Raw genomic sequence first — 56,542 nt, forward strand, 5'->3', positions numbered from 1 at the left:
GAAGGACGTGGCAGCCTGCGAAAAGTATCGGGGAGCTGGCAACAAGCTTTGATCCGGTAATGTCCGAATGGGGAAACCCACCCGCTTGCGGGTATCCTGCAGTGAATACATAGCTGCTGGAAGCGAACCTGGTGAACTGAAATATCTAAGTAACCAGAGGAAAAGAAATCAACCGAGATTCCCTGAGTAGCGACGAGCGAACGGGGACTAGCCCTTAAGCTGGAATGGTTCTAGAAAAACAGCCTGGAACGGCTGGCCATAGAAGGTGATAGCCCTGTATTTAAAAGGGCCACTCCAGTGAAGACGAGTAGGGCGGGGCACGTGAAACCCTGTCTGAACATGGGGGGACCATCCTCCAAGGCTAAATACTACTGACCGACCGATAGTGAACCAGTACCGTGAGGGAAAGGCGAAAAGAACCCCGGAGAGGGGAGTGAAATAGATCCTGAAACCGTGTGCGTACAAGCAGTAGGAGCTCGAAAGAGTGACTGCGTACCTTTTGTATAATGGGTCAGCGACTTACTGTTCGTGGCAAGCTTAACCGTATAGGGGAGGCGAAGGGAAACCGAGTCTGATAAGGGCGCATAGTCGCGGGCAGTAGACCCGAAACCGGGTGATCTAGTCATGGCCAGGGTGAAGGTGCCGTAACAGGTACTGGAGGCCCGAACCCACGTCTGTTGCAAAAGACGGGGATGAGCTGTGATTAGGAGTGAAAAGCTAATCGAACCCGGAGATAGCTGGTTCTCCTCGAAAGCTATTTAGGTAGCGCCTCATATGTATCCTCTCGGGGGTAGAGCACTGTTATGGCTAGGGGGTCATCGCGACTTACCAAACCATTGCAAACTCCGAATACCGAGACGGACTGTATGGGAGACACACGGCGGGTGCTAACGTCCGTCGTGAAAAGGGAAACAACCCAGACCCACAGCTAAGGTCCCAAATTCACTGCTAAGTGGAAAACCATGTGGAAAGGCACAGACAGCCAGGAGGTTGGCTTAGAAGCAGCCACCCTTTAAAGAAAGCGTAATAGCTCACTGGTCGAGTCGGTCTGCGGGGAAGATTTAACGGGGCTAAGCAGTGAACCGAAGCTTGGGGTGTGCATATTTATATGTACGCGGTAGAGGAGCGTTCCGTAAGCCGTTGAAGGTGGATTGAGAAGTCTGCTGGAGGTATCGGAAGTGCGAATGCTGACATGAGTAACGATAATGCGGGTGAAAAACCCGCACGCCGAAAGCCCAAGGTTTCCTTGCGCAACGTTAATCGGCGCAGGGTGAGTCGGCCCCTAAGGCGAGGACGAAAGTCGTAGTCGATGGGAAGCAGGTTAATATTCCTGCACCTCGCGTAAGTGCGATGGAGGGACGGAGAAGGTTAGGTGTACCCGGCGTTGGTTGTCCGGGGGAAAGGCGGTAGGTTTGGATCTTTGGCAAATCCGGGATCCTTTAAGACCGAGCACCGAGACGAGCCTTTAAGGCGAAGTCACTGATACCACGCTTCCAGGAAAAGCTCCTAAGCTTCAGCTTACGCAGACCGTACCGTAAACCGACACAGGTGGGTAGGATGAGAATTCTCAGGCGCTTGAGAGAACTCGGGTGAAGGAACTAGGCAACATGGCACCGTAACTTCGGGAGAAGGTGCGCCCTTTTTGGTGGCTCATGCGAGCTATAGCTGAAGAGGGCCGCAGTAACCAGGCCGCTGCGACTGTTTATCAAAAACACAGCACTCTGCAAACACGAAAGTGGACGTATAGGGTGTGACGCCTGCCCGGTGCTGGAAGGTTAATTGATGGGGTCAGCCGCAAGGCGAAGCTCTTGATCGAAGCCCCAGTAAACGGCGGCCGTAACTATAACGGTCCTAAGGTAGCGAAATTCCTTGTCGGGTAAGTTCCGACCTGCACGAATGGCGTAACGACAGCGGCGCTGTCTCCACCCGAGACTCAGTGAAATTGAAATCGCTGTGAAGATGCAGCGTTCCCGTGGCAAGACGGAAAGACCCCGTGAACCTTTACTATAGCTTTACACTGAACGTTGAGTTCGTCTGTGTAGGATAGGTGGGAGGCTATGAAACCATGGCGCTAGCTGTGGTGGAGCCATCCTTGAAATACCACCCTGTCGTGCTTGACGTTCTAACCTAGGTCCATAATCTGGATCGGGGACCGTGTATGGTGGGTAGTTTGACTGGGGCGGTCTCCTCCTAAAGAGTAACGGAGGAGCTCGAAGGTACGCTCAGCGCGGTCGGACATCGCGCACTGTGTGCAAAGGCATAAGCGTGCTTGACTGCAAGATCGACGGATCAAGCAGGTAGGAAACTAGGACTTAGTGATCCGGTGGTTCTGTATGGAAGGGCCATCGCTCAACGGATAAAAGGTACTCCGGGGATAACAGGCTGATACCGCCCAAGAGTTCATATCGACGGCGGTGTTTGGCACCTCGATGTCGGCTCATCACATCCTGGGGCTGTAGTCGGTCCCAAGGGTATGGCTGTTCGCCATTTAAAGTGGTACGCGAGCTGGGTTCAGAACGTCGTGAGACAGTTCGGTCCCTATCTGCCATGGGCGTTGGAGATTTGAGAGGGGCTGCTCCTAGTACGAGAGGACCGGAGTGGACGAACCTCTGGTGTTCCGGTTGTCACGCCAGTGGCATTGCCGGGTAGCTATGTTCGGAAGCGATAACCGCTGAAAGCATCTAAGCGGGAAGCGCGCCTCAAGATGAGATCTCCCGGGGCACAAGCCCCCTGAAGGAACCATATAGACTATGTGGTTGATAGGTCAGGTGTGTAAGTACAGCAATGTATTGAGCTAACTGATACTAATGATCCGTGTGGCTTGACCATATAACCTCAAGTTGCCTTGGCCGACATGACATGTCGATAGATCCCAAGTGCACGCTACGTCACAAGACTTACGAGAGGCAGGCGCCTTAATCCGTTCCTTAGGATGGCGACGCTCCAACTGTCTCCCTGGTGAAATTAGCGCTGTGGAACCACCCGATCCCATCCCGAACTCGGAAGTGAAACGCAGCTGCGCCGATGGTAGTGTGGCCTAAGCCATGCGAGAGTAGGTCATCGCCAGGGTTTTTACCCCGAAAACCCCGCTGCTCATGCAGCGGGGTTTTCTTTTATTGCAGGCACCTGGTTTTTGCGGGTATCTGTTTCTCGGAAGAGACCTCTGCTGAGCCGGCGCATCGCGCTGCTCCAACCGTCTCCCTGGTGAAATTAGCGCTGTGGCACCACCCGATCCCATCCCGAACTCGGAAGTGAAACGCAGCTGCGCCGATGGTAGTGTGGCCTAAGCCATGCGAGAGTAGGTCATCGCCAGGGTTTACACCCAAAACCCCGCTGCTCACGCAGCGGGGTTTTTTTTTATCTCTCAACGGATGGGTAGCCTCTCATGTCGAGTCCCTCAGCAGACGCGCACGGTCGTGCGCCTGCGCCTGCGGCTGCTACGGCTGCTACGGCTGCTAGTGCCGGTGCGGCGGGTGCAGTCGGGTAGTTCTGCGCTGTGGGAATGATGGCGTCTCCGCTTGCATCTTCCGCGAGCATAAGGGCCACGTAGCGACCGGCAGGCCCCCTCGGCAAATGTCCCCCGGCCGCCGCCTGACGACGACGGCCTCCTCCTTGATTTTGCCCAGGCGCCTACCGGCCGCTACGCGGCTTGGCGTGCTGTGTGCGGACTGACCAGATCAATCCCAACGCCCGACCAAGCCAGCCGCCGCCGCACTTGGAAAGCTGCCGCGGTTCATGCTCGCCACGCGTAGGGGGAAAAGACCCAAAAAAAACGGCGCCTAGAAAGGCGCCGTTTTCATGAAGCAACGATCACATCACAGCAACCAACCGCTCAGTGCGCAGACTCCGCGGCCGGCGCGTCAGCGCCCTTGCCCTTCATCATCGCATCGCGTGCCGCCTTGAACGGATTGCCTTCGTACCAGTTCGGCCAACGATCGCCGCCGGCGAGTTCCTTGCCAACCCCGTACAGCAGTTGCAGGTCCTCGACCGTGCCATCCAGCTTCCAGGTGGCCGGATCGAACTCATCCTTCGGGCCGTGGTAGCGGTTGCTGCCGTAGTCTTCAGCGGCCTTGCGGCCCGCCTCCACACCGCCCTCGCGCAGATCCTCACCACCGTCGGCATACAGCGCCGGCACACCGGCCTTGGCGAAGTTGAAATGATCCGAACGGAAGTAGAAGCCGCTCTGCACCGCGGTCTCGCCGTGCAGGGTGCGCCCCTGATTGGCGGCCAGCGGCTTGAGAATGTCCTCCAGCTCGGAACTGCCGAAACCGGTCACGGTCATGTCCTTGGCACGGCCGGCCACCGACATCGCATCGATGTTGATCACACCGGCGATCTTGTCCAGCGGGAAGGTCGGGTGGCTGACGTAGTACTTCGAGCCCAGCAGGCCGGACTCTTCCAGCGTCACCGCCAGGAACACCACCGAACGCTCCGGTGCCGGCTGCTGGTGGACCATCGCATCGGCGACTTCCAGGATGCCGGCCACGCCGGTCGCGTTGTCGACGGCACCGTTGTAGATGTTGTCGCCCTGCTCACCCTCGTGCTTGCCCAGGTGATCCCAGTGCGCCATGTACAGCACCGCCTCATCGGCACGCTTGCTGCCCGGCAGGACGCCGACCACGTTGCGCGACTTCTTCTCGGCGATGGTGCTCTTCAGGTCGAACGACACCTTCGCCTTCAGCGGGACCGGTTTGAAGCCGCGCTTGCTGGCGTCCTTGTAGGCCTTGTCCAGATCCAGGCCGGCCTCGGCGAACAGCTGACGCGCGGCCTCGGCGCTCAACCAGCCCTGTGCGGGCAGGCGCGCTTCCGGGTCATCCTTGGCCGGCAGGTCATACTGCGGGCCGGCCCACGAGTTCTTGACCACATCCCAGCCGTACGACGCACCGGCGGTGTCGTGCACGATCAGTGCGGCGGCGGCACCCTTGCGCGCGGCCTCTTCGAATTTGTACGTCCAGCGCCCGTAGTAGGTCATGCGCTTGCCGTCGAACAGCTTCTCGTCGTTGACGTGGAAGCCGGGGTCGTTGACGAACATCACGACCGTCTTGCCCTTCCAGTCCTGGCCGGCATAGTCGTTCCACTTCTGCTCCGGTGCGTCCACGCCGTAGCCGACGAAGACCAGATCGCTGTCCTGGACCTTCACCTCCGGCTGGCCGCTGCGGGTGCCGATCACCATGTCGGTGCCGAACGTCAGCTCGCGGGTTTTGCCCGCCTGGTCCAGCTTGAGCACGGTCGATTCGTCGGCGGTGGTCTCGGTCATCGCCACGTCCTGGAACCAGCTGTCGCCATTGCCCGGCTGCAGGCCGATGCGCTGCATCTGGTCGCGGATGTAATTGACGGTCAATTCTTCGCCCTTGCTGCCCGGCGAACGGCCTTCGAACTCATCCGAGGCCAGGGTCTTGACCAGCTCGGCGAAGTCGTCGGCGTTGATCTCGGGCGAGAACGCGTGGCCCGGTGCGGTGGGCGCCGCGTCGGTGGCGGGCGCTGCGGTGGGCGCGGTGGATTCGCCCTTGCACGCGGTCAACGCAGCGGCAGCGGCAAGGCACAACAGAAGTTTGCGGGGCATCATCGGTTCCTGGAACGGGAAAGGCGGGTGCGCATGGCACCAGTCACCACCATATCAATCCTGTGGCGCGGTGTCGGTATCGAAAGGTACGGCCACGGCGCCGCTGACCCGGCCGATGCGGGCAGTGCGGTGCACGTACAGGGTGACCTCGCGCTCGAACTGCAGCGCTCCGTTGACGGACGCGTTCGGCCCGATGATCACGCGCGGCTTGCGGCCAGGCGTCAGGGACAGGTTGAAGTTCGGCTTCTTGACCTCGATCCCGCCCTCGACCTGCGAGCCCACGCCAACGGTGATGTCGCCGTTGACCGTTTCGATGTTGCGCGCCACGCGCGTTTCGACCAGGCCGATGCTGCCGTTGACGGTTTCCAGGCCGCCATCGATCTGCGTGCCGCGGTCCAGGAAGATGCCGCCGTTGACGGTGTCCACGCCGCCATTGGCAATCACTTCGCGCCCCACCCGCACGCTGCCATTGACGGTCGAAATGCCGCCGGTGCGCGCGCGATCGGCCACCCGGATGCCGCCGTTGACGGTTTCAATGCGACCGGTGACGGCGCCTTCGGCGACCTTGATGCCGCCGTTGACCGTCTCCAGATTGCCGTAGCTCTGGCCAGCCTCGACGGAGATGCTGCCGTTGACCTTGCTGATGTTGTCGCTTGCCAAGGCCGGCGCACAGGGCAGCGTCAGGGCCAGCAGCAGCGGAAGCAGGGAGCGTTTCATGGGAACCTCGATGGTGGAGCGCGGCTGGCAGGCCGCCTGCAGGAATGTCACCATGCATCGTTGCAATCCGCATCTGCCTGAAGTCATTGGAAAGCCCTTGCGCCACAACGCCTTTTCCTCACGCCGGGATAACAATCCGACCGACGAAAGCGGTCGCACGCAGTGGCTGACCCCGGCGTTGCGTGCATTGCTGCTGGCGGTGGCCGTTCTCGGCGCCAGCCCGCTGGCCGCGCAATCTTCCAAGGAAGCCGAACGCAAACTGCAGAAGCTGCGCAGCGAGCTCAAGGGCGTGGCCCAGGAACGCCGGCATCTGGAAGGCCAGCGTGGCCAAGCCTCGCGCCAGCTGCGCGATGCCGACGAGAAGGTCGCCCGCACCGGACGCGTGCTGGCCCAGACCGAGACCGCACTGCAGCGCGAAACCCGCGCTATGAACGAACTGCAGGCCAAGCGTGATGCGTTGCAGGCCGGGCTGGAACAGCAGCGGGCGGAGCTGGCGTCGCTGCTGCGTGCGGCGTACCGCATCGGCAACAACGCACCGCTGAAGCTGCTGCTGTCGCAGGACCGGGTCGCCGATGCGAACCGCAGCCTAGCCTATCACCGGTATCTGCAGCGCGAGCGCGCGCAGCGGATCCAGTCACTGACGGCCGACCTCACCGAACTGCAGCGCGTGGAGACGGAGATCGTCGAACGGCGCAAGGCACTGGAAGGCACCCGCCAGCAGCAGAAGCAGCAGGTCGCCGCGCTGGCCGACGACCGTCGCGAGCGGGCGGCCACGGTGGCCTCGCTGGACGAACGCTACAAAGACCGCAGCGAACGCGAAAAAGCCCTGGGCCAGGATGCCAAGGCGCTGGAAACCCTGCTGGCCAATCTGCGTGCCGCCGCCGCCCGCGCCGAAGCAGAGCGCCGTGCCGCCGCGCGCCGCGCCGCGGCGGACAAAGCCGCTGCCGAGAAGGCCGACCGCGCCGCCGCCGCGAGTGGTACCCGGCCGCCGCCGCGCGCGACCAAGACACCCCCTGCCGTCGCCTCCGCGCCGGCCCCGAAGGTGGGTGGCCTGGGGTGGCCGTTGTCCGGCAACCTGCTTGCCCGCTACGGCGGCAAGCTGCCCGATGGCCGCACCAGCAGCGGGGTGCTGATCGGCGCCCCGGCCGGCAGCACGATCACCGCCGTCGCCGACGGTACGGTGGTGTTCTCCGACTGGATGACCGGCTACGGCATGATCCTGATCGTGGATCACGGTAACGGCTACATGAGCCTTTACGCCCACAACGACACCCTGCTGCGCGATGCCGGCGCCACGGTGAAGAAGGGCGAGGCAGTGGCCAAGGTCGGCAACTCGGGCGGGCAGGGCGTGACCGCGCTGTATTTCGAGCTGCGTCGCAATGGTCAGCCGGTCGACCCGGGCAGCTGGCTGCAACGCCGATAAACCGCGCCCAACGCGGGCGCGCCGCCAGGCACGGAGTTCAACGGGAATTTATCGTCGCTTCGCGCATAATCGGGCGACGCACCCTGGTGCGTGGATAACCGTCCCCCGCTCATCCTGGAGTGCTTCATGCGCGTAGCCCGTTCCGCCACCTTGCTGCTGGCCCTGTTGCCCGCGGTGTCCTGGGCGCAGCAGACCGCCGAAGCGCCGGCACGCGGGGCCGATGCGGCCACCACGGAAGAAGCGGTGACCTCACGGGTTCCGTTGGAAGAGATCCGCCGCTACGTGGCCGTGTACAACGCGGTGCGTGCTGCCTACGTGGATCCGGTCGACGACAAGAAGCTGATGCAGTCCGCCATCCGCGGCCTGCTGCTGGACCTGGATCCGCACAGCACCTATTTCGACAAGGAAGACGCCGAAGCCTTCGATGAGCAGGCCAACGGTGCCTATGACGGCATCGGTGTGGAGCTGCAGCAGCAGCCCGACAACAGCAGCCTGAAAGTCATTTCCCCGATCGACGATACCCCGGCAACCCGCGCGGGCATTCTGGCCGGCGATCTGATCATCGCCATCGACGGCAAGCCGATCAGCGCGATCGAAGCCACCGAGCCGCTGCGTGGCGCCGCCGGTACCAAGGTCGTGCTGACCCTGGTGCGCGAGGGCAAGCCCAAGCCGTTCGATGTCACCGTCACCCGCGAGACCATCCGCGTGACCAGCGTGCGCAGCAAGATGCTGGAACCTGGCTATGGCTACATCCGCCTGAGCACCTTCCAGGCCGACACCGGTGCCGATTTCCAGAAGCACGTCGCCCAGCTGCAGCAGCAGGCCGGTGGCAAGCTGAAGGGCCTGGTGCTGGATCTGCGCAGCAACCCGGGGGGCCTGCTCACCGCCGCCGTGCAGGTGGCCGACGATCTGCTCGAGAAGGGCAACATCGTCAGCACCCGCGGCCGCATCTCGATCAGCGATGCCCGCTTCGATGCGACCCCGGGTGATCTGCTCAAGGGGGCCCCGGTCGTGGTGCTTGCCGACGCCGGCTCGGCCAGTGCGTCTGAAGTGCTGGCCGGCGCGTTGCGCGACAACGGCCGCGCGCGCGTGGTCGGCAGCCGCACCTTCGGCAAGGGCTCGGTGCAGACCGTGCTGCCGCTGGACAACGGGGACTCGGTGAAACTCACGACCGCGCGGTATTTCACGCCGAGCGGCAAGTCGATCCAGGCCACCGGCATCATTCCCGATGTGCTGCTGCAGCCGGAAAAGCGTGCCGGCGATGACGACCTGCCGGCCAGCCTGACCGACTACAGCGAAGCCACGCTGCCCGGCCACCTGCGCGGTGACGAAGAAGGCACAGAAGGCTACAAGGCCGGTGACGTGCTGCCGGGCGATGGCCCGATCAACGATGCCCTGGCCGAGTTGAAGCAACCGGGTTCGGTGCTGGCTAGGCAGAAGGCGGACGCGGCGAAGAAGCCGGCGCCGAAGCCGGCAGCGGCAGCGGTCAAGCCGGTAGAGGCGAAGCCGGCAGATACGAAGCCAGCCGATGCAAAGCCAGCCGAGCAGCCTGCTGCTGCGCCGGCGACGCCCGCGCCGGCCAAGCCAGATGCACCGGCCTCGACGGTGCCGATCAAGCCCTGACCGGTAGTGCCGGCCGCCGGCCGGCTCCCCGCGCCATCGGCATCATGCGAAGCCAGACAGCGGCCGGGATGACTCCCACGGCGGCGGTTGTTGGCCTAGAACCCGTGCCGCTTGCGCAGCCGCCGCGCGATCGCCGCGCGCACATACACGCCATAGCCGAGCCCGAACACGAAGCCGGCGATGTGCGCCCACCACGCGACCATGCCGAAGGTCGGGCCGATGTAGGCGAACACCACCTGCAGCGCCGCCCAGACCCCGATCAGCAAATAGGCCGGGGCGCGCACGAATTCCAGGAACAGGCCCAGCGGAATCACCACGCCCAGCCGCGCGCCCGGGAACAGGGCCAGGTAGGCGCCGATCAAGGCCGACACCGCGCCGCTGGCCCCGATGATGATCTGGTCCGGGCTGCCCATGGTGTAGATCGCGGTGAGGTTGGAAATCGCCCCGCCGACCAGGAACAGCAGCATCAGCCGCCATGGCCCCAGCACGCGCTCGGCCGGCAGCCCGAAGATCAGCAGGAACACCAGGTTGCCGAGCAGGTGTGACCAGTCCGCGTGCAGGAACAGCGCGGTGAACAGCCGCAGCACGCTGCCATCCTGCAGGGTCGCCCACCAGTCCAGCGGGTGGGTCAGGCCGGTGGAGAGGGCGCCCCAGTCCATCCACAGGCTGCGCCGCGCGTCGTCCGGGCGGGAGATCGACCACAGGAAGGCGACCCATAGCGCCGCGAACAGCAGGGGGGTGGCCCAGCGGTAGGCGGCTTTCTTGCGGGAGGGGGTGGACACGAACATGCGGGCACTAGCCTAGCGCGGCGGCTGACCTGACGGGGATATGTCGTGTTCAGCATGAATAGCCACAAGGGCGACTCACGTTATTGTTTCATTAACCGCTCTCGGTATACTCGCATACGGCGTCGTATGTCGGGAGGGGAATCCGGCGCGTTGTCCTGACCCATCAAGGGGAGGGGCGGCGCAGGCGCGCGTTGCCAACATCACCGCTTTCCGGAGAGAACCAACAATGCATACCGCTTCCACTCTTGCCCGCGTCACCGCCCTGGCCGTCGGCATCGCCGGTGTCCTGGCCGTGGGCCACGTCCACGCCGCCGCCTTCCAGCTGAAGGAAAACAGCGCCAAGGGCCTGGGCCGCGCCTTTGCCGGTTCCGGCAGCGCCGCCGGCGACGCCTCGATCATGGCCGTCAACCCGGCTGGCATGCGCCAGCTCGAAGGCACCCAGATCCAGGGCGACCTGAGCGCGATCAGCTTCTCGGCCAAGTACAAGGGCACCGGCCGCAACGGCGTAGGTCAGCCGCAGACGGGCGGTAACGGCGGCGACGCCGGCATGATCGCCCCGGTTCCGGCCGCGTACTTCCACATGCCGATCGGCGAGCAGGCGCACTTCGGCGTCTCGCTGACCGCCCCGTTCGGTTTCAAGACCGATTACGACAATGGCTGGGTCGGCCGTTACAGCGGCCTGAAGACCGACATGAAGGCCATCGACCTGGGCTTCGCCGCGTCCTATGACGTCAACCCGTACGTGTCCTTCGGTGCATCCGTGTTCGTCGAGCACCTGACCATCGAGCTGAGCCAGGCAATCGACTTCGGCGCCAGCTTGGCCGCCCAGCGCGTTCCGGGTTTCCGCCCGGGCAACGCCGATGGCAAGCTGACCGTGGAAGGCGACAACAACGCCGTGGGCTGGACCGTCGGCGGCTTGTTCAGCCCCGATGAGAACACCCACATCGGCATCAGCTACCGTTCCAAGGTCGAGCACAAGATCACCGGCGGTGATGCAACCTTCGTCGTGCCGCCTGACGCTGCCAAGGTGCTCCAGGTCGCTGCACCAGGCCAGTTCGTCAGCACCAGCGGCAAGGCCACGTTGACCCTGCCGGCCTCGGCGACCCTGAGCGTCACCCACAACATCAATGACCGCTGGACCGTCATGGGTGATGTGACCCGCACTGCGTGGTCGACCGCCTTCGACACGGTCACCATCGACTTCGCCTCCAACCAGCCGAACTCGGACCTGAACTTCGGTTACCGCGACACGACCTTCGTCTCGCTGGGTACCGATTACAAGCTGAGCGACACCGTGACCCTGCGTGGCGGTGTAGCGCTGGATCAGACCCCGACCACCGACGCCCACCGCGACGTGCGCGTGCCGGATACCAGCCGCAAGTGGCTGTCGCTGGGCGTGGGCTGGACCCCGTCGGCGAACACCGAATACAACTTCGGTTACACCCACCTGTTCACCAGCGAGCCGAACCTCATCGTTCCGGCGAACGCTGGCAACCAGGGCAACTCGCTCAACGGCAAGTACAAGGTCCGTGGCGACGTGCTGGCCGCTTCGTTCAACTACAAGTTCTGATCAACGCACCACTGATCGGTTGAACGCAGCAGCAGAAAACCCCGCGAAAGCGGGGTTTTTTGTTGCCCGTAGACAATGCGGCTGGCCAGGCGCAACTGCCTCAGCGCAACTGCCGCGGCGTAGCATTCAGGCGCTTGCGCATCAGCCGGCGCAGCGCGGTGGGATCGCGGTAGCCCACGCGCTCGGCCACGGTCTCCACCGAGTAGCGGCTGTTCTCCAGCAGGGCGCGCGCCTGGTTCAACTGCACGCCGCGGATCAGGTGCAGCGGCCCTTGCCCGGTCGCCTTGCTCACCTGCCGCGACAGCGTGCGCGTGGACATACCGGCGTGCGCGGCGAGTGCGCCGACACTGACCGTGGCCGGCAGCGTGGCTTCGATGTGCGCGGTGAGCGAGGCGATCAACGCATTGCCCTGCGCCATCATCGCCGGGACCATGAAGGGGGATTGCAGCTGCCGGCGATCCAGCAGCAATGCCCGCGCCACCGCATCGGGCAGTGCCGGCCCGAAGCGCTGCCGCAGCAGGTACAGCATCAGATCGGTATGCCCGAGCGCGGCGCCTGCGGTGATCACCGGCGTGTCGTCGATCACCATGCGGTCCGGATCGACCTGGCACTCCGGGGCTTGCCGCTGCAACGCGCCGGCCAGCCACCAGGTGGTGGTCACGCTGCGCCCGGCCAGCAGCCCGGCGTCGTGCAGCAGGAAGACGGACGCACACGAGGCCGCGACACGCCCGCCGGCCGCCACGTGCGCGCGCAGTGCCCGCCGCACGCCCGGGATGTCTGGATCGCGCAGGCGCTGTGCGATGGCCTCGGGATCCTCCACGCCGAGCCCGGGCACGATCCAGCACGAGTGCGGCTCGGCGACGCGCGGCAGCGGCTGCGCACGCAGCTGCAGGTGCGTGCCCAGGCGGACAGCGCCGCGTGCCGGACTGCAGACCTGCCAGCGCGGCACCGGCAACCCCAGGCGCGGTGCGAGCGTGGCGGCCGTGGTGAGGATGTCCAGGGTCAGCGCAACGCTGGAGGCGAATGCACCGGGCAGGACGATGACGGTGAAATCATGCATTGGCTGATTGTGCACGAAAGATGTCACATCGGCCGATGGTGCCGTCTGTGGCGTTCGGCTCCAATGGGGTCCCGTCGGCGGCGCGCGACGCGCATCTGAGAACCGCGCAGCCATTGCACCCCAGCCGCGCTGCGCCTCGGCCTGACCGCCGGCGGCCCCTGCCAAAGAGGAGAACGCCATGCCCCCGTTGTCCGGTTCCTGCCACTGCGGCAAGGTGCGCTTCGAGGTGGAGGCCACGTCCGCGCCCGTGTTCGAGTGCACCTGTTCGCTGTGTCACCGCCGCGGTGCGGTATGGCAGCTCGTGGACGCCCCGCAGTTCCGCCTGCTCGAGGGCGAGGCGGATCTGTCGACGTATCGCTTCGGCACGCGCACGGCGGCGCACTTCTTCTGCCGTCACTGCGGCGTAGGGCCCTTCAGTCATCCGCGCATCGCGCCGGACAAATGGGTGGTCAACCTGCGCTGTGTGGACGGCGCGGATCTGTCCACGCAGGTGATCCAGTGTTTCGACGGACGGCACTGGGAGCAGGCCGTCGCGGCGCTGATGGGGAAGCGCGGTTCAAGGTAACGAGCAGGCCGCCATCAGGGCGTACAATCCCCGCCCGGATGGCGCCCCTGCCGTCCCGTGCTTACTGACAAGGATCTGTATATGTCGTCTCTGCTGCTGCGCTCCTCGCTTGCTCTCGGTCTGGCCAGCTTCGCGCTGCCGGCCCTGGCTGCACCGGATTTTGCGGCCTGCTTTACCCTGACCCCGGGCATGTCGTGGTCCAACAGCGATGAAACGCTGACCATCGAGAAGGCCACCTTCGCCGGCCAGAATGCAATCAAAGTGAGCAGCGCCGGTGGTGGCGTTGGCATGGCCAGCTACTACGATGCCAGCGGGCGCCAGCTCCTCGGCCAGGAGCGCCTCGGCATTTCCGCCTGGGGTGGCGACGCATCCAAGCCGGTGATGACCGACATCTTCAAGCCTGCGCCGACGTTCCCGCAGAGCGCCAAGCCGGGCGATCGTTTCGAAGTCAACGGCAAGGGCGAGCGCACGAACCATGTCGAAGAGACGGTCGAGCCGATCGATTACGACGGCTTCTCCGATTACACCTTCGTCGGCTTCGAAGATCTGGAGACGGAAGTCGGCTACCAGCCGCGGACCTTCAAGGACACCTGCCACGTCACGGCGACCTTCGAAGACAACCGTATCGAGGCCTGGTACGCCGCCGGCTTCGGCCGCATCAAGTTCGAGCGCTACCTGGGCAACGAACTGCTGATGCGCGATGAGATCGAGTCCATCGAAGAGTAATACCCACAAAAAACCCCGCTTTCGCGGGGTTTTTCGTTCAACGCACGCGCGCTGGAATCAGTCGCCCAGCGTCAGCAGCGAGGCATTGCCGCCAGCGGCCGTGGTGTTCACGGTGACGGTCTTTTCAGTGGCGAAGCGCAGCAGGTAGTGCGGGCCGCCGGCCTTCGGGCCGGTACCGGACAGGCCCTGGCCGCCGAACGGCTGCACGCCGACCACCGCACCGATCTGGTTGCGGTTGACGTACACGTTGCCGACATTGATGCGCGAGGAGATGCGGTCGACGGTTTCGTCGATGCGCGAATGCACGCCCAGGGTCAGACCGTAGCCGGTCGCGTTGATCTGGTCGATCACCGCATCAAGCTGATCGCCCTTCCAGCGGATCACGTGCAGCACCGGCCCGAAGATTTCCTTGTGCAGCTGGTCCAGGTTCTTCAGCTCGTACGCACGCGGGGCGAAGAAGGTGCCGTGCGCCGCTTCGTCGCTGAGCGTGGCAGCGGCGATCAGGCGCGCTTCCTTCTCCATGCGCACGGCATGGTCCTTGAGAATCTGCAGCGCATCGGCATCGATCACCGGGCCGACATCCGTGGAGAGCAGGCCCGGGTCACCGACCTTCAGCTCGGCCATCGCGCCGGACAGCATGGTCATCACCTTGTCGGCGATGTCGTCCTGCACGAACAGCACGCGTGCGGCCGAGCAGCGCTGGCCGGCGGAGGTGAAGGCCGACCCGATCGCGTCCTTGACCAGCTGTTCCGGCAGCGCCGAGGAGTCGGCAATGAAGGCGTTCTGGCCGCCGGTCTCGGCGATCAGCACACCGATCGCGGCATCGCGTGCGGCCATCGCACGGTTGATCGCACGGGCGGTGTCGGTGGAGCCGGTGAAGGCGACGCCGGCCACGCGCGGGTCGGCGGTCAGCGCGGCGCCAACGGTCGCACCGTCGCCCGGCAGGAACTGCAGCACGCCTTCGGGCACGCCGGCGTCGAGCAGCAGCTTCACCGCGTAGTAGCCGATCAGGTTGGTCTGCTCGGCCGGCTTGGCGATCACGCTGTTGCCGGCCGCCAGTGCGGCGCTGACCTGGCCCAGGAAGATTGCCAGCGGGAAGTTCCACGGGCTGATGCAGACGAACACACCGCGGCCATGCAGCTGCAGCTCGTTGGATTCACCGGTCGGGCTCGGCAGCTTCTCGGCATGGCCGAACTGCTCGCGCGCCTGCTTGGCGTAGTAGCGCAGGAAGTCGACCGCTTCGCGCACTTCGGCGATGCCGTCGGGCAGGCTCTTGCCGGCTTCCTTGACGCACAGCGCCATGAACTCCGGCAGGCGTGCTTCCAGCTGGTCGGCAGCGTGCTCGAGGATCGCTGCGCGGCTGGCGGCCGGGGTGCGGTTCCAGGCCGGCTGCGCGGCCACGGCATTGGCCAGTGCCTTTTCCACGGTGGCGCTGTCGGCCGGCTGCCATTGGCCGACGACCTGGCGGGTATCAGACGGGTTGGTCACGTTCAACAGCGCACCGGTCGGGTTGGCACCCGGCACCAGCGGCGCGGCGTGCCACCCGCCCTTACCCGGCGCGGGCACGGCCGCGTTGAGCTGCTCGGCCAGAGCGCGCAGATCGTTGTCGTTGGCGAGATTGACGCCCATGGAGTTCTTCCTGTCATGGTTCTGGCTGCGCAGCAGATCGACCGGCAGCGGGATTTTCGGATGCGGGATGGACGCGAACGAGGAGACCACGTCCACCGGATCGCGGATCAGGTCGTCGATGGCTACGTTCTCGTCGGTAATGCGGTTGACGAAGCTGGAATTGGCGCCGTTTTCGAGCAGGCGGCGCACCAGGTACGGCAGCAGGTCTTCATGCGAACCGACTGGCGCGTACACGCGGCACGGCACGTTCAGACGGTCGGCCGGCACCACTTCGGCATACAGGTCATCACCCATGCCGTGGAGTTTCTGGTGCTCGTACTGGCCGCCCTTGGCGATCGCCTGCACGGCCGCGATGGTGTGCGCGTTGTGCGTGGCGAACATCGGGTAGATCGCATCGCTGTGCGTGAACAGCCGCTTGGCGCAGGCCAGGTAGGACACGTCGGTGTTCTGCTTGCGGGTGAACACCGGGTAGGCCGGCAGACCGTCGATCTGCGCGCGCTTGATCTCCGCGTCCCAGTAAGCGCCCTTGACCAGACGCACCTGCAGGCGGCGACCGATGCGGCGGGCCAGATCGGCCAGGTAGTCGATCGTGTACGGCGTGCGCTTCTGATACGACTGCACGACCACGCCGAAGCCTTCCCAGCCGGCGAGCGAGGCGTCGCTGACCACGGTTTCGATGATGTCCAGCGACAGCTCCAGGCGGTCGGTCTCTTCGGCGTCCACGGTGCAGCCGATACCGTAGGACTTGGCCAGCTGCGCCAGTTCCAGCACACCCGGGACCAGGTCGGCCATGACGCGTACGCGCTTGGCGTGCTCATAGCGCGGGTACAGCGCGGAGAGCTTGATCGAGATGCCTGGTGCCGAATTGACGTCGCCATCGGGACGGCCGCCGCGGGCCTTGTGGTCGCCACCGATCGAGTGGATCGCACGGCGGTAGTCTTCCAGGTAACGCTTGGCGTCCTTCATGGTCAGCGCGCCTTCGCCGAGCATGTCGAACGAATAGCGGTAATTGGCGTTGTCGCCCTTGTGCGAGCGCGACAGCGCTTCGTCGATGGTGCGGCCCATGACGAACTGGTGACCCATGATCTTCATCGCCTGGCGCACGGCCAGGCGGATCACCGGCTCGCCCACGCGACCGATCAGGCGCTTGAACGCGCCCGGCACATCGGCGCGGGTGGCATCGTTGATCTGCACCAGGCGGCCGGTCAGCATCAGGCCCCAGGTGGAAGCATTGACCAGCACCGAGTCGCTGCCGCCCATGTGCTTCTTCCAGTCGGCATCGCCGAGCTTGTCGCGGATCAGTTTGTCGGCCGTCTCCTGGTCCGGAATGCGCAGCAGGGCTTCGGCCACGCACATCAGCAGCACGCCTTCCTCGCTGCCCAGATCGTACTGGCGCATGAAGGCCTCGATCGCGCCCTGATCCTGTGCACGCACGCGCACGCGCTTGACCAGGTCGGCAGCGGTGGCCTGCACCCTGGCCTGCTCGGCGGCGGGCAGGCGTGCCTGCTCCAGCAGCTCGCGCACATGGGTAGCCTCGTCCTTCAACCAGGCATCAGTGATCGCCTGGCGGAACGCGTTGGGAACGGCCGGCAGCTCGGGGGACAGCAGCGGCGGGCGGGCGCCACCGGACGACGCCGGGGCAGGGGGGAGGACAGAGGATGCAGTCATGCCAGTCGGCTCGTGGAGAACTTGACCATTTTAATCGTTTTTTGGGCGAGTCAAGCGCTTTGCGTAGCCTTCGCCACCCATCGCATAGCCTTTCATACAGGGGGATTCGGCGGAATCGACCCGGGTGCGATTTATTGTGCTGATTTCGTCAAAACGGCCGCCGCACGTGATGCTGTATTGCAACATTCCTGAAACTGTGAATGGACCCTTGCTACTCGCTGGAGAGCAGGGCTACCATCGAGACGTTTCCCGCGGCAGGAAAAACGCGGTTGCGACATGATCGAGGTGCTCATCGCTCCGGACGGATCAGGGACGCAACTGCGGCTGCGTCCCCCACGGGCGCTCGATGCCCGGCAGTTCGTCCTGTTGTTTGCAGTGTTGGCGGGGGTGATGTGGCTGGCGGCCGGCCTGGGCTGGTTCACCGGCAATGTATTCGCCCCCGTGTTTGCTCTGCTGTACAGCGTGTTGCTGGCAGTGGCGCTGCGCACGGTGTGGCGCAGTGGAGAACGGCAGGAAGAGATCCGGGTAGTGCCGGCGTGCGTGGAAGTGATTCCCGCACCCGGGCATTCGCCGGTGTTCAGCGCCCACCCGCACTGGGTGAGGCTGAGCGCCGACGAACGCAGAGTCCGGCTGGCATCCAGCGGTAGGCAGGTGGACGTGGGGAGTTTCCTCGCACCGGCCGAACGCCAGGTACTGGCTCAGAAACTAGAAGGCTTGCTCGCGGCCAATGACGGCCGCAACCGACGACGCTAAGGGTCTAGGCAATGAAGCAATGCAGAAAGTGGGGCAGGACGTTCGGGAAGACAGTGTTGAGCGGGGCCGCGCTGCTGGCGCCGGCCATGGCGTGGGCCCAGGCGGCCGACCCCAAACCGTGGCAATTGAACATGGGCAAGGGGGTGACCCAGAGCTCGCGGTTGGCGTGGGAGTCCAACCTGTTCTCGCTGTGGGTCTGTACCGTGATCGGGGTGCTGGTATTCGGCGCGCTGTTCTACGCGATCTTCAAGTTCCGCAAATCCAAGGGGGCGGTGGCCGCCACCTTCAGCCACAACACCAAGGCCGAGGTCATCTGGACGGTGATTCCGGTAATCATCCTGGTGGTGATGGCCTGGCCGGCCACGGCCAATCTGATCAAGTTCTACGACACCCGCGATTCGGAAATGACCGTCAAGGTCACCGGCTATCAGTGGATGTGGAAGTACGAATACCTCGGCGAGAACGTCAGTTTCACCAGCCGCCTGGACCGTGAATCCGACCGGGTGCGCCAGAGTGGCGTGGTGCCGACCCGCGACAGCCACCCGCATTACCTGCTGGATGTCGACAATCGGCTGGTGCTGCCGGTCGATACCAAGGTGCGCTTCGTGATCACCTCCGATGACGTCATCCACGCCTGGTGGGTGCCGGCGCTGGGCTGGAAGCAGGATGCGATTCCCGGCTTCATCAACGAGGCCTGGACCAACATCGAGCAGCCCGGCGTGTACCGCGGTCAGTGCGCCGAACTGTGTGGCAAGGATCACGGCTTCATGCCGATCGTGGTCGAGGCGGTTTCCAAGGAGGATTACCAGAAATGGCTCGCCTCCAAGAAGCCTGCGCCGGCCCCTGCACCGGAGGCGGCCCCGGCACCTGCGCCAGCCGCCCCGGCCGAGGCGACCCCGGCACCGGCCGCTGAGCCTGCCGCTGCAGCAACAGACAGCAACGCCTGAAATCGAGCCGTGTCCGCCAGCCGGCGGATGCGGGTACCACCGGATACAGTGAGGTGTAGTTGCGATGGCGCATTCCGCAGTTGACCACGACGGGCATCACGGGCATCAGCAGGGGTTCTTCGAGCGTTGGTTCTTCTCGACCAACCACAAGGACATCGGCACGCTCTACCTGCTTTTCAGCTTCATCATGTTCATCATCGGCGCGGCGATGAGCGTGATCATCCGCGCCGAACTGGCGCAACCGGGGCTGCAGTTCGTCAAGCCCGAGTTCTTCAACCAGATGACCACCGTGCATGCACTGGTGATGATCTTCGGTGGGGTGATGCCGGCCTTCGTCGGCCTGGCCAACTGGATGATCCCGCTGCAGATCGGCGCGCCGGACATGGCCCTGCCACGCATGAACAACTGGTCGTTCTGGCTGCTGCCGGTGGCCTTCAGCCTGCTGCTGCTGACCCTGTTCCTGCCCGGCGGCGCCCCCGCCGGTGGCTGGACCCTGTACCCGCCGCTGTCGCTGCAGGGCGGCTACAACGTAGCCTTCAGCGTGTTCGCCATCCACGTGGCCGGCATCAGCTCGATCATGGGCGCGATCAACATCATCGCCACCGTGCTCAACATGCGCGCGCCCGGCATCGATCTGCTCAAGATGCCGATCTTCTGCTGGGCCTGGCTGATCACCGCCTTCCTGCTGATCGCGGTGATGCCGGTGCTCGCCGGTGCGGTGACGATGCTGCTCACCGACAAATTCTTCGGCACCAGCTTCTTCAACGCCGCCGGTGGCGGTGACCCGGTGATGTACCAGCACATCTTCTGGTTCTTCGGGCACCCGGAGGTCTACATCATGATCCTGCCGGCGTTCGGCGTGGTCAGCGAGATCATCCCCACCTTCAGCCGCAAGCCGTTGTTCGGCTACCAGGCCATGGTCTACGCGATCGCCGCGATCGCCTTCCTGTCCTTCATCGTCTGGGCCCACCACATGTTCACCGTGGGCATGCCGCTGGGCGGCGAAATCTACTTCATGTTCGCCACGATGCTCATCTCCATTCCGACCGGGGTAAAGGTGTTCAACTGGGTCAGCACCATGTGGCGTGGCTCGCTCACCTTCGAAGCCCCGATGCTGTGGGCGGTGGCCTTCGTGATCCTGTTCACCATCGGCGGCTTCTCCGGGCTGATGCTGGCGATCGTGGTGGCCGACTTCCAGTACCACGACACCTACTTCGTGGTCGCGCACTTCCACTATGTGCTGGTCACCGGCGCGGTGTTCGGGCTGATCGCCGCGGTGTACTACTGGTGGCCCAAATGGACCGGGCGCATGTACAGCGAAACCTGGGCCAAGGTGCACTTCTGGTGGTCGATCGTGTTCGTGAACCTGCTGTTCTTCCCGCAGCACTTCCTCGGCCTGGCCGGCATGCCGCGGCGTATTCCGGATTACAGCGTGGCCTTTGCAGACTGGAACCTGATCAGCTCGATCGGCGCGTTCGGCATGTTCGTCACGCCCTTCATGATGGCTGCGATCCTGTGGCACTCGCTGCGCCACGGCGCGAAGGCCGCCGACCGCTGCTGGGAAGGCGCACGTGGCCTGGAGTGGACGATCCCGTCGCCCGCACCGGCGCACACTTTCACCACGCCACCGACCATCCGTCCGGGTGATCTGGCGCATGACGACATCACCCATTGAGGCCGCTCATGACCAGTACGCTCCGCACCCCCGATGAGCAGGCCCTGCAACGCCGCCGCGCGCATCGCACCGCATGGGCGGTCGGCATCGTTGCGGTGATGGTCTATGCCGGCTTCATCCTCAGCGGGGTGATCGGGCGATGAGCGATCCGCGCCCGGCCCCGCCCGCGCGTCACGCGGGCCTGCCCCGCCTGATCGGGGTGGCCCTGGCGGTGTTCGTGCTGACCTTCTCGCTGGTGCCGCTGTACCGCATCGCGTGCGAGAAGGTGTTCGGCGTGCGCCTGGAGCGCGGCCCCGGTGCCGCGGCCGGCACTGCGGCCGCCACCGGCAAGCGCACGGTGCGGGTCGAGTTCGATGGTGGCGTGAATTCCAAGCTGCCGTGGGCGTTCCATCCCGAACAGCTGACGATGGACGTGGTGCCCGGCGAGCTCAATGAAGCACTGTATTACGCGCGCAATGACAGCGACCGCGCGCTGGTCGGCAGCGCGGTGCCCTCGGTGGCACCGGCCAAGGCGTCGGGCTACTTCAGCAAGACCGAGTGTTTCTGCTTCACCGCGCAGACCCTGCAGGCCGGTGAGAAACGCGACATGCCGGTGCGCTTCATCGTCGATCCCGACCTGCCGGCCAACATCACCACGATCACCCTGTCCTACACCTTCTACAAGAACGACGCCTTGTCCGCGCAGCTGGCCCCGGCCAACCTGCCGACCGGCGCGCGTGCAGCTCCCTGATCCGGACCGGACCCAAGACCATGGCCCAGCAAAGCCCCGATGCGAACGTGTACTTCGTGCCCACGCACAGCAAATGGCCGTTCATCGGTTCCATTGCGATGATGGTGACCATGGTCGGCGTGGCCAGCTGGCTCAACGATTCCAGCTGGGGCAAGTGGACCTTCTACGCGGGCATCGCGATGCTGGTGCTGACCCTGTTCTGGTGGTTCAGCGACGTGGTGCGCGAATCGCAGGCCGGCAGCTACAACCGCCAGGTGGACGGCTCGTTCCGGATGGGGATGGTGTGGTTCATCTTCTCCGAGGTGATGTTCTTCGGCGCATTCTTCGGTGCGCTGTTCTACACCCGCAACCTGGGCCTGCCGTGGCTGGGCGGTGCGGGCGACGGCGTGATGACCAATGAGCTGCTGTGGGATGGCTATTCGGCGGCGTGGCCGACCAACGGCCCCGGCGCGATCGGCGGGCATTTCCAGACCATTCCGGCCTGGGGCCTGCCGCTGATCAACACCCTGATCCTGCTGACCTCCGGCGTGACCCTGACCATCGCGCATCACGCGCTCAAGGCTGGTCACCGCCGACAGCTGCTGGTCTGGCTGGGCATCACCGTGCTGCTGGGCGTGGGCTTCCTCACGCTGCAGGCGGAGGAGTACATCCACGCCTACGAGGAACTCAACCTCACCCTGGGCTCGGGCATCTACGGCTCGACGTTCTTCATGCTTACCGGGTTCCACGGCGTGCACGTGCTGCTCGGCACGATCATGTTGGCGGTGATGTGGCTGCGCTCGTCGAAGGGGCATTTCACCCGCGACAACCATTTCGGATTCGAAGCCGCCGCGTGGTACTGGCACTTCGTCGACGTGGTGTGGCTGATGCTGTTCCTGTTCGTCTACGTGCTGTAGCGTCGGTGCGACGTCCTGCCGCATCGACGCCGGTGCGGCCTCAGCCGCCGATGCCGTGGGGCTTGATCCAACCGCTGTAGATGCCGATGACCACCAGCACGATCAGCGCCACCGACACCGCGATGCGGCGGGTGAGGGCATTGACGGTGCGCTTGGTCTGGCCGCGATCGACCAGCAGGTAATACAGCCCGGCGCCCAGATTCCAGACGATGACGATCAGAAACGCGATTACCAGCAGGGTCTTCAACGAATCATTCATGCGCGGCTCGATGGCGTGGCGGGTGCGCCTATATCACCGCGTTTTGCCGGCGTTGTCATGATGCGCAAGCACACACGCCTGATTGGCTGGATCGCCGCGGTACTCGTCATCCTCGCGTTCTGCCAGCTCGGCCGCTGGCAACTGCAGCGCATGCATGAAAAACAGGCGCTGCTGGCCCAGCAGGTGCCAGCGCGTGCGCAGTCACTCACTCTGCGCCAGGCGCTGGCCGCACCGCCGGTGCTGCGCTGGGTGGAGGACCGCGGCCGCTTCCTGCCCGGTACGCTGCTGCTCGACAACCAGACCCGCGAAGGCCGGGCCGGGATCAAGGTCTATCAGCCGTTCCAGAGTGACGACGGCGCGCGGGTGCTGGTCGATCTGGGCTGGCTGCCGATGCCGCCCGACCGTGTGATCCCGCCGATCACCCCGCATAGCGGCCCCACGGCCATCAGCGGCCTGCTGGCGCCGCCGCCGGCTACCGGCCTGGCACTGGGCCCGGCGCTGTCGCCCGCGCCGCAGCCGGGCGTATGGCTGGCCAGCCGGATGCCGCCGGAGGAGATGGCGCACGCGCTGTCGCTGCCGCAGGGCAGCCTCGCGGCGCGCGTGCTGCGGCTGGATCCGGCGCTGCCAGGCGGCTATGCACGCGATCTGGAGCTGCTGCCCAATACCCTGCCGCCCAGTCGCCATCTGGGCTACGCCGTGCAATGGTTCGGGCTGGCGTTGACCGTGCTGGTGGTCGCGCTGGTCCTGGAATTCCGACGCCATCGCCGCCGGCGTGGCACTCCCCGGCGCTGACCGGCTCAACATGAGAAAATGCCGCCCATGAATGCCACTTCCCCGGCACGGCTGCCGTCCCGCTCACGCGGGCGCTGGACCCTGATCGCCCTGTTCGGCGTGTTCTTCGGTGCCATGGCGCTGGCCGGCGTGCTGCGCTTCTCCGGCTGGCAGCCGACCTCGCACCGTAATACGGGGCAGCTGCTGCAGCCGCCGGCCGACCTGCGCGCGCTGCCGCCGACCCTGGCCGATGGTCAGCCGTACCCGTGGAACCCCAACGATCGCACCTGGCGGATCCTGGTGGCCCCGTCTGCCAGCTGTACCAGCGAGTGCGTCACTTTGTCGCAGGGATTGGGCAAGGTGTGGCAGCTGTTCGGCCATAACGCCGATAATGTCGAGATCCTGTGGCTGGGCACGCCGCCGGCCGAGGTCCAGGGCATGCCCGCACTGCGCGCGCTGCGCGCCCAACCGGACCTGCGTGCCGCTTTGCCCGCCGTGGATGACGCCGCCGGCACGCCTGTGTATGTGATCGATCCCAACGGATTCGTGATCATGCGGTACGCGCCGGGATTCGATATGGCCGGTCTGCGCAAAGACCTGGCCACGCTGCTGAAACTGAAGTGAGTTCCGTTTAGATGAGCCTCTCCGCACGCCCGGTGCTGCACCGCAATTTCCACCGTCTGGCGTGGTTTGCGCTGATCATGACCGCCAGCACGATCATGTTCGGTTCGTTCGTGCGCTTGTCCGATGCGGGCCTGAGCTGCCCGGACTGGCCGACCTGCTATGGCCGCGTCACCTGGCCGCAGCACGCCGAGGAAGTGATCGGCCACGAGGCCGCCAAGATCCGCCCGCTGGAAACGCACAAGGCGTGGCGCGAGCAGGTGCACCGCTTCCTGGCCGGCGCACTCGGCATCGAGATCCTCACCCTGGCGCTGCTGGCCACGCGCCGCCGTCGCTGGGGCAGCACTGCGGTGATCACCGCCTGTGTGCTGGTGGCCGCCGGCATACCGCTGTACATGATGGGCATGCATGTTCCGGCGAGCATCATCGCCTTGATCGGCGAAGCGATCCTGCTGATCGCCGCGTTGCGCTGGACCAACATCGATCTGGCCCGCGCTGCGTTGCTGACGTTGGCCGTGGTGATCTTCCAGGCGCTGCTCGGCATGTGGACCGTCACCTGGCTGCTCAAGCCGATCGTGGTGATGGGGCATCTGCTCGGCGGCATGCTGATGTTCGGCCTGCTGGTGTGGATGGCGTGGCGCGCCACGCACATGCCGATCACCCTGGCCGAAGCGCCCAAGCTGAAATGGCTGATCCGTGCCGGCGTGGCCGTGCTGGTCGCGCAGATCGCCCTCGGCGGCTGGGTCAGTGCCAACTACGCCGCACTCGCCTGCGGTGGCGGCAGCGCCTCGCTGGACAACTTCCCGCGCTGCGTCAGCCAGTGGTGGCCGCCGCATGACTTCAAGGAAGGCTTCACCCTGTGGCGCGGCATCGGCGTGGATTACGAAGGGGGCGTGCTGGATGGCGCCTCGCGCATCGCGATCCAGATGGCACACAGGATGATGGCGATCGTGGTGGCTGTGTACCTGCTGTGGCTCTCGGTGCGCCTGTTCCGCCTGCCGAGCATGCGCGGCTGGGCGAGCGCACTGGGTCTGCTGGTGGTGCTGCAGATCACCCTGGGCATCCTCAACGTGAAGCTGGCGGTGCCGCTGGAAGTGGCCGTCGCGCATAGCGGTGGCGCTGTGGCGCTGCTGTTCGTGCTGGTGACGCTGCTGGCGCGCCTGCGCGCACCGGATGCCGAGGGCGGCAAGGCCAGCGCTGCCTCCCCTGCCGTGCAGGCGGGCTGACGGCATGGCCAGTTACCGTCAGTACTGGGATCTGACCAAGCCCAAGGTCGTCGCCCTGATCGTGTTCACCGCCCTGGTGGGCATGTTCCTGGCCATCCCTGGGTTGCCGACCGCGCAGCAGGCGCTGGACGGCGCGCTGGGCTTCCTCGGCATCTGGCTGGCGGCCTCGGCCGCCGCGGCGATCAACCAGTTGCTGGACGCGCGCATCGATGCACAGATGGCGCGCACGTCCTGGCGCCCGTTGGTGGTGGGCAAGGTCAAGCCGTGGCAGGTGCTGGTGTTCGCCGGCCTGCTGATCGCGCTGTCGATGACGATCCTGGTGGTCTGGGTCAACGTGATCACTGCCGTGCTGACCTTCGCCTCGCTGATCGGGTATGCGGTGATCTACACCGTGTACCTCAAGCGCGCGACCTCGCAGAACATCGTCATCGGCGGCCTTGCCGGCGCCACCCCGCCGATGCTCGGCTGGGCCGCGATCACCGGCATGCAGGGCCCGTGGGACTGGGCCTACGCGTCGCTGCTGGTGCTGATCATCTTCATCTGGACCCCGCCGCACTTCTGGGCGCTGGCGATCTTCCGCCGCGAGGATTACGCCAAGGCAGAGATCCCGATGCTGCCGGTGACGCACGGCGTGGCGTACACCCGCAAGTCGATCATGGTCTATTCGATCGCCCTGGCCATCGTCAGCATCCTGCCGGTCGTGTTCGGCATGAGCGGCATGTTCTACCTGGGCGGCGCGATCGTGCTCAACGCGGTCTTCCTCTGGTACGCCTGGCGCATGCTCAACCCGCCCGACGAACTGTTCTCGATGAAGATGTTCGGCTACTCCATCGTCTACCTGATGGCGCTGTTCGCCTTCCTGATGGTGGACCACTGGATGCTGCCGTTCCTGTGAGCTTCCTGCGCCGGGCTTGAAACCGGCCATAGCATCGCCATTGCTTTCATGACCCCAACAGGACGTGACGGTATGAAGCGATGGCTCTGGATGGCTGTAATGGTGGCTTCGATGGTGTGCGGCACAGCCGCTGCCGTGCCGGCAGGCAGTGTCGCTGACACCGCAACGCAGATAGTGACCTTGGCGGGCAACCACCGCCTGGTGATGCTGGGCGAATACCACGGCACCGCCGAGACACCGCTGCTGGTGGCCGACCTGATGGAACGCTACAGCCGCGACAACGCACCGGTGCGGTTGGGCTTGGAACTGCCGATGAGCGAGAACGCTGCGCTGGCGCGTTACCTGCGCTCCAGCGGCGATGCTGATGCGCGGGCGGCACTGCGCACCTCGCCGTTCTGGCAGGTAAAGGACGACCAGCACGACGGGCGCCGCAGCCGGGACATGCTGGCGCTGATCGAGACGCTGCGCGTGCAGGGGCGCGACATAGGCGTGGCCGGCTATGACATTGAAATCAGTACGTACGACAGCGATATGGATCGCGACGCTGCGATGGCTACGCACTTGCGCCAGCAGTTCAACGCACTGCCGGCCGTGACGCGGATGTTGGTGCTCACTGGTAACGTGCATGCGATGCGCTACCCCTTCGCGGACGCGCCGCCGGAGATGAAGCACCGCACCATGGCGTCGTACCTGCTGGACCTTCCGCTGTACAGCGTGCGCGTGGAAGCTCTGCGTGGGCAGTTCTGGGGCTGCATGAACCCCTGCCGCGCGCTCACGCTGCGTGAATTGCCGGTGCAGGATCCGGTCGTCGAAACGGATCCGGAACGGTCCTACGACGTGTGGGTGCAGCTGCCGGAGCTGAGCGTGGGGACGCTGACGGATCCGTAGCGAGGCGAATGCCGAAGATGCGGTGCCTTGGTAGGGTCGCTTCCCAAACGACCGCACGCCGACCCCACCCGCCTGGTAAGGCATGACCTTTGCCGGAGTTTGGCTTTGTGAGCGCCGTTACGTTTGCAACCGCGCTTACCGTCCGCCAATCACCGATACCGGCGGGGCGCTTCTCCGCATCCTGCGACCGCGCCGCTCTGCATCCATGCGTAGTGTCATTTGGGAGACGACCTCCCGGCACTCCTCTCACATGGATGGCGCTTGAGGCACGGTTTCTTGTAAGGAACCCTCGCGTCGAGGGGTGGGGAGCCGATTGCACGACCTGCAACGATACACAGCGCTCACTTTCATCAGAAACAACCCCGTAGAAATGACGTCGCGAGACTTTGCTCGCTCAATCCAATGGTGCTCAAGTGACGTCCATAAGAGACATCGGAGTCGTAGCCGCGACGGCTACTGCCCTGCTCATTAGTGCAGAAGCATCTGCTGCAATGAAAACCCTAAGTCGTGCCAACTGTCTGCTGTCCGTCAATGAATCAATCACGTATGACAGGCCGCTTTTCAGGAGAATGCCGGGATCAGCCGCGAGCACACATCATGCGCAAGGTGAACTGAAACCGAGGCACACCCTGGGCGCGCCCAACAATGGGACGGTTTGGTGGCGGTTTCGCGCGGGCGACCAGTCTCACAACGAGCGGATCACGGTGAAGGGCTACCACACTTGGATTTTCAGGGGCAGGGTAAATACCGCAAACACTTACGCAGTCAATTGCAATCTGACCGAATGGTGACTTTCATGAATTCTTTGGCCGTGTCGTTACTGGTTGCTGCGTCGCTGTACAGTGCCCCGAGCTTTAGTGCCCAGGACGAAGTGGATGCAGTAGGAAAGTGGTTGAATGAGCGCACCATGCGCGCCGCAATGGAAGACAGCAGCAATGGAGTGCGCCGCTCGTCGGAGCAGGGCACCTATCAGGTCATTCCCTTGTCTGAGTTGGATGCACCCGAAGAAGTCAAGCAACACTTCCGTGCCGAAATAGCGCTAAGTCGAGCCGGAGTGCGGCGGGTTTCCAATGACGAGATCCCATCCCAGGGTCAGCTGATCTCTTCGCTTCCGACAACCGTACGTTCCAACGCAGAACTGCGTAGGCGATTGCCTTCCCCGCCATCCGATCTCCAAAGCACAATTCTTGGGGCGGCGGAGCTGATCGGAATGGAGCCAAGCGGCGTACTGGACGGGCTCAAATCCACCGGTCTAACCCGTTTCTATCGCGTGAATGGCCTGGGTATCGTCGAGTTCAATGAACACAACTTTCGTGCGCCAGGCAGCAAAGTAGAGGTGATCGCAGAGTTTCAGAACATCCGCGTTAACGGTGTGCCTGCGCAGTTGGAACAAGTCTTGGATGACCTTGGGCGCAGCCGCACAACGTTGGAATGGGCAGGTGAAAGCAAGGCCTACTCGCTGATCGCTATCGGTGAAGGCGACGTGGAGCAAAAAGCCATCGTGTTGCAACAGATCGCCGCTAGTGTGAAAGATTGATACGACGGCGATAACGGCTCAACGCTCCCAAGTGCTGTCCTCCGGATGGGTCGCTCGACAGACGACTTCAGATAACGTCGATCAGCGCAATGGCGGCATGACCTTTGTCGAAGGTGTGTCGAACGGCCGATGTCGTTCGGCATTACGCCCATCATCGGCCGCTCACCGGTATCGGCGGTCGTCTGTCGAGCGACCCTACCGCGGGTTGACCGGATCACGCGCATACCGTTGCGCGATCATCGCGCAGACGATCAGCTGGATCTGGTGGTAGATCATGATCGGCAGCACGATCGCACCGAGGCTGCCGCCGGCGAACAGCACCTTGGCGATCGGCACGCCGGTGGCCAGACTTTTCTTCGAGCCGCAGAACAGGATGGTGATCTCGTCTTCGCGGTTGAAGCCCAGCCGGCGCGCGATGAAGCGGATCAGCGGCATTGCGATGCCGAGCAGCACCGCCGCCACCACCGCCACGCTGAGCAGCGACAATAGCGGCGTCTTGCTCCACAGCCCCTCGCTGACCGCTTCGCCGAAGGCGGAGTAGACCACCAGCAGGATCGTGCCCTGGTCGGTGTAGCGCAGCAGGGCGCGCTGCTTTTCGACCCAGCGGGCGATCCACGGGCGCAGCAGATGGCCGGCCACGAACGGCACCAGCAGCTGCAGCATGATGCTGACGATGGCCTGGCCGGGGTTGTGCATGCCGCCTTCGGTGCCGGCCAGCAGGGCCAGCAGCAGCGGGGTCAGGAACACGCCGAGGATGCTCGACAGCGAGGCGCTGCACACCGCCGCCGGAACGTTGCCACGTGCGATCGAGGTGAACGCGATCGAGGACTGCACGGTGGACGGCAGCGCGCACAGGAACAGCACGCCGATGTACAGCTCCGGCGTCAGCAGCCAGCCATCCAGCGGTTTGAACATCAGCCCCAGCAACGGGAACATCACGAAGGTGCAGGCCAGGATGGTCAGGTGCAGGCGCCAGTGCAGCAGCCCGGCGACGATCGACTCCCGCGGCAGGCGCGCGCCGTGCAGGAAGAACAGGGCGGCGATGGCGACGTCGGTGACATCGTCGAGCACCATCGCGGCGGCGCCGTGCATCGGCAGGAAGGACGCCAGCAGCACGGTGCAGAGCAGGGCGAGGGTGAAGTTGTCCGGTCGCAGGCGCGACCACCAGCGGGTCATGGTGGGCAGACTCCTGTAGGGCAGGGAAGCGGGCGGGGAAAGAAGAGCAGGGTCAACGCGTGGCGTCCTGCTCCAGCAGGACACGGGTCGGCGCTTCCAGCGAGGTCATGCCGGCCGCGCGGCCGAGCGTCAGTGCCTCATCCACCGAGGCACCGTTACGCGCCTCCAGCAGTGCCAGCAGCGCACCGGCACGGTTGCCGGAGGCGCAGTGCAGCAGCACCGGGCCCTGGCTCTGCGCCAGCGCGGTACGCAGCGCCTGCGCGTTGGCGTCGGTCAGGCCGGCGGCACCGGCAATCGGAATGCGCACGTAGCGCAGGCCGAGGCGTTCGGCCGCGGCGGTTTCATCGAAGCCGCGCGCTTCGTCGGGCTGGCGCAGGTCGATCAGGGTGGTGACCCCGGCCGCAGCGGCCTGCTGCAATTGGGCTGCGCTGGGCTGGCCCGCGGTGTAGAGCTGCGGCCGTGGCTGTGCGAAGGGCAGCTCCGCCGCCCAGGCGGGGAGGCACACCGCCAACAGTGCGGTAATGGCAGCAAGGCGGAACCGGCGGACGATCGATGCAGCGGGACTGACGATGTGGGATGCCACGGCGGCTCCGTTGCTCAGAAGCGGAGGGTGCTGCGCGCCTTGAGCAGTTCGCGCAGCTCGTACTTGTCAGTATCATCCAGACCCTGTTGGCTCTGCTTTGACTGAAGCTCATCCAGACGTTGCATCAGCAGCTGTTTCTCCAGCTGGGCCACGGCGTCATGCAGTTCCTGGGTCCACATCGCCTCATCGCCGGGCAGCGTCTGCGCGGCCAGCTTGTGCAGCGATTCCTGTTCCTCGCGGCCTTCGAAGTGCTCCAGCAGCGCCCCGGTGCTGATGTCCGGGCGCTGCTCGACCAGGGTCAGCAGTTCGGTCAGCAGTTCGATGCCGGGCAGGCGCAGGCCGGTGAAGTGGTGGCCGTCCAGCGTCATCGCCAGCGAGGGCTGCTGCAGCAGAATCGCGATGGCCGCGCGCACCAGGCTGCGGCGCTGCGCCGGCGCGACCGCGCGCTGCGGGGCGCGCGAGGGCGGCGCGGATGCGCTGGGCTTGGCGCCCAGCCCGGTCAGCGTGGTCAGCTGCTGCTTCATCAGGTCGCCAAAGGCGCCATCGGGAATCTGCGCCAGCATCGGCTTGGCCCGTTCGGCCAGGCGGGCCTTGCCGTCGAGCGTGCCCATGTTGACCTCACGGGTGAGCTCGTCGAAGAAGAACTGCGACAGCGGCGTGGCCTGCTGCAGGCGCGCATCGAAGCCCTCGCGGCCTTCCTTGCGCACGATGGTGTCCGGGTCTTCGCCATCGGGCAGGAACAGGAAGAAGGCCTGGCGGCCGTCCTTCATGCGCGGCAGCACCGACTCCAGCGCACGCCAGCCGGCGCGACGGCCGGCGGCATCGCCATCGAAGCAGAAGAACACGTCCGGCGCGTTGCGGAACAGCAGCTCGGCATGGTCCGGCGTGGTCGCCGTGCCCAGCGTGGCCACCGCCTGGGTGACGCCGAACTGGAACAGCGAGACCACGTCCATGTAGCCCTCGACCACGATCAGCCGCTCGATCTTCTGGTTGGCTTGGCGCACCTGCCACAGGCCGTACAACTCGCGGCCCTTGTGGAACAGTGCGGTCTCGGGCGAGTTGAGGTACTTCGGGCCGTCGTCCTTCTCCATGACCCGGCCGCCGTAAGCGATCACGCGGCCACGGCGGTCGAAGATCGGGAACATCACCCGGTCGCGGAACTTGTCGTAGACGTGGCCGCGGTCGTTCTTGGAGAACAGCCCGGCGCGGTCGAGCAGCTTCATCCGCCGCTCGTCCTTGCCCAGTGCATCCTTCAGTGCGCTGTAGCCATCCGGTGCGTAACCGATGGCAAAGCGCTCGCGGTTTTCCTCATCGACCCCGCGCTGGTCCAGGTAGGCGCGTGCCTTGTCGCTGCCCTTCAGCGCGGTCTGGAAGAAGCGCGTGGCCGCATCCAGGGCCGAGTAGAGATCGCGGCTGTCGTCCTGCTGCTGGGCGGTGCGCGGCTGGGTATCGCGCGGCACTTCCATGCCCACGCGCTTGGCCAGCTCATCGACCGCGTCGAGAAACTCGAGGCGGTCGTAATTCATCAGGAAGCTGATCGCCGTGCCATGGGCCCCGCAGCCGAAGCAGTGATAGAACTGCTTGGTCGGCGAGACCGTGAACGAGGCCGAGCGCTCGTCATGGAACGGGCAGCGCGCAGCATATTCCTTGCCCTGGCGCTTCAACGGTACGCGGCTGCCCACCACCTCGACAATGTCGGAGCGGGCCAGCAGGTCGTCGATGAATGCGTCGGGGATACGGGCCATGGGCAGCAGGCGGGGGCATGGCCGATCACGGCCACGCGCGGAAGCGGGGGTACCGCTAGTCTACTAGCTGCCGGCCGTTTCGCCCGGTTTCGGCGGCTCGACACCGGCCTGGGCGAGGTAGGCATGGGCACGCAGGCGCTCATCGATCACCGAGGTCATCAGGGCGCCGACGAAGAACACCACGGTGGCGTAGTAGATCCACACCAGCGAGATCACCAGGGCGCCCATCGAGCCATACGCGCTGCCCGGTGCGACGGTGGCGATGTACAGGCCGATGCCATAACGGCCCAGTGCGAACAGTGCCGAGGTGATCGCACCGCCGATGAAGGCCTGGCGCCACGCCACGCGGCGGTCGGGCAGGTAGTGGTAGAGGAAAGCGAAGCCCACCGTGTACAGCGCCAGGCTGGTCAGATAGCCGATCGCCGGCAGTACCGAGGGCAGGTGCGCGAAGACCACCTGCAGCATGGTGGTGGCGGTCATCGACAGGATCAGCAGGAAGCCCAGCGCCAGCACCACGCCGAACGAGAACACGCGCTTGCGCAGCCACGCCACGATGCCATCCAGGCGTTCGCCGCTGGTGTTGAAGATCAGGTTGAGGGCATTCTGCAGCTGGGCGAACACCGCCGTGGCGCCAACGAACAGCAGCAGGGTGCTCCACACGCCGGCAAGGGTGCCGATGTCCGGTTGGTTGTTGGCGTTGCTGAGCACGGTCTCCGCCACCGAGGCGGCACTGGTGCCGGCCACATCATTGATCTGGCCCAGCAGCGCCTGCTGCGCGGGGGGATACAGCGAGGCCGTCAGCCACAGCAGCAGCACCAGCAGCGGCGCCATCGAGAGCAGGGCATAGAAGGCCAGCGCGGCGGCCTGGGTCATCACGTCCGCATCGATGAAGCGGCGCACCAGTACGGCGGGAAAGCTCTTCTCCAGCCGCGCCATGTGCTTGCGGACCTTGGACAGGGAGTGGCTCGGTTGGTGCATGGACGGCGTCGGGTCGGGAGCGAGGCCCCTGTTCTAGCAAATACCCGGGGTGGGCTGGGTGAAGCGGTCCGATCAAGGCCTGATCTTGACAGATATCGCGCTATCCTTTTGCCCGGTTTTCCACCTTCACAGCAGAAAGGACGCTTCATGAAAGGAATGGTCTACACGACGATGGCGCTGTTGGCGGCCGCAGGTCCGGCGATGGCTGCCGGGGCCTGCGACAAGGCCTTCAAGACGGTAGGGGACGCGCGCAACGGTGCGCTTTACATGGCCGATGTCACCGTACCGGGGCTGAAGGTGCAGAGCGCGCTGGACCAGTTGCGCAAGATTGGCGGCGATGACGAATTTGAAGTCGCTGGGCAGCTGGTGCAGGGCGATACGGGCGATCAGTACCTGATCCAGCGCAAAGGGCTGCGCACCCCGCTGGTATTGGTGGGCACCGCCGACCGGACCGGTCGGGTCACCCTGGCGACCAAACTGGCCCGAGGGCAGTCGATCGAGCCGGCGGCGGCCAAGCAGTCGATGTGCGGGATGCTGGATAAGCTCAAGGCGGGCAGCCAGGGCGACGCGGTTGCCGCAGCGGGACGCACCCAGTACCCGATGCCGGCCATGGAGGCCGTGGCGGCACCGGATCTGTCCAAGATGATGGGCAAGGAAGTCAAAGACACGATGGCCCTGTACCGCAGTGCCGGTGCCTTCAAGGACCTGATGCTGGGTACCACCACCAACAAGGAAGACAAGGGCGACCGCTCGGCCACGTTCCTGCCGCTGTACGCCAAGTATGTGGGGCGGCGCTACCAGATCGACGGCCAGATCTATACCGTCAATCCCAACACGTACTCGACCAAGCCTGGTGACATCGGCTCGATCAACTATCTGGTCACGCCCACCCGCGGCCTGCTGCGCGTCCGCCAGAGCGACAGCTACAACAACAACAACTACACGATCCGCTGCGAATTCGCGTCGGACCAGGCGGCCAACTTCACCATGCTGCGCGAGCGCGACTGGGCCAAGCTGGAAGGCGAGATCAGTTCGATCGAGGAAAGCTCGATGACGCTGCGCAACTGCCGCCAGGCCACCTGACAACGGATCTGCTGAAACTGAAAAGGCCCGCGAGATGCGGGCCTTTTCCTGTGCGGCGTGGCGGCGGGATCAGCCGGCCAGCTGCTGCTTGACCAGCTTGGACACCAGGCCCATGTCGGCCTGACCGGCCAGGCGCGGCTTGAGCGCGCCCATCAGCTTGCCGATGTCGGCCGGGGTGGTTGCGCCGGTTTCGGCGATGGCGGCCTGGATGGCGGCCACGATCTCGGCCTCGCCCAGCTTGGCCGGCAGGTACTGGTCGATCACCACGATTTCCTCGCGCTCGATCACGGCCAGGTCTTCGCGACCGGCGGCTTCGAACTGGGTGACCGAATCCTTGCGCTGCTTGACCATCTTTTCCAGCACGGCGAGCACGGCGGCGTCGTCCAGCTCGATGCGCTCGTCGACTTCGCGCTGCTTGATCGCGGCGTTCATCAGGCGGATCACGCCCAGGCGGTGCTTCTCGCCGGCCTTCATGGCGGCCTTCATGTCATCGGTGAGCTGCTGCTTCAGGCTCATGGGAACACCTCGTGTCGGTGAAAAAGGAAAGCGGGGCGCCGAAGCGCTGGAACGCAAAAAGCCGGTAACGCTCGCGCGTTCCGGCTTCGGCTCCGTCACGACAGGCCAGGGCCTGCCGTATCGAAGTTGCGTCCGATCAGTACAGGCGCTGACGCTTGGTGACGTCGCGCGACGAACGGCGCAGCTGACGCTTCACAGCAGCGGCAGCCTTACGCTTACGCTCCTGGGTCGGCTTTTCATAGAACTCGCGCTTGCGGGTTTCGGCCAGCACGCCGGCCTTTTCGCAGGTGCGCTTGAAGCGACGGAGCGCAAACTCGAAGGGCTCGTTCTCGCGGACTTTAACGCTGGGCATGGAATCTCCGGGACACAGTAGAACCGGGTCACGCCCGGTGAGAGCCGCACATTATAGCGGCGAGAAAAGAAGTTGCAACCCACCCCGGCGAACTTCTTGGCCACGGGTGATGCTGAGACAGGCCAGCGTACGTCTGCCGGGGCCTGAAGAGGTCCATAATACCCGTTATGCGAGTCCTTGGTATCGAATCTTCCTGCGATGAGACCGGCGTGGCGGTGTATGACACCTCCCTGTCCGGGATCGACGCCCTGCGCGCCCACGCCGTCTACAGCCAGATCGCCCTTCACGCCGAGTACGGCGGGGTGGTGCCCGAGCTGGCCAGCCGCGACCACGTGCGCAAGCTGCTGCCGCTGATCCGCCAGACCCTGGCCGAGGCCGGCATGACCGTGGCCGACATCGACGGGGTGGCCTATACGGCCGGCCCCGGCCTGGTCGGCGCGCTGCTGGTCGGGGCGGGCGTGGCCCGTTCGCTGGCCTGGGCGCTGGAGGTGCCGGCGGTCGGTGTCCACCATATGGAAGGGCATCTGCTGGCCCCGCTGATGGAAGACGACCCCCCGCAGGCGCCCTTCGTGGCCCTGCTGGTGTCCGGCGGGCATACCCAGCTGGTGGCGGTGGACCGGATCGGCCAGTACCGCCTGCTGGGCGAGACCCTGGACGATGCCGCCGGCGAGGCCTTCGACAAGACCGCCAAGCTGATGGGCCTGCCGTACCCCGGTGGTCCGCAGCTGGCTGCCCTGGCCGAGCGCGGCACCCCGGGCCGGTTCAAGTTCACCCGCCCGATGACCGACCGCCCCGGGCTGGATTTCAGCTTCTCCGGGTTGAAGACCCAGGTGCTGCTGGCCTGGCGCGACAGCGACCAGAGCGAACAGACCCGCGCCGATATCGCGCGCGGGTTTGAAGATGCGGTGGTCGACACCCTGGCGATCAAGTGCGAACGCGCGCTGGATGCGGCGGGCACCGATGTGATCGTGGTGGCCGGTGGCGTAGGGGCCAACAAGCGCCTGCGCGCCAAGCTGCAGCAGATGGCCGCCCGCCGCGGTGGCCGCGCCTGCTTCCCGCGCCCGGCGCTGTGCACCGACAACGGCGCGATGATCGCCTTCGCCGGCGCCCTGCGCCTGGAAGCGGGCCAGCACACCCCGCCGCAGGTGCAGGTGACGCCGCGCTGGGACATGGCGACGCTGCCGGCGGTGTGAGGCGCGCCCCACCGCCCGATTCCCGGCACATTCCGGACAGCCCCGTTACCATGGTCGCCATCTTCCACGTGGCATGGCTATGGACAAGGTATTCATCGAAGGGCTCGAGATCGATGCCCTGATCGGGATCTACGACTGGGAACGGCGGATCCGCCAGACCCTGCGTTTCGATCTGGAAATGGGCTTCGACAACCGCCGTCCGGCGGCCAGCGACGACATCGCCGATACCCTCAATTACAAAGCCGTCAGCAAGCGCATCGAGCAGTTCGTGCGTGACTCGGACTACGGCCTGGTCGAAACCCTGGCCGAGCGCATCGCCGAGATCGTGCTGCGTGAATTCAACGTGCAATGGCTGCGCCTGAAGCTCAGCAAGCCCGGTGCGGTGCGCGGCGCGCGCGCGGTCGGCGTGATCATCGAGCGCAGCGCGCAGGACCTGGCAACGCCCTGATACCCCCGAGCAGGAGATCGATACACGATGATGGATGCGGTAGTGGCAACCCGATGGCTGGACAGTGTCCAGCGGACCCTGGAACCCTGGCCCTGGGCCTACACCCTGCTGGTGCTGGCAGCGCTGGCCCTGGCGGCCTGGCTGGCCAACTTCGTCACCAAGAAGATCCTGCTGCGCGGCCTGCGCAAGCTGGTCAACCGCCTGCCCGGCCATAGCGCCGGCAATGAAGGCGGCAACAACCTGCGGGTGATCTCGCGGCTGTCCAACGTGGTGCCGAGCATGGTCATCGCCGCCGGCATCCGGATCGTGCCAGACCTGCCGCCGGAGCTGGTGGAGTTCGTGATCGGAGCGTGCCGGGCCTGGGCGGTGCTGACCGTGGCGCTGGCGGTCTCGCATGCGCTGGATGCCGCCAACGATCTTTACGAGCGCCGCCCGGATGCGCGCAACAAGCCGATCAAGGGCTACCTGCAGGTCGTGAAGATCATCGTCTTCGTGATCGCCGGCCTGTCGATCGTGGCGACCCTGCTGGGCGTCAAGCTCGGCCCGCTGGTCACTGGCCTGGGTGCGGCCACCGCGGTACTGATGCTGATCTTCCAGGACACCATCCTCTCGCTGGTGGCCAGCGTGCAGATCAGCGGCGATGGCCGGGTGCGGCTGGGCGACTGGATCGAGATGCCCAGCCAGAACGCCGATGGCGATGTGATCGATATCGCGCTGCACACCATCACCGTGCAGAACTTCGACAAGACCATCACCACCATCCCGACCAAGAAGCTGGTGACCGAGTCGTTCAAGAACTGGCGTGGCATGCAGGAGGCCGGCGGACGCCGGATCAAGCGGTCGCTGTATCTGGATCAGCACAGTGTCGGCTTCGTCGATGCGCCGATGCTGGCCGAGCTGGAGCAGTTCGCGGTGCTGGGCGATTACCTGCGCGGCAAGCAGGCCGAGCTGCAGCAGTACAACGCCGACCTCCAGGCCAAAGGCGTGGCGGCCGTCAATGCGCGCCGGGTGACCAATCTGGGCACCTTCCGCGCCTATGTGGAGCGCTACCTGCAGCACCATCCGGGCATCCATACGGAGATGACCCTGCTGGTACGGCAGCTGCAGCCCACCACCCAGGGCCTGCCGCTGGAGATCTACTGCTTCACCCGCAGCACGGCGTGGGGCGAGTACGAGGGCGTGCAGTCGGACGTGTTCGATCACCTGCTGGCGATCCTCCCGGCCTTTGGGCTGCGGGTTTTCCAGGAATCCAGCGACGCCATGTTGATGGCGGGGCAGCAGCGCCTGGCCGCTGCGGAGTAAGCTCCTGTGCCTCCGTCGCCGCAGTGCGGTGGCGGGGGTCTTTCCTCCCGGGAAGAAAAATGAACGCAAAAGTCATTCACAACGGCCTCGGGAACGCTAGAATCCCGGGCTTGTAAACGTTTTCATAAGGACAGCCGGTGGCCGCCGATCGTATCGAAACCCTCATTGCCCAGATGACCGTCGAAGAAAAAGTCGGCCAGCTGGGTGTGTTCGCCGACATGGTCCGCCCGTTCGCGCCGGATGTGAATCCGGAAGCCAACGTCAGCAATGCCGACCAGGTGCTGCAGCAGGTGCGCGAGGGCAAGGTGGGCTCGCTGTTCAATGGGGTGGGCGTGGAAGCCGGCCGCCGCATCCAGCAGGTCGCGCTGGAAGAAAGCCGCCTGAAGATTCCGGTGATCCTGGCCGCGGACGTGATCCATGGCATGCGCACCGTATTCCCGATCCCGTTGGGCGAGGCCGCCAGCTTCGAGCCGGACCTGGCCGAGCGCACCGCCCGCGCCACCGCCGTGGAAGCCACCGCTGCCGGCCTGCACTGGACCTACGCGCCGGCCGTGGATATCGCCCGCGACCAGCGCTGGGGCCGGGGTGCCGAGGGCGCCGGTGAAGACGTGGTGCTGGGCTGTGCGTTCGCCGCTGCCCGCGTGCGCGGTTTCCAGGGCCCGGACCTGCGCGCCGCCGATGCACTGCTGGCCACCCCGAAGCATTTCGCCGCCTACGGCGCGGTGATGGCCGGCATGGAATACAACATGGTCGACATCTCGCCGCAGACCCTGCGCGACGTCCACCTGCCGCCGTTCAAAGCCGCCTTCGAAGCCGGTGCCCTGACCGTGATGTCCTCCTTCAATGACATCAACGGCGTGCCCGCCAGCGCCAACGCCGAGCTGCTGACCGACATCCTGCGCGGGGAATGGAAGTTCCCGGGCGTGGTGATTTCCGATTACACCGCCGACATGGAGCTGGTCGCGCACGGCTATGCCGCCGATGACCGCGACGCCACCGCCAAGGCCTTCACCGCCGGCCTGGACCTGAGCATGCAGAGCGGCTTCTATGCCGAACACCTGCCGGGCCTGATCGAGAGCGGCGAAGTCCCGATGGCCACGCTGGACGAGTCGGTGCGCCGCATCCTGCGCCTGAAGGAAGCGATCGGCCTGTTCGATGACCCGTACCGTTCGCTGGATCTGGCGCGCGAAGCGAACACCTCGCATATCGCCGCGCATGACGAGCTCTCGCGCGATGCCGCGCGCCGCTCGATCGTGCTGCTCAAGAATGCCGAGTCGGTGCTGCCGCTGAAGAAGGCCGGCCAAAAGATCGCGCTGATCGGGCCGTTCGTGCAGGACCGCGAGAACATCGAAGGTTGCTGGACGCTGTTCGGCGACAAGTCGCGTTACGTCACCCTGGAAGCCGGCGTACGTGCGGCCATCAGCGACGAATCGTTGCTGGAGATCGTGCCGGGCTGTGATCTGGAAGCGGCCGTGCAGGACGGCATCGAACAGGCCGTGGCGGCCGCGTTGCGCGCCGACGTGGTGGTGCTGGCCCTGGGCGAACCGCAGCGTTACAGCGGTGAAGCGCAGTCGCGCGTCGAGATCACGTTGCCGCCGGCACAGCAGGCGCTGGCCGAAGCGGTGGCGATGACCGGCAAGCCGCTGGTCGTGCTGCTGCGCAATGGCCGCGCGCTGGCGCTGCAGGGCGCGGTGCGCAATGCGCATGCCGTGGCGATCACCTGGTACCTGGGCACCCAGACCGGGCATGCCGTGGCCGATGTGCTGTTCGGCGACTACAACCCGTCCGGTCGCCTCCCGGTGAGCTTCCCGCAGGTGTCGGGCCAGCAGCCGTACTTCTATAACCACCCGCGTACCGGTCGCCCGGAACTGCCGACCATGTCCGAGTTCAAGGCGCGCTGGCGCGAGATCCCGAACGAGCCGGCGTACGCGTTCGGCCACGGCATGGGCTACACCACCTTCGCCTATGGCGTGCCGCAGCTGAGCAGCGCTCAGCTGGGCTGGGACGACACCCTGACCATCACCACCACGCTGACCAATACCGGTGCGGTGGCAGGCGAGGAAGTGGTGCAGCTGTACATCCACGATCGCGTGGCCAGCCGCGTGCGGCCGGTGCGTGAGCTGAAGGGCTTCGACAAGGTCGCGCTGCAGCCGGGCCAGAGCACCGAGGTGACCTTCACCCTGGATCGCCATGCACTGGGCTTCACCGGTCGCGACGGCGTGTTCCGCGCCGAGCCGGGCCAGTTCGAGCTGTGGGTGTGCGCCTCGTCGGTCAGCGGCGAGCCGGTGATCTTCGAGCTGCTGGCCGCCTGAGTCGGCATCGCGTCACCCGGTCGTGCCGGCCATTGGTCGGCACGACCGTGATCCATCATCGGCGGCTGACGTCTCGGCCGTTACGCTGGCTCCCTCGTGAAACCGATGGAGCCACCCATGCGCCTGTCCCGTACCCCCTTGCTGTTGGCCCTGGCCAGCCCGTTGTGGCTGGCCGCCTGTAGTCCGTCGGCACCGCCGCCGGCCGATACCGCCGCGGCCGATCCCGCCCAGGGCCCGGCCACGGCTATTCCGGAGGGTCGCCCGACGCCGGGTGAGACCGTACCGTCGTCCGGTCTGTCGCCCGATGCGGTCACGGCCGGCAGCCCTGCGCCGGACGCCGCCGCACCCGCACCGGCACCTGCATCCGCTGGCACCCCGGCACCCACCACCGACCCCGCCACGCCGGCTGTGCCCGCCAACGGCGATGTTCGCCAACGCATCGATCAGGTGCTCGGCGATGCGGCCCAGTACGAAGCAGTGTTCAACGCCTTCCAGAAGGCGGTCAACGGCGGCGATCGCGCGGCCGTGGTCGAGGAAGTGCGTTTCCCGTTGAACATCGCCAATGGCGCCAAGATCACCGGCCCCGGCGAGTTCCAGCGCAACTACGAGCGCATCCTGACCCCGGCCGTGCGCAAGGCCATCGCCGCGCAGAAGTTCGACGACGTCATGGTCAACCAGCAGGGCGTGATGATCGGCGACGGCCAGGTCTGGCTCAACGGTGCCTGCCTGGATCAGGCGTGCCGCCGCACCGAGGTCAAGGTCGTGACCATCCAGTAAGTATCGGTGTTGTGCAGGCTGCCGGCGATGCACCGGCAGCCTGCACGGCTCAGGCCTTCGGCGTGAGCTTGAGCAGTTTGCCGTTGCTGCCGTCTTCCAGCAGCCAGATCGCGCCATCCGGGCCCTGCTCGATCTCGCGGATGCGCTCGCCCATGTCGAAGCGCTCGGCCTCGTGGGCGTTGTCGCCATCGAAGGCCACGCGCACCAGCGCCTTGGACGACAGGCCACCGATGAAGCCGCTGCCCTTCCATGCCGGGAACTGCGTGCCGCTGTAGATGATGAAACCGGCCGGCGAGATCACCGGGGTCCAGGTCACCTTGGGCGCAGCAAATTCCGGGCGGGTGGAATGGTCGGGAATCTCGCGGCCGTCGTAATGGTTGCCGTTGGAGACGATCGGGTAGCCGTAGTTGGCGCCGCGCTCGATCAGGTTCAGCTCGTCACCGCCGGCCGGACCCATTTCATGCACCCACAGCTTGCCGCGCGCATCGAAGGCGATGCCCAGTGCATTGCGGTGGCCGAGCGACCACACCTGCGCGGCCACGCCACCCTGCGAGGCGAACGGATTGTCGGCGGGCACGCTGCCGTCGTCATTGAGGCGGATGAGCTTGCCGAGGTTGCCGCCCATGTCCTGGGCCGGATCGAACTTCTGGCGCTCGCTGGAGGTGATCCACAGCTTGCCGTCCGGCCCGAAGGCAAGGCGGTGGCCGTAGTGACCCTTGCCGCTGACCTTCGGGGTCTGGCGCCAGATCACCTTGAGCTCTTCCAGGGTGCCGCTGCCATCGGCGGCCAGTGCCAGGCGCGCACGCGCGACCGCAGCGCCACGGGTATCGCCGTCGCCTTCCTCGGCATAGCTGAGATAGATCAGCTGGTTCCTGGCGAAGTCAGGATGCGGCAGCACATCGCCGAACCCTCCTTGGCCACCGTAGGCAACCTCGGGAACGCCGGTGATGGTGGCGGTCTTGCGGGTCTGCACGTTGAAGTGCTTCAGCGCGCCCTTCTTTTCGGTGACCAGCAGACTGCCATCGGGCAGGAAGCTCATGGCCCACGGCTCATTGAAGCGGGCGAATTCGGTGGCGGCGAACGGCCACTGCGCCTTTTCCACGACCGGCGCAGCGGCCTTGTCAGCGGCGACACAGGCAGTGGTGAACAGGGCAGGGGTGAGGCTGATGGCGAGGGTAAGCAACAACTTGCGGGTCATGGAAGTCTCCGTCGGGGAGGCGATGGCCAACCCCTGTTGTACACCATGCCCATCAACGCCGCGTGGACCAGAGGTCCTGCCCGATACAACAACGGCGACCCGAGGGCCGCCGCTGGAGGTGGGCCGGACAGGGCGCGTCAGGTGCCGCGCGGTACGCCCTTGTCCAAGTGTGCCTGGCGCAGCGCAGTGGATTCATCCCAGCCACGGCGCACCGCATTGCGGGCCTGCTCCCAGCTCAACTTGCTCTGGCCGCGTTCCTGCGCCCAGCGGGTCTGCAGCTCGGCTTCCACTTCTTCGTACGCGCGGATCATGTCGTCAGCACGGGTGCGATGGCCGAGCTGGTAGGCCGGCTCGTAGTCATCGAAGAACTGGTTGTTGTCATAGTACGGTTCGCTCGGAAAGCGCTCACGCCAGTAATCCGATACGGCCTGGCGCGGAACTCCGTCTTCCGGCACCCGGCCGGGAATCTGATAGTCAGTGCTCATGTGTTGGCTCCGGTTGGGTGAGGCTTCACCGTACCCAAAGCCGGGTTAACGCCATGGACCGGCGAGGTGAATGACACATCAAGTGCCATTCACCTGCGCGTTGGCTCAGCCCTGATGATCGCGACGCGGGAATGTGTAGATGACCGCACCGACGGCGAATGCGATGCCGGCCGCGGCGATGTTCTGCCAGCTCGCACTCGCGAACAACGCCAGGCACAGCACCAGCGCGAGAATCGGAATCAACGGACCCCCCGGCAGCTTCAGCGCGCCGGGACGATCGCGAAAGCGCCGTGCCAGCACCAGCACCGCCGCGGCCGTGCCGATGTAGGCGAACAGACGCGTGGTCATCGACAGCAGCGCCAGTTGCACGAACGAACCGGACAAGGCCAGCGCCAGGGCGATCAGGCCCTGCGCGATGATCGCCGCGGCCGGGGTGCGGAAGCGCGGGTGCACCTGCGCCAGGATCTTCGGCCCGTAGCCATCGCGCGCCAAGGCGAACAGGAAGCGCGGGCCCATCATCATGGTGTTGCTGTTGGTGCCCAGGATGGAGATGGTCGCGCCCACGGTGAGGATCAGGGCGAGCGTGAGCCCGCCGAAGCTGGCAGCGGCATCGGCCAGCGGCGTCGGCGAACTGGCCAGCCCGGCCAACGTGCCCTGTGCGATGAACTGCACCGCGCCGTAGATCACGGTGACGGTGATGATCATGGTGATCAGCGCGAACGGAATATCGCGGCGCGGGTTCTTGTACTCGCCGGCGGCGGCCGGGATGTTCTCGAAGCCGGCGTAGGCATACAGCAGCAGGAGCGCTGCTTCGCCCATGCGCTGCAGATCGTGCGGGTCCGGGCGTACGCCGGAGAAGGCCAGGTCGGTATCCACGTAGAACACGCCGATGGCCACGAACAGCACCAACGGCAGCAGCTTGCCGATCACCAGGATCACACCGGTGCGCGCGGCCGAGCGCACGCCGGCCACGTTCACCGCGGTGAGGAAGCCCAACGAGACCACGATGATCGCGATGCGGCCGATGTCATGCCCGGCCCACGGCCAGAAGCGCGCCACCGCATCGGCCAGCGCGTTGCTGAGCGCGGCCGCCGAGCTGATCCGGGTCAGCCAGATCATCCAGCCGATCTCGAACCCGGCAAACCGGCCGAACGCCTCGCGCGCATACAGATAGCTGCCGCCGGGCTCATCGAAGTAGCTGGCGGCCTGCGCGTAGCAGAGCACCAGCAGGGCGACCACGATGCCGGCGGCGACCACGCCCCACAGGCTGAAGGGGCCGAGCAGGGCGACGGTGGCGGCTGGCAGCAGATAGATGCCACTGCCGATCACATCGTTGATCGAGAGGCCGACGATCTGCCAACGGCTGACCGCGCGTTCGAGTTGCGGATCGGGCGGCGCAGTGCTCAATGCACGCTCCCGGCCAGCACGGGCAGCTGCCACTCGGCCTGCAGGCGCTGGTATTCCGCGCGCGGCAGCAGCACGAAGCGCGGCCGCGCGCTGGCGTTCAACCACGCCAACAGCGTGGTCATGTGCGCAGGCTCCATCGCGGTGCAGCCGGCGGTCGCCTCGCCCGGTGTGCGCCAGAGGTGGGCAAAGATGCAGCTGCCACGGCCGGGCGACGCTTTCGGGTTGTGCTCGATGACGAAGCCCTCGCGGTAGCGCACGTCGCCCTTGTTGTGCAGGTCCAGCCGCATCGGCTCGGTCGAGCCTTCCACCGCTTCAGCCCCGACCACCTCCGCATCGACGATGCGGTTGTAGTACGGCGAATCCGGCACGTCCATGCAGTAGCTGGTGTCGCGCATCGGCTGGTAGGGCAGGCCGCTGGTGAGGCCGGGCGCATAGCCGAAGGCCGGACCGATCGCGAAGATGCCGGCCGGGCTGCGGCCGTCGCCTTCCTGCTTCTGCGGCGTCCCAGGCTGGGCCGGGTGCAGTCCCTCGCCCCACGCGCTGCCGCTGCGGCCCACGGCCACCTCGAAGGCAGCGCCCTGCGGCTGCCAGCCCTTCGCGGTGCGCTCGAACGCCTGCAGCTTGCCTTGGGTGGCATCCCACCCGTCGGTGGTGACGACGACCAGCTGGGTGCTGCCCTCCAGCGCGGCGGCGAAGACGGGCGCGGTGACAACCAGCAATACGGCGGCGGTGACGGAACGGAACAGCGGCATCATCGTGGCGGACTCCAGGATCAGCTGTCGATCAAATGTTCGATCCGTTCCAGGTTCACCCCGAGCTGGCGGTGGCGGTCCGGGTTGGCGTGGCACAGCAGGACGAAGACAACATCCAGCAGCGCCTGCAGAGAAGAACGGTACAGCAGTTGTGCCACGTGCGGTGCCGGGTCGTGGGCGCACAGCACCAGGCTGGCATCGGCATGCGCGCGCAGCGGGTTGGCGCTGTGGCGGGTGATGGACACCACCTTGCCGCCCATATCCTGGAACTGGCGCGACAGCTGGAACAACTGCGGCAGCTTGCCGAACTCGGAAAACACCAGCATCGCATCGCCGGGCCGCGCGGCCGAGAGGTTGGCCATCATCAGGATCGGATCGGCGTGGTGCACGGTGAGCATGCCCAGCAGCGACAGGCGCATGGCGAATTCGCGGGCGTACAGGCCGTCATCGCCCAACCCGTAGACGAACACCTTGGGCGCGCCGTCGATCAGCTGCACGATGGCCTCGATGTCGGCCTGCGGATTGGCCAGCCAGGTTTCCTCTTCGGCGGCGGCCTTGCTCGCACGCAGGCGCTCGGCGACCTGGGCGAAGCTGTCGGCCGCCGCGGGCGGGGGCGGGCGGCTGTGCGGGTCGCTGCCGGCGCGGGCGACGGCCTCCCCGATGGAGTACTTGAGGTCGGGGTAGCCTTTGAAGCCCAGCTTCTGGCTGAACTTGACCACGCTGGACTGGCTGATGCCCAGCGCGCTGGCCAGCTGTTGGGAGGAGTAGTCGCGCAGAAGGTGGGCGTTGTCGAGAATGAAATCCGCGATGCGGCGTTCGATCGCCGACATGTGGTCACGCTCGGAGCGGATTTTCACCAGGGGCGGCATGGGCACGGGGTCAGGACCACCGCCGCGGCGTGATCATGTCCAGCCCACGCACTTCGGTGATACCCAGCCCGGGCGCATCGCTGATGGTGATTTCCGATTCGTTGAAGTTGACCCCACCGGTCACCGGGTTGAACTGGCCCAGCGACGGCCCGTCCAGATCCACCTTGGTGATGATGTCGCTCTTGGCGACGGCCAGGTGCACGGCGGCGGCCACGGAGATGCTCGATTCGATCATGCAGCCGATCATGCACGGCACCCCGTAGATCGCGGCGATATCGGCGATGCGGATCGCGTTGGACAACCCGCCGGTCTTCATCAGCTTGATGTTGATGATGTCGGCGGCGCGCTGCTGGATCAGGTCGAACACCTGGCCGGGGTTGAACACGCTTTCATCGGCCATCACCGGAGTGTTGACCCGGTCGGTGACGTACTTCAGTCCGCTGATGTCGGCCGCCTTGACCGGCTGCTCCAGCAGTTCCAGCACCACGCCGGCCTCTTCCAGCGCCCGCATCGCGTGCACGGCCTGCTTGGCCGTCCAGCCCTGGTTGGCGTCCAGGCGCAGCAGGGCGCGGCCCTGTACCGCGGCATGGATCGCCTTGACCCGTTCGATATCCAGGCCGATGTCTTTGCCGACCTTGATCTTCAACGACTCGAATCCGCGTTCGATCGCCGAGAGCGAGTCGGCCACCATCTTGTCGATGTAGTCCACGCTGATGGTGATGTCGGTGGTGATCACCGGGTCGCCGCCGCCGAGCATGCGGTACAGCGGCGCGTTGTGCAGCTGCGCCCACAGATCGTAAACCGCGATCTCCACCGCCGCCTTGGCGCTGGTGTTGCGCTCCATGGAGCTCTGGATCAGGCCGCAGAGCCGGTTGAGGTTGGCCACGTCCTCGCCGATCAGGCGTGGTTTGATGAAGCCGTCGATGGCCTCGATGATCGAGCCGTGCGTGTCGCCGGTGATCACTGCCGTCGCTGGCGCCTCACCGTAACCGGTGTGGCCGCTGTCGGTACGGACCAGTACCACCACATCTTCGACGGTGTCCACGGTGCGCAGCGCGGTCTTGAACGGGGTCTTCAACGGCACGCGCAGCATGCCGAGTTCGATGTCGGTGATCTTCATTCAGGGGTTCTGTGGCCGAAGGCGCTGGATGTTGGTGATGCGGTCGATGTAGCTCACGGTATCGCTGGCCATCATCGGCTCCAGCGGAGTGACCGACACGCCGTTGAGATGCGCCTGCACGCGCGTGCCGTCCGCGCCGAGCCAGCCGCCGCCGGCGGTGTCATGGATCAGCCAGGTGCGGCCGTCGATATGGCCGATGGCCATCATCACGTGGCCGGGGATGTAGACCAGGTCGCCCACCTGCAGTTGTTTTACAGCGGCATCGCGCGTGGCCTTGCCGTCCTTCGCGGTGAAGGCGATGCGGTCCAATGCCGGGCTGATCGCCTGCGCGCTGGTGTTGCGCGGCATCAGCACGCCGACGCTGCGGTAGATCTCCGAGACGAAGCCACTGCAGTCGCGGGTGTCGTAATCGTGGCCCCAGCCATAGCGCTCGCCGAGGAACTTGAAGGCCTGGGTGAGCAGCGTCCGCGGGGTCAGCGGCAGGTAGTCATCGGCGGTGTCCTGCGAGCGCGGCAGCAGCGCGGGCACCAGCGCCAGCCGTCCATCGGCCTCGCGCACCGGCAGCTGCACCACATGCGCGGCGTGGGCCTGCTGGCCGTTGACGGTCTTCTCCAGCGGCCAGTCGGCGATCACCGGCAGGCGCACGCCCATGTCCAGCTGCAGCCGCGACACGCGCGGTTCCTCAGGCGTGTACGCCGTGAACGCCGTGGCGCCAGTGACCACGCGGTAGGGACCGCGCTGGCCGTAGCCGAGCACGGTGTCGGCATCGCCGATGCCCACGAAGCGCTTCTCGATCCATGCCGAATAGCGCTCGCTGGTGATGAACAGCCAGCGCCCGTCAGCGCTTTCATGCAGCACCGCCACCGCATCGCCGGGGAACAGCGCCGACTCCTGGAAGCGGTCGATGTCGGTGTCGCCCTGGCTGCTGAACACCCGCAACGCGGTCGGGAACGCCCGCAGCGCGGCGCGATGGGTGACCAGGCCGTACTGCAGGGGGCGCTGCGCCGGTATCGCGGCGAGGGCCAGGTTGGCGATGGTCTCGCTGCGCTGCTGGTCGCTGATGGTCTTGCCATCCTGACCGTACAACGTGCGCTCCGGCCACTTGGAGAGCGATTGGATGCTGCCCAGCACCTGCTCGCGCGGCAGTTGCGCCGGCAATGCGCGCAGATTGTGGATAGAGGCATCCTCGGCCCGCATGCGGGCGTTCTGCGCGGCGATCCCGGCGCGATCGAGAATCACGCGGTCCGGGTCGGGCAGGCGATCGGCCCAGAAACCGGGAGCGAGATACGCCTCGCGCAGGGCGATGACCCCGCCGAAGTCGGGACCGGGCGCGGCACGGGGGGCCTCGGCCCACGCGGGCGCCAGCGTGGCCGCAAGGACCGCCGCCAGCACGGCGCGCGACAGCCAGCGGGACCGCACGGGGCGGTGGGGGGAAGCCTGGATCATCACGCGGTCACCCTCCTCAGGAAGCATCAGGAATATTTATTCCTTTTTTCGGCGAAAGCAAGAATAAATTATTGACCGGCTATCAGGCCCGTGTTACACAGCGATTACCCCACCCGCACCTTGGGAAGTGTCGCCGTGGATCCTGTGATGCGCAAACCGCGATTGCCTCTGCCTGCTGTCTGGTGCCTGTGCGCTGGTCTGCTGGCGACGCCGTGGGGGCTGGCCGCCGCGCCGGCCGCGCTGCCGACGGTGATTGCCGGCATCGACCGCGGTGCGTTCGCGCAGGTCGAGGCCGACATCGCCACGGCGTTGCAGGATCCGAGCCTGTCGGCAGCGGATCGTCAGGCCTACGCCTTCGAGCGCGAACGCATGCGTCGCATGCGACTGGATTTCACCCTGGATGCGGCGGCCGCCAAGGCGCAGCTGCGCAAGCAGATTCCCGACCTTCGCGATGACGAATTCGCGCGCTGGGATTCTGCCGGCCTGATCGAACACCTGGATATCGATGGTCATCGCCGCTATTTCAAACGCGCGCCGTCCAACCTGTTCCGGATCAGTGCCGAGGCACGCGCGCGGCGCGCACCCGACGCCCCGGTGCCCAAGGACGGCCCGTACGAGCATCTGCACCCGCACCACGAAGAGATCGTCGCCGCCGCCCGCGACGCGGGCGCGACCAGCGTGGTGCCGCGCCGCGTCGAGGTAACCCAGTCGCTGGTGGTCAAGGCGGATGCCGTGCCCGCCGGGGAAACGATCCGCGCGTGGATTCCGTACCCGCGCGCCCTCCCGGGCCAGCAGGACGACATCACCTGGATCGCGAGTATCCCGACCGGCGCGCAGGTGGCCCCCGACGCCACGCTGCAGCGCACTGCCTACCTGGAGCGCACCGCGGTGGCCGGCACGCCCACCGAGTTCCAGATCCGCTACGCGGTCACCGTGTACGCGCGGCACATCGCGATCGATCCGGCTGCGGTCCGGCCGACGCCGGACGATCCGGCACTGCAGCCTTACCTTGCCGAGCAGGCCCCGCACGTGGTGTTTACCCCGGCGCTGCGTGCGTTCTCGCAGCAGGTGGTCGGCACCGAGACCGATCCGTATCGCATCGTGCAGAAGCTGTTCGATGCCGTGGATCGGATCCCGTGGGCCGGCGCACGCGAGTACGCGACGATCTCCAACATCAGCGATTACGCCCTGCGCGCCGGCCATGCCGATTGCGGGCAGCAGACCCTGCTGTTGATCGCGCTGCTGCGCCTGAACGGCATTCCCGCGCGCTGGCAGTCGGGCATGGTCTATTCGGACGATGCGGTCGGCTACAACAACCTGCACGACTGGGGCGCGGTGTACCTGGCGCCCTACGGCTGGGTGCCGATGGATGTCACCACCGGGCGCCTGGGCAGTGCGCAGCCGGCGCTGCGTGATTTCTACCTGGGCGGGCTGGATGCCTATCGCATCGCCTTCAACGATGACTACGGCCAGCCGCTGGTGCCGGCCAAGCAGCACGTCCGTTCGGACACGGTGGATTCCCAACGGGGTGAGGCCGAGTGGTCCGGCGGCAACCTGTACTTCGATCAATGGAACTACGACTTCCAGTCGCACGTGGTGCCACTGGAGGCCAAGCGGTAAACGGCGGTATCCACGATTCCACATCTGCAGGAGAGAGCAGGGAATGAACGTAAATCGATTGAAGCGGGCGGCGCTGTGCGTTGCGCTCGGGGCGTGTCTGGGCAGCCTGGTACCGATGACGGCCTCGGCACAGAATGTCAGCGGTGCTGTCGCCGGGCGTGCCACGGCAGGTGACCAGGTGACGGTGGTCAGCAATGCCACCGGGCTGACCCGTACGGTCACCGCCAGTGCCGATGGCAGCTACCGTCTGGGCCAGTTGCCGGTCGGCGACTACCAGCTGCAGCTGAGCCGTGATGGCCAGAAGCTGGGCGAGCCGTTCGCGGTGAGCGTGGCGGTCGGCGGTACCACCACGGTCAACCTGGCCAGCAGCGGCGATGTCGTCAACCTCGATGCACTGCAGGTGATCGGTGCCCGCGTGGTCAACCGCGTGGATGTGTATTCCACCGAAACCTCGTTCAACGTCAACCGTCAGGAGCTGTCACGCCTGCCGGTGGCGCAGGACCTGTCGGCGGTGGCGCTGCTGGCGCCCGGCGTCGTGGGCGGCAACTCCTCCTTCGGCGGCCTGTCCTTCGCCGGTTCTTCGGTGGCGGAGAACGCGGTCTTCATCAATGGCCTGAACGTCACCGACATGTACACCCGCCGGGGCTTCTCCAGCGCGCCGTTCGGGTTCTTCAACGAATTCCAGGTCAAGACCGGTGGCTACTCGGTGGAGTTCGGCCGTTCCACCGGCGGCGTGATCAACGCGGTGACGCGCTCGGGCACCAATGAGTTCCAGGGCGGCGTGGAAGTCACTGCCGAACCCAGCGCGCTGCGCTCCAGCCCGCGTGACCATTTCCATCGCGATGGCACGCCGCATTCGTATGCCAGCCGGGACAACAACTCGTTCCTGAAGACCAACGTCTGGGGTTCCGGCCCGATCATCAAGGACAAGCTGTTCCTGTTCGCGATGTATGAGGACCGCGACGACACCGGCCACAACACATCGTCCGATGCGTTGAGCTGGTTCAAGAACAAGAGCGACAACGGCTTCTGGGGCGCCAAGCTGGACTGGAACATCAACGACAACCACAGCCTGGCACTGCTGGCGTTCTCCGACGAAGGCGAGATCACCAACGGCGCGTACAACTACGATTGGGATGACGATCAGATCGGTGCCTGGGGCGGCGATTCGGTCACCGAAACCGGTGGCAAGAACTGGTCGGCGACCTACACCGGCCACTTCGGCGAGAACTTCACCGCGCGCGCGATGGTGGGCGAGAACAACCAGCGGGCCTTCACCAACTCCTCGCTGGATGAAGCGTGCAGCCCGGTGTTCACCGATGCCAGCTACGCGCCACGCCTGGGCCAGCTCAACGGCCTGCGCGCCGGCTGCCATCCCACCGGCACCGCGGTCGCCGAGCGCGACGACACCCGTGAGGTCGCGCGGCTGGACTTCGAATGGCAGCTGGGCACGCACCTGCTGCGCTTCGGCGTGGACCGTGAGCTGATGACCACCAAGCAGTCCACCCGCTACCCGGGGCCGACCCAGCTCAGCTACACCGCCTACGTCGCCCGCCCCGGCGATGAAGTGTGGGACGGCGCCAATGCCTATGTGCCGGCGGGCGTGACCGAGATGCTGCGTGCGCGCAACCGCGTCTCCGGCGGCACCTTCGAGACCGAAGCCAACGCGTTCTACCTGGAAGACATCTGGAACATCACCCCGAACCTGATGTTGAACCTTGGCGTGCGCTGGGACCGCTTCGAGAACCGCACCGCCGATGGCGACGCCTTCATCGAGATGGACGACCTGATCGCGCCGCGCTTCGGTTTCTCGTGGGACATGAAGGGCGACGGCAGCACCAAGCTGTTCGGCAACGCCGGCCGCTATTACCTGCCGGTGACCAACAACATCAACGTCAACTTCGCTGGCGGCCTCACCGACGAGTACTCCTACTACGTGCTCAACGGCTGGCAGCAGCAGGCCAACCCGGTCACCGGTGCGCCGTACATGGCCCCGGTCATCGGCCAGCAGATCGGCCCGGTCGATACCCGCATGAACACCGGCGCGGCCGATCTGCGCCAGAGCGTGGACAAGGACCTGAAGGCGGTCTACCAGGATGAGTACATCCTCGGCTTCCAGACCATGATCAACCAGGCCTGGTCGTGGGGCGTCAATGCCACCTACCGCAAGATGGACCGCGCGCTGGATGACATGCGCATCAACCACACCCCGTGTGGCCCGACCGGCACCACCCTGTGGCCGATCGCCAACCCGGGCGAGAGCCTGACGATCTGGGGCGATTCCAGCATCGGCTGCGCCACCGAGGGCTGGATCACCATCGATACCTCCAAGGATGGCTACCGCAAGGGCGGCAGCCTGGAGGTGGTCGGCTACTCCAAGCCCAAGCGCACCTACAAGGCACTGGAGTTCCAGATCGACCGCGCGTGGGATGAGAAGTGGCTGTTCAACGCGTCCTACCTGTGGTCGCGCAGCGATGGCAACTTCGAAGGCCCGGTCAACTCGGATACCAACTACGGCGACACCGGCATGGTCCAGCACTGGGATCATCCGTCCAACAACCAGCGCTATGGCCCGCTGTTCAACGACTTCCGCCATCAGTTCAAGTTCCGCGCCGCCTACGCGCTGAACGAGCAGTGGTCGTTCGGCACCACGCTGCAGGTGCTGTCCGGTGGCCCGATCACGGCCTTCGGCGTGATGTGGCCCAACGATACGGTCGCCGGTGGCAGCACCTCCAGCGAAGGCAGCGGCGGTGGTACCGGCTGGCTGTGCGTGGCCAACTGCTCGGGTCCGTACAACCAGCGCCAGTTCGAGTACAGCTCGCGCGGTGCGTTCGGTCGTCTGCCATGGACGTGGACCATGGGCGCCAATGTCACCTGGCGTCTGCCGGTGGAGGGCATCGACCTGAGCGCACGCCTGTCGGTCTACAACCTGTTCAACAACCAGACCGTCATCAACGTGCACCAGCGCTATGAGGCCCAGCCGGGCCAGGTGCGTGAGAACACCTTCAACACCGGCACCCGCTGGCAGGCGCCGCGCTACACGCAGCTGATGGTGACCTGGAACTTCTGATCCGGTCCGTACGTGGCAGGTGCCGACAGTGGGTCGGCACCTGCCTTCACCGCCGTGTCGCGTGCACGCGCGCAAGCGACCGCGGAACGGCACCTGTCTCCATCGCCATCCGGTAGGTACCGACCGCTGGTCGGCACATGCCTTCCACGGGCGGCTTCGGTTGCACGCCCTCCGGTCATGACGAGGGAATCCATGCTGTCACGCACCACACCGCGCATCCCATCCCGCCTTCTCACGCTTGGCCTGTCCTGCACCCTGGCCATCGCGCCCAGCGCACGGGCAGCCGATCCGGCCGACACCTTCAATCGGCTGCTCGATCAGGCTGTCACCCATGAACACCTGCCGGGCATCGCCATGGCCGTCGTCGAAGACGGCAAGACCGTCTTCATCGGCACCCGCGGTGAGCGCCGTGCGGGGCAGGGCGAGCCGGTTGATCCGGACACCCTCTTCAAGATCGCCTCCAACAGCAAGGCGATGACCGCCGTGCTGCTCGCCCGGTTGGTCGAGCGCGGTCTCCTGCGTTGGGATGATCCGGTCATCAAGTACCTGCCGCAGTTCCGCATGCATGACCCGTGGGTGACGCAGCAGATGCAGGTGCGTGATCTGCTGATCCACAACAGCGGGCTGGGCCTGGGCGCGGGCGATCTGATGCTGTGGCCCGAGCCGAACCGCTTCACGCGTGAGGACATCATCGCCGGGCTGGCCCATCTCAAGCCGGTCACCAGCTTCCGCAGTGGCTATGCCTACGACAACCTGATGTATGTGGTCGCGGGTGAAGTCGCCGCGGCAGCCGGTGGCAAGCCCTACGATCAGTTGCTGCGCGAGGAGGTCTTCGTGCCGTTGGGGATGGATCGCTGCCAGGTCGGCGCGTGGTCGGTCACGGCCGTCGGCAATGTCGCCCAGCCGCACACGCGCAAAGACGGTCGTAACATGGTGCGCGGTGCCGAGGGTGACATCAGTGCCGACTTGACCTCGATGGCGGCCGGTGGCATCCGCTGCAGCCTGCGCGACATGACCCGCTGGATGCAGGTGCTGCTCGATCCGGCGCTGGTACCCGGTTGGCTGGGCACGGTGCAGCGCCACGCGCTGTGGACCGCACACATGCCGATGCCGCTGGGCGAGCGGCAGCGCCGCTGGGACAACGCACACGTCTCTGCCTACGGCTACGGCTGGCGCCTGTCGGACATGGACGGGCAGTGGAAGGTGGCCCACACCGGCACGCTGTCGGGCATGTATTCCTCGCTCGCCCTGCTGCCGGACCGCAAGGTCGGCGTGGTGATCCTGATCAACAGCGATGCCGAAGACGCCCGCACCGCGCTGATGCAGGCGGCGTTGAAGCACTACACCGCACCGGGGGACGGCACCGATGTGGAGCACTACCTGACGCTGCTGGAGCAGGAGCGTGCCGGCCGCCGCGAGGCCGGGCAGGTGCGCCCGGATACCCGTGCGCGCCGTCCGGTCCCGCTGCGCACCATGGCCGCCGCGCAGGGCCGCTACCGCGACCCATGGCTGGGCGAGGCACTGCTCTGCCCGCAGCAGGGTGCGTTGCGCTTCAGCGTGGCCAAGTCGCCGATGCTGCGTGGCCAGGTCATGCAGCTCGGGGAGCGCTGGCTGGTGCAGTGGGATACCCTCGGGGCCGATGCCGAGCCCTGGTTGCAGCTGCAGCCTGGTGCGCCGCCCACGTTGACCTTGGCCGCGATCGATCCGGAGATCGACTTCAGTTATGACTACCAGGACCTGTACTTCACCCGCGTCGGCGATTGCCCGTAGCACGCTGCTGCTGGCGCTGCTGACAGGCAGTGCCCACGCGGCAGCGCCGGCGGTCACCGTCTCGCCGGCCCGTGACGTGGCCGAGGCCGGGCTGGTCGACATCCGTACGCTGGCACCGGCGATCGAGCAGGACATCCGCTACGCCGGCGTGGACAACTTCACCGGCCGGCGCGTGCCCAGCTATGACACGCCCAAGTGCTATCTGCTCGCCCCGGCCGCCACCGCGCTGGCGCAGGTGGAGGCCGACCTGCGTACCGAAGGCTTCGCATTACGTCTCTTCGATTGCTATCGCCCGGCTCACGCGGTGAAGGCCTTCGTGGCTTGGGCGCACGACCCGCAGGAGCAGTCGCGCAAGGCCCTGCAGTATCCGGACATCGACAAGCCGGCCCTGCTGGGCGGCTACATCGCCGAGACCTCCGGCCACAGCCGCGCCGCCACCGTGGACCTGACCCTGCTCGATTGCCGCACGGGTCCCTGCGCCCCCATGGACATGGGCACCGACTTCGATTTCTTCGGCCCGCGCGCACATACCGATGCGCCGGAGATCAGCGCGGCCCAGCGCCACCACCGCCAGCAGCTGCGCCAGGCGATGGCCCGGCGCGGCTTCGCCAACTACCCGATGGAGTGGTGGCATTTCACCCTGCAGCCCGAGCCGGCGCCGACCACCGCCTACGACGTGCCGGTCCGTTGAGGCGCACCGCTACACTGTGCGCTGACCGCCTGATCGGACCACGATGAACCTGCCGCTGCATTTTGGATTGCTGGGAACGCTGGAAGCGGGCCTGATCGCACTGCTGGTCGGGCTGCTCGTGTATGCGCTGTGGCATCGGCTGTGCCGCTGGGCAGGATGGACCGACGGCCACGCGATCGGCTGGGCCTGCGTGATAGCGGTCGTGGCCTCGGCGGGCATCGATGCGTGGAACTTGTTCTACATGGGCATGATGCGGCTGGAGTCGCCGCTGTATGCGCGCTTGTTCCTGGCCAGCATCCACGATCCGAATGAGCTGGGCTCGCGCGTCGTGCTCGAAGTGGCCGGCGCGATTGGCGGTGTCGCACTGGGGTGGCTTGTGTTCAGTTCCCGCTCAGCCGGCAAAAACAGCAACGCCGCGTGAGATTGCGTTCGCATCCGGTTAAATCCGCTGCCATTGAATGCCTGTGTTACCAACTGCTCACCTGCGGCTAACCACTGCGGTAATGCACGCGTTCGGGGAGGTGGTTAAGACCGCGTGCGCAGTGCGATCAAGGGGCAATATCGATTCACAAACGGGGTGGCAGTGTGGGGCCGTGCGGAAACAACAGGCCGCGCAACACATAACCAAGGAGACCACCCCAATGACTACTCGCATCCGCAAGCCCCTGATCGCCCTGATCGTCGCCGCAGGCAGTGTGCTGGCCATTCCGGCGATGGCCCAGTCGGCACAGCACAGTGCCGCGCAGGCGCAGAATCAGGCTGCTCAGGCCCAGCAGGCGGCGGCGCAGGCCGGTGACGCAGCAGATACCGCTGCCAATGCCGCAGCCCAGGCTTCCGCGCAGGCCAACGGGGGCGGTGGCCAGACCTGGGCCAGCGTCGATACCGACGGCAACGGCACGATCAGCAAGGCCGAGGCACAGGTGAACGCGGGCCTTGCCCAGGTGTTCGACCAGGCCGACACCAACAAGGACGGCGAGCTCTCGCCGGATGAATACAAGGCGTACGTGGCCGCCCAGCAGGGCAAGGCCTCCGATAGCGGCGCCCAGCAGAGCAAGTAAGAACCGGGGACACCGGTAGCGCAGTGAGGGGGAAAGGGCGGCTTCGGCCGCCCTTTCTTTT

48 protein-coding genes and 3 rRNA genes (1 of these 51 only partly in view) are annotated in these 56,542 nt (G+C 65.7%); 32 read left to right on the forward strand and 19 right to left on the reverse strand.

Features of this window, described 5'->3' with window-relative positions:
• The 3 genes from ACTT2I_RS00020 to rrf (ACTT2I_RS00030) form a co-directional block, all read left to right on the forward strand.
• Positions 1-2,829 (forward strand): 23S ribosomal RNA (locus ACTT2I_RS00020); it begins 50 nt to the left of the window's first position.
• A 125-nt stretch (positions 2,830-2,954) separates the two neighbouring features.
• Positions 2,955-3,069, forward strand: a 5S ribosomal RNA gene (rrf, locus tag ACTT2I_RS00025).
• 131 nt (positions 3,070-3,200) lie between these two features.
• Positions 3,201-3,315, forward strand: a 5S ribosomal RNA gene (gene rrf, locus ACTT2I_RS00030).
• A gap of 517 nt (positions 3,316-3,832) precedes the next feature.
• On the opposite strand, the gene ACTT2I_RS00035 is transcribed toward rrf (ACTT2I_RS00030), so the two are convergent.
• Both ACTT2I_RS00035 and ACTT2I_RS00040 read right to left on the reverse strand, forming a co-directional pair.
• Positions 3,833-5,563, reverse strand: coding sequence for a M28 family metallopeptidase (locus tag ACTT2I_RS00035; protein WP_421100706.1), 1,731 nt, complete (start codon positions 5,561-5,563; stop codon positions 3,833-3,835).
• A gap of 54 nt (positions 5,564-5,617) precedes the next feature.
• Positions 5,618-6,280, reverse strand: coding sequence for a hypothetical protein (locus tag ACTT2I_RS00040; RefSeq protein WP_421100705.1), 663 nt, complete (start codon positions 6,278-6,280; stop codon positions 5,618-5,620).
• A gap of 97 nt (positions 6,281-6,377) precedes the next feature.
• Here ACTT2I_RS00040 and ACTT2I_RS00045 point away from each other — a divergent pair, with 97 nt between their 5' ends.
• Both ACTT2I_RS00045 and ACTT2I_RS00050 read left to right on the forward strand, forming a co-directional pair.
• Positions 6,378-7,703, forward strand: coding sequence for a murein hydrolase activator EnvC family protein (locus tag ACTT2I_RS00045; RefSeq protein WP_421100709.1), 1,326 nt, complete (start codon positions 6,378-6,380; stop codon positions 7,701-7,703).
• Between the two features lie 126 nt (positions 7,704-7,829).
• Positions 7,830-9,326 (forward strand): S41 family peptidase, encoded by a 1,497-nt coding sequence (locus ACTT2I_RS00050; protein WP_421100704.1) that lies wholly within the window; start codon positions 7,830-7,832, stop codon positions 9,324-9,326.
• Between the two features lie 95 nt (positions 9,327-9,421).
• Here ACTT2I_RS00050 and ACTT2I_RS00055 read toward each other — a convergent pair whose 3' ends face one another.
• Positions 9,422-10,114, reverse strand: coding sequence for a rhomboid family intramembrane serine protease (locus tag ACTT2I_RS00055; protein ID WP_019186003.1), 693 nt, complete (start codon positions 10,112-10,114; stop codon positions 9,422-9,424).
• Positions 10,115-10,340: 226 nt separating this feature from the next.
• Between ACTT2I_RS00055 and ACTT2I_RS00060 the strand changes: the two genes are divergently transcribed.
• Complete coding sequence (locus tag ACTT2I_RS00060; protein WP_421100703.1) at positions 10,341-11,684, forward strand: outer membrane protein transport protein; 1,344 nt, start codon at positions 10,341-10,343, stop codon at positions 11,682-11,684.
• A gap of 100 nt (positions 11,685-11,784) precedes the next feature.
• Here ACTT2I_RS00060 and ACTT2I_RS00065 read toward each other — a convergent pair whose 3' ends face one another.
• Positions 11,785-12,744, reverse strand: a complete 960-nt coding sequence (locus tag ACTT2I_RS00065; protein WP_421100702.1) for a GlxA family transcriptional regulator — start codon at positions 12,742-12,744, stop codon at positions 11,785-11,787.
• 178 nt (positions 12,745-12,922) lie between these two features.
• Between ACTT2I_RS00065 and ACTT2I_RS00070 the strand changes: the two genes are divergently transcribed.
• Positions 12,923-13,309: a GFA family protein gene (locus ACTT2I_RS00070; protein WP_088434551.1), complete on the forward strand. Its 387-nt coding sequence runs from the start codon at positions 12,923-12,925 to the stop codon at positions 13,307-13,309.
• Positions 13,310-13,390: 81 nt separating this feature from the next.
• Positions 13,391-14,035 (forward strand): hypothetical protein, encoded by a 645-nt coding sequence (locus ACTT2I_RS00075; RefSeq protein ID WP_293980880.1) that lies wholly within the window; start codon positions 13,391-13,393, stop codon positions 14,033-14,035.
• 57 nt (positions 14,036-14,092) lie between these two features.
• On the opposite strand, the gene putA is transcribed toward ACTT2I_RS00075, so the two are convergent.
• The gene (putA, locus tag ACTT2I_RS00080) at positions 14,093-17,332 is read right to left on the reverse strand and encodes a bifunctional proline dehydrogenase/L-glutamate gamma-semialdehyde dehydrogenase PutA (RefSeq protein ID WP_421100701.1); all 3,240 of its coding nucleotides are present in this window, start codon (positions 17,330-17,332) and stop codon (positions 14,093-14,095) included.
• Between the two features lie 276 nt (positions 17,333-17,608).
• On the opposite strand from putA, the gene ACTT2I_RS00085 reads away from it, so the two are divergent.
• The 6 genes from ACTT2I_RS00085 (at position 17,609) to ACTT2I_RS00110 (ending at position 22,333) form a co-directional block, all read left to right on the forward strand.
• On the forward strand, positions 17,609-18,085 hold the full coding sequence (locus tag ACTT2I_RS00085; protein WP_313212742.1) for a DUF2244 domain-containing protein: 477 nt from the start codon (positions 17,609-17,611) through the stop codon (positions 18,083-18,085).
• Between the two features lie 11 nt (positions 18,086-18,096).
• Complete coding sequence (gene coxB / locus ACTT2I_RS00090; protein ID WP_293980874.1) at positions 18,097-19,032, forward strand: cytochrome c oxidase subunit II; 936 nt, start codon at positions 18,097-18,099, stop codon at positions 19,030-19,032.
• 64 nt (positions 19,033-19,096) lie between these two features.
• On the forward strand, positions 19,097-20,707 hold the full coding sequence (ctaD, locus tag ACTT2I_RS00095; RefSeq protein ID WP_019185997.1) for a cytochrome c oxidase subunit I: 1,611 nt from the start codon (positions 19,097-19,099) through the stop codon (positions 20,705-20,707).
• 8 nt (positions 20,708-20,715) lie between these two features.
• Positions 20,716-20,850, forward strand: coding sequence for a hypothetical protein (locus ACTT2I_RS00100; protein WP_019185996.1), 135 nt, complete (start codon positions 20,716-20,718; stop codon positions 20,848-20,850).
• Complete coding sequence (locus tag ACTT2I_RS00105) at positions 20,847-21,437, forward strand: cytochrome c oxidase assembly protein (RefSeq protein ID WP_421100700.1); 591 nt, start codon at positions 20,847-20,849, stop codon at positions 21,435-21,437. The genes ACTT2I_RS00100 and ACTT2I_RS00105 overlap by 4 nt, the downstream gene beginning before the upstream one ends.
• Positions 21,438-21,457: 20 nt before the next feature.
• Entirely contained in the window at positions 21,458-22,333 is an 876-nt protein-coding gene (locus tag ACTT2I_RS00110) for a cytochrome c oxidase subunit 3 (RefSeq protein WP_421100699.1), read from the forward strand.
• A gap of 40 nt (positions 22,334-22,373) precedes the next feature.
• On the opposite strand, the gene ACTT2I_RS00115 is transcribed toward ACTT2I_RS00110, so the two are convergent.
• On the reverse strand, positions 22,374-22,592 hold the full coding sequence (locus ACTT2I_RS00115; RefSeq protein WP_019185993.1) for a twin transmembrane helix small protein: 219 nt from the start codon (positions 22,590-22,592) through the stop codon (positions 22,374-22,376).
• 57 nt (positions 22,593-22,649) lie between these two features.
• Here ACTT2I_RS00115 and ACTT2I_RS00120 point away from each other — a divergent pair, with 57 nt between their 5' ends.
• The 6 genes from ACTT2I_RS00120 to ACTT2I_RS00145 all read left to right on the forward strand — a co-directional run bounded on the left by ACTT2I_RS00120 (position 22,650) and on the right by ACTT2I_RS00145 (position 28,530).
• Positions 22,650-23,384 (forward strand): SURF1 family protein, encoded by a 735-nt coding sequence (locus tag ACTT2I_RS00120; protein ID WP_088434557.1) that lies wholly within the window; start codon positions 22,650-22,652, stop codon positions 23,382-23,384.
• A 27-nt stretch (positions 23,385-23,411) separates the two neighbouring features.
• Entirely contained in the window at positions 23,412-23,987 is a 576-nt protein-coding gene (locus ACTT2I_RS00125) for a hypothetical protein (RefSeq protein WP_102788907.1), read from the forward strand.
• A gap of 11 nt (positions 23,988-23,998) precedes the next feature.
• Positions 23,999-25,210 (forward strand): COX15/CtaA family protein, encoded by a 1,212-nt coding sequence (locus ACTT2I_RS00130; RefSeq protein ID WP_421100698.1) that lies wholly within the window; start codon positions 23,999-24,001, stop codon positions 25,208-25,210.
• Between the two features lie 4 nt (positions 25,211-25,214).
• The gene (cyoE, locus tag ACTT2I_RS00135; RefSeq protein WP_421100697.1) at positions 25,215-26,105 is read left to right on the forward strand and encodes a heme o synthase; all 891 of its coding nucleotides are present in this window, start codon (positions 25,215-25,217) and stop codon (positions 26,103-26,105) included.
• 72 nt (positions 26,106-26,177) lie between these two features.
• Positions 26,178-26,993, forward strand: coding sequence for a calcium-binding protein (locus tag ACTT2I_RS00140; protein WP_421100696.1), 816 nt, complete (start codon positions 26,178-26,180; stop codon positions 26,991-26,993).
• A gap of 796 nt (positions 26,994-27,789) precedes the next feature.
• Positions 27,790-28,530, forward strand: a complete 741-nt coding sequence (locus ACTT2I_RS00145; RefSeq protein WP_421100695.1) for a hypothetical protein — start codon at positions 27,790-27,792, stop codon at positions 28,528-28,530.
• Positions 28,531-28,725: 195 nt separating this feature from the next.
• Here ACTT2I_RS00145 and ACTT2I_RS00150 read toward each other — a convergent pair whose 3' ends face one another.
• The 4 genes from ACTT2I_RS00150 to ACTT2I_RS00165 all read right to left on the reverse strand — a co-directional run bounded on the left by ACTT2I_RS00150 (position 28,726) and on the right by ACTT2I_RS00165 (position 33,012).
• A complete protein-coding gene (locus tag ACTT2I_RS00150) occupies positions 28,726-29,706 on the reverse strand; it encodes a bile acid:sodium symporter family protein (protein WP_421100694.1) in 981 nt (326 codons plus the stop codon).
• Between the two features lie 52 nt (positions 29,707-29,758).
• Positions 29,759-30,256: a beta-lactamase hydrolase domain-containing protein gene (locus tag ACTT2I_RS00155; protein WP_421100708.1), complete on the reverse strand. Its 498-nt coding sequence runs from the start codon at positions 30,254-30,256 to the stop codon at positions 29,759-29,761.
• A gap of 47 nt (positions 30,257-30,303) precedes the next feature.
• The gene (gene dnaG / locus ACTT2I_RS00160; RefSeq protein WP_421100693.1) at positions 30,304-32,034 is read right to left on the reverse strand and encodes a DNA primase; all 1,731 of its coding nucleotides are present in this window, start codon (positions 32,032-32,034) and stop codon (positions 30,304-30,306) included.
• A 63-nt stretch (positions 32,035-32,097) separates the two neighbouring features.
• Entirely contained in the window at positions 32,098-33,012 is a 915-nt protein-coding gene (locus tag ACTT2I_RS00165; RefSeq protein ID WP_088434564.1) for a YihY/virulence factor BrkB family protein, read from the reverse strand.
• 147 nt (positions 33,013-33,159) lie between these two features.
• Here ACTT2I_RS00165 and ACTT2I_RS00170 point away from each other — a divergent pair, with 147 nt between their 5' ends.
• Positions 33,160-34,095: a hypothetical protein gene (locus ACTT2I_RS00170; RefSeq protein ID WP_293980856.1), complete on the forward strand. Its 936-nt coding sequence runs from the start codon at positions 33,160-33,162 to the stop codon at positions 34,093-34,095.
• 69 nt (positions 34,096-34,164) lie between these two features.
• On the opposite strand, the gene ACTT2I_RS00175 is transcribed toward ACTT2I_RS00170, so the two are convergent.
• Entirely contained in the window at positions 34,165-34,611 is a 447-nt protein-coding gene (locus tag ACTT2I_RS00175; protein WP_070426478.1) for a GatB/YqeY domain-containing protein, read from the reverse strand.
• A 136-nt stretch (positions 34,612-34,747) separates the two neighbouring features.
• The gene (rpsU, locus tag ACTT2I_RS00180; RefSeq protein ID WP_002808376.1) at positions 34,748-34,963 is read right to left on the reverse strand and encodes a 30S ribosomal protein S21; all 216 of its coding nucleotides are present in this window, start codon (positions 34,961-34,963) and stop codon (positions 34,748-34,750) included.
• A 167-nt stretch (positions 34,964-35,130) separates the two neighbouring features.
• On the opposite strand from rpsU, the gene tsaD reads away from it, so the two are divergent.
• The 5 genes from tsaD (at position 35,131) to ACTT2I_RS00205 (ending at position 40,995) form a co-directional block, all read left to right on the forward strand.
• Positions 35,131-36,156, forward strand: a complete 1,026-nt coding sequence (gene tsaD, locus ACTT2I_RS00185; protein WP_070471538.1) for a tRNA (adenosine(37)-N6)-threonylcarbamoyltransferase complex transferase subunit TsaD — start codon at positions 35,131-35,133, stop codon at positions 36,154-36,156.
• Positions 36,157-36,235: 79 nt separating this feature from the next.
• Positions 36,236-36,604: a dihydroneopterin aldolase gene (gene folB, locus ACTT2I_RS00190; RefSeq protein ID WP_088434566.1), complete on the forward strand. Its 369-nt coding sequence runs from the start codon at positions 36,236-36,238 to the stop codon at positions 36,602-36,604.
• A 27-nt stretch (positions 36,605-36,631) separates the two neighbouring features.
• Positions 36,632-37,906: a mechanosensitive ion channel family protein gene (locus ACTT2I_RS00195; protein ID WP_088434567.1), complete on the forward strand. Its 1,275-nt coding sequence runs from the start codon at positions 36,632-36,634 to the stop codon at positions 37,904-37,906.
• A 137-nt stretch (positions 37,907-38,043) separates the two neighbouring features.
• The gene (gene bglX, locus ACTT2I_RS00200) at positions 38,044-40,218 is read left to right on the forward strand and encodes a beta-glucosidase BglX (protein ID WP_421100692.1); all 2,175 of its coding nucleotides are present in this window, start codon (positions 38,044-38,046) and stop codon (positions 40,216-40,218) included.
• Between the two features lie 117 nt (positions 40,219-40,335).
• Positions 40,336-40,995 (forward strand): hypothetical protein, encoded by a 660-nt coding sequence (locus ACTT2I_RS00205; protein ID WP_421100691.1) that lies wholly within the window; start codon positions 40,336-40,338, stop codon positions 40,993-40,995.
• Between the two features lie 49 nt (positions 40,996-41,044).
• On the opposite strand, the gene ACTT2I_RS00210 is transcribed toward ACTT2I_RS00205, so the two are convergent.
• The 7 genes from ACTT2I_RS00210 to ACTT2I_RS00240 all read right to left on the reverse strand — a co-directional run bounded on the left by ACTT2I_RS00210 (position 41,045) and on the right by ACTT2I_RS00240 (position 48,272).
• Positions 41,045-42,193 carry a PQQ-dependent sugar dehydrogenase gene (locus ACTT2I_RS00210; protein WP_421100690.1) on the reverse strand — a complete coding sequence of 383 codons (1,149 nt, stop codon included), beginning with the start codon at positions 42,191-42,193 and terminating at the stop codon, positions 41,045-41,047.
• 137 nt (positions 42,194-42,330) lie between these two features.
• A complete protein-coding gene (locus tag ACTT2I_RS00215) occupies positions 42,331-42,678 on the reverse strand; it encodes a hypothetical protein (protein ID WP_176990529.1) in 348 nt (115 codons plus the stop codon).
• Between the two features lie 105 nt (positions 42,679-42,783).
• Positions 42,784-44,085 carry an APC family permease gene (locus ACTT2I_RS00220; RefSeq protein ID WP_088434570.1) on the reverse strand — a complete coding sequence of 434 codons (1,302 nt, stop codon included), beginning with the start codon at positions 44,083-44,085 and terminating at the stop codon, positions 42,784-42,786.
• Positions 44,082-44,840 (reverse strand): L,D-transpeptidase family protein, encoded by a 759-nt coding sequence (locus ACTT2I_RS00225; protein WP_421100689.1) that lies wholly within the window; start codon positions 44,838-44,840, stop codon positions 44,082-44,084. The genes ACTT2I_RS00220 and ACTT2I_RS00225 overlap by 4 nt, the downstream gene beginning before the upstream one ends.
• 17 nt (positions 44,841-44,857) lie before the next feature.
• The gene (locus ACTT2I_RS00230) at positions 44,858-45,706 is read right to left on the reverse strand and encodes a MurR/RpiR family transcriptional regulator (RefSeq protein ID WP_088434572.1); all 849 of its coding nucleotides are present in this window, start codon (positions 45,704-45,706) and stop codon (positions 44,858-44,860) included.
• Positions 45,707-45,716: 10 nt separating this feature from the next.
• Complete coding sequence (locus tag ACTT2I_RS00235; RefSeq protein WP_088434573.1) at positions 45,717-46,826, reverse strand: dipeptide epimerase; 1,110 nt, start codon at positions 46,824-46,826, stop codon at positions 45,717-45,719.
• The gene (locus tag ACTT2I_RS00240) at positions 46,827-48,272 is read right to left on the reverse strand and encodes a C40 family peptidase (RefSeq protein WP_421100707.1); all 1,446 of its coding nucleotides are present in this window, start codon (positions 48,270-48,272) and stop codon (positions 46,827-46,829) included.
• A 147-nt stretch (positions 48,273-48,419) separates the two neighbouring features.
• On the opposite strand from ACTT2I_RS00240, the gene ACTT2I_RS00245 reads away from it, so the two are divergent.
• The 6 genes from ACTT2I_RS00245 to ACTT2I_RS00270 all read left to right on the forward strand — a co-directional run bounded on the left by ACTT2I_RS00245 (position 48,420) and on the right by ACTT2I_RS00270 (position 56,481).
• The gene (locus ACTT2I_RS00245) at positions 48,420-49,892 is read left to right on the forward strand and encodes a transglutaminase-like domain-containing protein (protein ID WP_421100688.1); all 1,473 of its coding nucleotides are present in this window, start codon (positions 48,420-48,422) and stop codon (positions 49,890-49,892) included.
• A gap of 43 nt (positions 49,893-49,935) precedes the next feature.
• On the forward strand, positions 49,936-52,962 hold the full coding sequence (locus ACTT2I_RS00250; RefSeq protein WP_421100687.1) for a TonB-dependent receptor: 3,027 nt from the start codon (positions 49,936-49,938) through the stop codon (positions 52,960-52,962).
• 192 nt (positions 52,963-53,154) lie between these two features.
• Complete coding sequence (locus ACTT2I_RS00255) at positions 53,155-54,732, forward strand: serine hydrolase domain-containing protein (RefSeq protein ID WP_421100686.1); 1,578 nt, start codon at positions 53,155-53,157, stop codon at positions 54,730-54,732.
• Positions 54,686-55,423: a M15 family metallopeptidase gene (locus ACTT2I_RS00260; protein WP_421100685.1), complete on the forward strand. Its 738-nt coding sequence runs from the start codon at positions 54,686-54,688 to the stop codon at positions 55,421-55,423. The genes ACTT2I_RS00255 and ACTT2I_RS00260 overlap by 47 nt, the downstream gene beginning before the upstream one ends.
• 43 nt (positions 55,424-55,466) lie before the next feature.
• Positions 55,467-55,844, forward strand: a complete 378-nt coding sequence (locus tag ACTT2I_RS00265; protein ID WP_088434576.1) for a hypothetical protein — start codon at positions 55,467-55,469, stop codon at positions 55,842-55,844.
• A 220-nt stretch (positions 55,845-56,064) separates the two neighbouring features.
• Complete coding sequence (locus tag ACTT2I_RS00270) at positions 56,065-56,481, forward strand: EF-hand domain-containing protein (RefSeq protein WP_421100684.1); 417 nt, start codon at positions 56,065-56,067, stop codon at positions 56,479-56,481.
• The last annotated feature ends 61 nt before the right edge of the window (positions 56,482-56,542 follow it).

It is taken from the genome of Stenotrophomonas sp. PUT21 (genome assembly GCF_052232875.1).
GTDB classification, from domain to species: domain Bacteria; phylum Pseudomonadota; class Gammaproteobacteria; order Xanthomonadales; family Xanthomonadaceae; genus Stenotrophomonas; species Stenotrophomonas maltophilia_N.

What these genes read in the sequence shown, in the direction of transcription:
- ACTT2I_RS00110 (WP_421100699.1), top strand. Translation starts at nt 21,458, where the DNA reads ATGGCCCAGCAAAGCCCCGATGCGAACGTGTACTTCGTGCCCACGCAC.
- ACTT2I_RS00270 (WP_421100684.1), top strand. Translation starts at nt 56,065, where the DNA reads ATGACTACTCGCATCCGCAAGCCCCTGATCGCCCTGATCGTCGCCGCA.
- ACTT2I_RS00255 (WP_421100686.1), top strand. Translation starts at nt 53,155, where the DNA reads ATGCTGTCACGCACCACACCGCGCATCCCATCCCGCCTTCTCACGCTT.
- ACTT2I_RS00100 (WP_019185996.1), top strand. Translation starts at nt 20,716, where the DNA reads ATGACCAGTACGCTCCGCACCCCCGATGAGCAGGCCCTGCAACGCCGC.
- ACTT2I_RS00205 (WP_421100691.1), top strand. Translation starts at nt 40,336, where the DNA reads ATGCGCCTGTCCCGTACCCCCTTGCTGTTGGCCCTGGCCAGCCCGTTG.
- ACTT2I_RS00040 (WP_421100705.1), bottom strand. Translation starts at nt 6,280, where the DNA reads ATGAAACGCTCCCTGCTTCCGCTGCTGCTGGCCCTGACGCTGCCCTGT.
- ACTT2I_RS00195 (WP_088434567.1), top strand. Translation starts at nt 36,632, where the DNA reads ATGATGGATGCGGTAGTGGCAACCCGATGGCTGGACAGTGTCCAGCGG.
- ACTT2I_RS00230 (WP_088434572.1), bottom strand. Translation starts at nt 45,706, where the DNA reads ATGCCGCCCCTGGTGAAAATCCGCTCCGAGCGTGACCACATGTCGGCG.
- ACTT2I_RS00145 (WP_421100695.1), top strand. Translation starts at nt 27,790, where the DNA reads ATGAATTCTTTGGCCGTGTCGTTACTGGTTGCTGCGTCGCTGTACAGT.
- ACTT2I_RS00175 (WP_070426478.1), bottom strand. Translation starts at nt 34,611, where the DNA reads ATGAGCCTGAAGCAGCAGCTCACCGATGACATGAAGGCCGCCATGAAG.
- ctaD (WP_019185997.1), top strand. Translation starts at nt 19,097, where the DNA reads ATGGCGCATTCCGCAGTTGACCACGACGGGCATCACGGGCATCAGCAG.
- ACTT2I_RS00215 (WP_176990529.1), bottom strand. Translation starts at nt 42,678, where the DNA reads ATGAGCACTGACTATCAGATTCCCGGCCGGGTGCCGGAAGACGGAGTT.
- ACTT2I_RS00210 (WP_421100690.1), bottom strand. Translation starts at nt 42,193, where the DNA reads ATGACCCGCAAGTTGTTGCTTACCCTCGCCATCAGCCTCACCCCTGCC.
- ACTT2I_RS00120 (WP_088434557.1), top strand. Translation starts at nt 22,650, where the DNA reads ATGATGCGCAAGCACACACGCCTGATTGGCTGGATCGCCGCGGTACTC.
- ACTT2I_RS00060 (WP_421100703.1), top strand. Translation starts at nt 10,341, where the DNA reads ATGCATACCGCTTCCACTCTTGCCCGCGTCACCGCCCTGGCCGTCGGC.
- dnaG (WP_421100693.1), bottom strand. Translation starts at nt 32,034, where the DNA reads ATGGCCCGTATCCCCGACGCATTCATCGACGACCTGCTGGCCCGCTCC.
- ACTT2I_RS00150 (WP_421100694.1), bottom strand. Translation starts at nt 29,706, where the DNA reads ATGACCCGCTGGTGGTCGCGCCTGCGACCGGACAACTTCACCCTCGCC.
- ACTT2I_RS00130 (WP_421100698.1), top strand. Translation starts at nt 23,999, where the DNA reads ATGAGCCTCTCCGCACGCCCGGTGCTGCACCGCAATTTCCACCGTCTG.
- ACTT2I_RS00170 (WP_293980856.1), top strand. Translation starts at nt 33,160, where the DNA reads ATGAAAGGAATGGTCTACACGACGATGGCGCTGTTGGCGGCCGCAGGT.
- ACTT2I_RS00260 (WP_421100685.1), top strand. Translation starts at nt 54,686, where the DNA reads ATGACTACCAGGACCTGTACTTCACCCGCGTCGGCGATTGCCCGTAGC.
- ACTT2I_RS00075 (WP_293980880.1), top strand. Translation starts at nt 13,391, where the DNA reads ATGTCGTCTCTGCTGCTGCGCTCCTCGCTTGCTCTCGGTCTGGCCAGC.
- ACTT2I_RS00105 (WP_421100700.1), top strand. Translation starts at nt 20,847, where the DNA reads ATGAGCGATCCGCGCCCGGCCCCGCCCGCGCGTCACGCGGGCCTGCCC.
- tsaD (WP_070471538.1), top strand. Translation starts at nt 35,131, where the DNA reads ATGCGAGTCCTTGGTATCGAATCTTCCTGCGATGAGACCGGCGTGGCG.
- ACTT2I_RS00265 (WP_088434576.1), top strand. Translation starts at nt 55,467, where the DNA reads ATGAACCTGCCGCTGCATTTTGGATTGCTGGGAACGCTGGAAGCGGGC.
- ACTT2I_RS00115 (WP_019185993.1), bottom strand. Translation starts at nt 22,592, where the DNA reads ATGAATGATTCGTTGAAGACCCTGCTGGTAATCGCGTTTCTGATCGTC.
- ACTT2I_RS00055 (WP_019186003.1), bottom strand. Translation starts at nt 10,114, where the DNA reads ATGTTCGTGTCCACCCCCTCCCGCAAGAAAGCCGCCTACCGCTGGGCC.
- ACTT2I_RS00065 (WP_421100702.1), bottom strand. Translation starts at nt 12,744, where the DNA reads ATGCATGATTTCACCGTCATCGTCCTGCCCGGTGCATTCGCCTCCAGC.
- ACTT2I_RS00245 (WP_421100688.1), top strand. Translation starts at nt 48,420, where the DNA reads ATGCGCAAACCGCGATTGCCTCTGCCTGCTGTCTGGTGCCTGTGCGCT.
- ACTT2I_RS00140 (WP_421100696.1), top strand. Translation starts at nt 26,178, where the DNA reads ATGAAGCGATGGCTCTGGATGGCTGTAATGGTGGCTTCGATGGTGTGC.
- ACTT2I_RS00050 (WP_421100704.1), top strand. Translation starts at nt 7,830, where the DNA reads ATGCGCGTAGCCCGTTCCGCCACCTTGCTGCTGGCCCTGTTGCCCGCG.
- putA (WP_421100701.1), bottom strand. Translation starts at nt 17,332, where the DNA reads ATGACTGCATCCTCTGTCCTCCCCCCTGCCCCGGCGTCGTCCGGTGGC.
- ACTT2I_RS00035 (WP_421100706.1), bottom strand. Translation starts at nt 5,563, where the DNA reads ATGCCCCGCAAACTTCTGTTGTGCCTTGCCGCTGCCGCTGCGTTGACC.
- ACTT2I_RS00225 (WP_421100689.1), bottom strand. Translation starts at nt 44,840, where the DNA reads ATGATGCCGCTGTTCCGTTCCGTCACCGCCGCCGTATTGCTGGTTGTC.
- ACTT2I_RS00085 (WP_313212742.1), top strand. Translation starts at nt 17,609, where the DNA reads ATGATCGAGGTGCTCATCGCTCCGGACGGATCAGGGACGCAACTGCGG.
- ACTT2I_RS00125 (WP_102788907.1), top strand. Translation starts at nt 23,412, where the DNA reads ATGAATGCCACTTCCCCGGCACGGCTGCCGTCCCGCTCACGCGGGCGC.
- ACTT2I_RS00165 (WP_088434564.1), bottom strand. Translation starts at nt 33,012, where the DNA reads ATGCACCAACCGAGCCACTCCCTGTCCAAGGTCCGCAAGCACATGGCG.
- coxB (WP_293980874.1), top strand. Translation starts at nt 18,097, where the DNA reads ATGAAGCAATGCAGAAAGTGGGGCAGGACGTTCGGGAAGACAGTGTTG.
- rpsU (WP_002808376.1), bottom strand. Translation starts at nt 34,963, where the DNA reads ATGCCCAGCGTTAAAGTCCGCGAGAACGAGCCCTTCGAGTTTGCGCTC.
- ACTT2I_RS00070 (WP_088434551.1), top strand. Translation starts at nt 12,923, where the DNA reads ATGCCCCCGTTGTCCGGTTCCTGCCACTGCGGCAAGGTGCGCTTCGAG.
- ACTT2I_RS00235 (WP_088434573.1), bottom strand. Translation starts at nt 46,826, where the DNA reads ATGAAGATCACCGACATCGAACTCGGCATGCTGCGCGTGCCGTTGAAG.
- ACTT2I_RS00240 (WP_421100707.1), bottom strand. Translation starts at nt 48,272, where the DNA reads ATGATCCAGGCTTCCCCCCACCGCCCCGTGCGGTCCCGCTGGCTGTCG.
- ACTT2I_RS00250 (WP_421100687.1), top strand. Translation starts at nt 49,936, where the DNA reads ATGAACGTAAATCGATTGAAGCGGGCGGCGCTGTGCGTTGCGCTCGGG.
- cyoE (WP_421100697.1), top strand. Translation starts at nt 25,215, where the DNA reads ATGGCCAGTTACCGTCAGTACTGGGATCTGACCAAGCCCAAGGTCGTC.
- folB (WP_088434566.1), top strand. Translation starts at nt 36,236, where the DNA reads ATGGACAAGGTATTCATCGAAGGGCTCGAGATCGATGCCCTGATCGGG.